The 56,654-nt window shown below is 66.0% G+C and carries 49 protein-coding genes, 3 tRNA genes and 1 pseudogene; 37 read left to right on the top strand and 16 right to left on the bottom strand.

What is annotated here, in order from left to right; genetic code table 11:
• Positions 1–403: 403 nt before the first annotated feature.
• A complete protein-coding gene (fdxA, locus tag GFD32_RS17235; RefSeq protein WP_163577817.1) occupies positions 404–727 on the bottom strand; it encodes a ferredoxin FdxA in 324 nt (107 codons plus the stop codon).
• Positions 728–898: 171 nt separating this feature from the next.
• On the bottom strand, positions 899–3,478 hold the full coding sequence (mutS, locus tag GFD32_RS17230) for a DNA mismatch repair protein MutS (RefSeq protein WP_163577816.1): 2,580 nt from the start codon (positions 3,476–3,478) through the stop codon (positions 899–901).
• 240 nt (positions 3,479–3,718) lie between these two features.
• On the opposite strand from mutS, the gene GFD32_RS17225 reads away from it, so the two are divergent.
• The 9 genes from GFD32_RS17225 (at position 3,719) to GFD32_RS17185 (ending at position 10,788) form a co-directional block, all read left to right on the top strand.
• Positions 3,719–4,237, top strand: coding sequence for a CinA family protein (locus GFD32_RS17225; protein WP_163577815.1), 519 nt, complete (start codon positions 3,719–3,721; stop codon positions 4,235–4,237).
• A gap of 100 nt (positions 4,238–4,337) precedes the next feature.
• Positions 4,338–5,408 carry a recombinase RecA gene (recA, locus tag GFD32_RS17220; protein ID WP_163577814.1) on the top strand — a complete coding sequence of 357 codons (1,071 nt, stop codon included), beginning with the start codon at positions 4,338–4,340 and terminating at the stop codon, positions 5,406–5,408.
• Positions 5,409–5,410: 2 nt separating this feature from the next.
• Positions 5,411–5,884, top strand: coding sequence for a regulatory protein RecX (locus tag GFD32_RS17215; RefSeq protein ID WP_163577813.1), 474 nt, complete (start codon positions 5,411–5,413; stop codon positions 5,882–5,884).
• A 119-nt stretch (positions 5,885–6,003) separates the two neighbouring features.
• On the top strand, positions 6,004–8,616 hold the full coding sequence (gene alaS, locus GFD32_RS17210) for an alanine--tRNA ligase (protein ID WP_163577812.1): 2,613 nt from the start codon (positions 6,004–6,006) through the stop codon (positions 8,614–8,616).
• A gap of 100 nt (positions 8,617–8,716) precedes the next feature.
• Complete coding sequence (locus tag GFD32_RS17205) at positions 8,717–9,967, top strand: aspartate kinase (RefSeq protein WP_163577811.1); 1,251 nt, start codon at positions 8,717–8,719, stop codon at positions 9,965–9,967.
• A gap of 198 nt (positions 9,968–10,165) precedes the next feature.
• A complete protein-coding gene (csrA, locus tag GFD32_RS17200; RefSeq protein WP_089683776.1) occupies positions 10,166–10,360 on the top strand; it encodes a carbon storage regulator CsrA in 195 nt (64 codons plus the stop codon).
• A gap of 97 nt (positions 10,361–10,457) precedes the next feature.
• Positions 10,458–10,550 (top strand) — tRNA-Ser (locus GFD32_RS17195).
• A 21-nt stretch (positions 10,551–10,571) separates the two neighbouring features.
• Positions 10,572–10,648: transfer RNA gene (locus GFD32_RS17190), tRNA-Arg, on the top strand.
• Positions 10,649–10,711: 63 nt separating this feature from the next.
• Positions 10,712–10,788: transfer RNA gene (locus GFD32_RS17185), tRNA-Arg, on the top strand.
• Positions 10,789–10,919: 131 nt separating this feature from the next.
• On the opposite strand, the gene GFD32_RS17180 is transcribed toward GFD32_RS17185, so the two are convergent.
• Entirely contained in the window at positions 10,920–11,915 is a 996-nt protein-coding gene (locus GFD32_RS17180) for a tRNA dihydrouridine synthase (protein ID WP_163577810.1), read from the bottom strand.
• A gap of 173 nt (positions 11,916–12,088) precedes the next feature.
• Here GFD32_RS17180 and GFD32_RS17175 point away from each other — a divergent pair, with 173 nt between their 5' ends.
• The 3 genes from GFD32_RS17175 to GFD32_RS17165 are packed head-to-tail and all read left to right on the top strand — an operon-like array spanning position 12,089 to position 15,554.
• Entirely contained in the window at positions 12,089–12,343 is a 255-nt protein-coding gene (locus GFD32_RS17175) for an OadG family protein (protein WP_163577809.1), read from the top strand.
• Between the two features lie 43 nt (positions 12,344–12,386).
• Positions 12,387–14,222, top strand: a complete 1,836-nt coding sequence (oadA, locus tag GFD32_RS17170; RefSeq protein WP_163577808.1) for a sodium-extruding oxaloacetate decarboxylase subunit alpha — start codon at positions 12,387–12,389, stop codon at positions 14,220–14,222.
• Between the two features lie 9 nt (positions 14,223–14,231).
• A complete protein-coding gene (locus GFD32_RS17165) occupies positions 14,232–15,554 on the top strand; it encodes a sodium ion-translocating decarboxylase subunit beta (protein WP_163577807.1) in 1,323 nt (440 codons plus the stop codon).
• On the opposite strand, the gene GFD32_RS17160 is transcribed toward GFD32_RS17165, so the two are convergent.
• Together GFD32_RS17160 and GFD32_RS17155 are read right to left on the bottom strand one after the other, a co-directional pair.
• A complete protein-coding gene (locus GFD32_RS17160) occupies positions 15,538–16,158 on the bottom strand; it encodes an IMPACT family protein (RefSeq protein ID WP_163577806.1) in 621 nt (206 codons plus the stop codon). The genes GFD32_RS17165 and GFD32_RS17160 overlap by 17 nt on opposite strands.
• Positions 16,158–16,634 carry a LexA family protein gene (locus GFD32_RS17155; protein WP_163577805.1) on the bottom strand — a complete coding sequence of 159 codons (477 nt, stop codon included), beginning with the start codon at positions 16,632–16,634 and terminating at the stop codon, positions 16,158–16,160. The genes GFD32_RS17160 and GFD32_RS17155 overlap by 1 nt, the downstream gene beginning before the upstream one ends.
• A gap of 200 nt (positions 16,635–16,834) precedes the next feature.
• Between GFD32_RS17155 and ccmA the strand changes: the two genes are divergently transcribed.
• From ccmA to GFD32_RS17085, 14 genes are all read left to right on the top strand, one after another.
• A complete protein-coding gene (gene ccmA / locus GFD32_RS17150; protein ID WP_163577804.1) occupies positions 16,835–17,479 on the top strand; it encodes a cytochrome c biogenesis heme-transporting ATPase CcmA in 645 nt (214 codons plus the stop codon).
• 4 nt (positions 17,480–17,483) lie between these two features.
• Positions 17,484–18,200, top strand: a complete 717-nt coding sequence (ccmB, locus tag GFD32_RS17145; protein ID WP_205599160.1) for a heme exporter protein CcmB — start codon at positions 17,484–17,486, stop codon at positions 18,198–18,200.
• 14 nt (positions 18,201–18,214) lie between these two features.
• A complete protein-coding gene (locus GFD32_RS17140) occupies positions 18,215–18,955 on the top strand; it encodes a heme ABC transporter permease (RefSeq protein ID WP_163577802.1) in 741 nt (246 codons plus the stop codon).
• The gene (ccmD, locus tag GFD32_RS17135) at positions 18,955–19,203 is read left to right on the top strand and encodes a heme exporter protein CcmD (RefSeq protein WP_163577801.1); all 249 of its coding nucleotides are present in this window, start codon (positions 18,955–18,957) and stop codon (positions 19,201–19,203) included. Before GFD32_RS17140 ends, ccmD begins: the two co-directional genes overlap by 1 nt.
• The gene (ccmE, locus tag GFD32_RS17130) at positions 19,181–19,669 is read left to right on the top strand and encodes a cytochrome c maturation protein CcmE (protein ID WP_163577800.1); all 489 of its coding nucleotides are present in this window, start codon (positions 19,181–19,183) and stop codon (positions 19,667–19,669) included. The genes ccmD and ccmE overlap by 23 nt, the downstream gene beginning before the upstream one ends.
• Before the next feature lie 15 nt (positions 19,670–19,684).
• A complete protein-coding gene (locus GFD32_RS17125; protein WP_276208817.1) occupies positions 19,685–21,691 on the top strand; it encodes a heme lyase CcmF/NrfE family subunit in 2,007 nt (668 codons plus the stop codon).
• On the top strand, positions 21,688–22,221 hold the full coding sequence (locus GFD32_RS17120; protein ID WP_163577799.1) for a DsbE family thiol:disulfide interchange protein: 534 nt from the start codon (positions 21,688–21,690) through the stop codon (positions 22,219–22,221). Before GFD32_RS17125 ends, GFD32_RS17120 begins: the two co-directional genes overlap by 4 nt.
• Positions 22,212–22,685, top strand: coding sequence for a cytochrome c-type biogenesis protein (locus GFD32_RS17115; RefSeq protein WP_163577798.1), 474 nt, complete (start codon positions 22,212–22,214; stop codon positions 22,683–22,685). The genes GFD32_RS17120 and GFD32_RS17115 overlap by 10 nt, the downstream gene beginning before the upstream one ends.
• The gene (gene ccmI, locus GFD32_RS17110) at positions 22,682–23,908 is read left to right on the top strand and encodes a c-type cytochrome biogenesis protein CcmI (protein WP_163577797.1); all 1,227 of its coding nucleotides are present in this window, start codon (positions 22,682–22,684) and stop codon (positions 23,906–23,908) included. Before GFD32_RS17115 ends, ccmI begins: the two co-directional genes overlap by 4 nt.
• Before the next feature lie 5 nt (positions 23,909–23,913).
• Entirely contained in the window at positions 23,914–27,408 is a 3,495-nt protein-coding gene (gene smc, locus GFD32_RS17105; protein ID WP_163577796.1) for a chromosome segregation protein SMC, read from the top strand.
• A gap of 226 nt (positions 27,409–27,634) precedes the next feature.
• Positions 27,635–29,296: a cell division protein ZipA gene (zipA, locus tag GFD32_RS17100; protein WP_163577795.1), complete on the top strand. Its 1,662-nt coding sequence runs from the start codon at positions 27,635–27,637 to the stop codon at positions 29,294–29,296.
• A gap of 181 nt (positions 29,297–29,477) precedes the next feature.
• The gene (gene ligA, locus GFD32_RS17095) at positions 29,478–31,532 is read left to right on the top strand and encodes an NAD-dependent DNA ligase LigA (protein WP_163577794.1); all 2,055 of its coding nucleotides are present in this window, start codon (positions 29,478–29,480) and stop codon (positions 31,530–31,532) included.
• A complete protein-coding gene (locus tag GFD32_RS17090) occupies positions 31,529–31,798 on the top strand; it encodes a YheU family protein (protein WP_163577793.1) in 270 nt (89 codons plus the stop codon). Before ligA ends, GFD32_RS17090 begins: the two co-directional genes overlap by 4 nt.
• A 154-nt stretch (positions 31,799–31,952) precedes the next feature.
• Positions 31,953–34,577: a putative bifunctional diguanylate cyclase/phosphodiesterase gene (locus GFD32_RS17085; protein ID WP_163577792.1), complete on the top strand. Its 2,625-nt coding sequence runs from the start codon at positions 31,953–31,955 to the stop codon at positions 34,575–34,577.
• 27 nt (positions 34,578–34,604) lie between these two features.
• Here GFD32_RS17085 and mnmC read toward each other — a convergent pair whose 3' ends face one another.
• Together mnmC and GFD32_RS17075 are read right to left on the bottom strand one after the other, a co-directional pair.
• On the bottom strand, positions 34,605–36,632 hold the full coding sequence (gene mnmC, locus GFD32_RS17080) for a bifunctional tRNA (5-methylaminomethyl-2-thiouridine)(34)-methyltransferase MnmD/FAD-dependent 5-carboxymethylaminomethyl-2-thiouridine(34) oxidoreductase MnmC (RefSeq protein WP_163577791.1): 2,028 nt from the start codon (positions 36,630–36,632) through the stop codon (positions 34,605–34,607).
• A gap of 191 nt (positions 36,633–36,823) precedes the next feature.
• Positions 36,824–37,123, bottom strand: coding sequence for a YciI family protein (locus tag GFD32_RS17075; RefSeq protein ID WP_163577790.1), 300 nt, complete (start codon positions 37,121–37,123; stop codon positions 36,824–36,826).
• 195 nt (positions 37,124–37,318) lie between these two features.
• Here GFD32_RS17075 and GFD32_RS17070 point away from each other — a divergent pair, with 195 nt between their 5' ends.
• Complete coding sequence (locus GFD32_RS17070) at positions 37,319–38,239, top strand: PHP domain-containing protein (RefSeq protein WP_163577789.1); 921 nt, start codon at positions 37,319–37,321, stop codon at positions 38,237–38,239.
• 49 nt (positions 38,240–38,288) lie between these two features.
• Positions 38,289–38,912 carry an L-threonylcarbamoyladenylate synthase gene (locus tag GFD32_RS17065; protein WP_163577788.1) on the top strand — a complete coding sequence of 208 codons (624 nt, stop codon included), beginning with the start codon at positions 38,289–38,291 and terminating at the stop codon, positions 38,910–38,912.
• Between the two features lie 9 nt (positions 38,913–38,921).
• On the opposite strand, the gene GFD32_RS17060 is transcribed toward GFD32_RS17065, so the two are convergent.
• Positions 38,922–39,797: an ion transporter gene (locus tag GFD32_RS17060; protein ID WP_163577787.1), complete on the bottom strand. Its 876-nt coding sequence runs from the start codon at positions 39,795–39,797 to the stop codon at positions 38,922–38,924.
• Positions 39,794–40,657 carry a CYTH domain-containing protein gene (locus GFD32_RS17055; RefSeq protein WP_163577786.1) on the bottom strand — a complete coding sequence of 288 codons (864 nt, stop codon included), beginning with the start codon at positions 40,655–40,657 and terminating at the stop codon, positions 39,794–39,796. Before GFD32_RS17055 ends, GFD32_RS17060 begins: the two co-directional genes overlap by 4 nt.
• A 138-nt stretch (positions 40,658–40,795) precedes the next feature.
• Here GFD32_RS17055 and GFD32_RS17050 point away from each other — a divergent pair, with 138 nt between their 5' ends.
• From GFD32_RS17050 to glrR, 6 genes are all read left to right on the top strand, one after another.
• Positions 40,796–41,476: a TIGR00153 family protein gene (locus GFD32_RS17050; protein WP_163577785.1), complete on the top strand. Its 681-nt coding sequence runs from the start codon at positions 40,796–40,798 to the stop codon at positions 41,474–41,476.
• 68 nt (positions 41,477–41,544) lie between these two features.
• Positions 41,545–42,810, top strand: a complete 1,266-nt coding sequence (locus GFD32_RS17045) for an inorganic phosphate transporter (protein WP_163577784.1) — start codon at positions 41,545–41,547, stop codon at positions 42,808–42,810.
• A gap of 291 nt (positions 42,811–43,101) precedes the next feature.
• Entirely contained in the window at positions 43,102–44,415 is a 1,314-nt protein-coding gene (gene argA / locus GFD32_RS17040) for an amino-acid N-acetyltransferase (protein ID WP_163577783.1), read from the top strand.
• Between the two features lie 774 nt (positions 44,416–45,189).
• Positions 45,190–46,725, top strand: a complete 1,536-nt coding sequence (locus tag GFD32_RS17035; RefSeq protein WP_240455697.1) for a sensor histidine kinase — start codon at positions 45,190–45,192, stop codon at positions 46,723–46,725.
• Positions 46,722–47,264, top strand: coding sequence for a hypothetical protein (locus tag GFD32_RS17030; protein WP_163577782.1), 543 nt, complete (start codon positions 46,722–46,724; stop codon positions 47,262–47,264). The genes GFD32_RS17035 and GFD32_RS17030 overlap by 4 nt, the downstream gene beginning before the upstream one ends.
• 88 nt (positions 47,265–47,352) lie before the next feature.
• Positions 47,353–48,705, top strand: a complete 1,353-nt coding sequence (gene glrR / locus GFD32_RS17025) for a two-component system response regulator GlrR (protein WP_163577943.1) — start codon at positions 47,353–47,355, stop codon at positions 48,703–48,705.
• 64 nt (positions 48,706–48,769) lie between these two features.
• On the opposite strand, the gene GFD32_RS17020 is transcribed toward glrR, so the two are convergent.
• From GFD32_RS17020 to GFD32_RS17010, 3 genes are all read right to left on the bottom strand, one after another.
• Positions 48,770–49,423 carry a peroxiredoxin gene (locus tag GFD32_RS17020; RefSeq protein ID WP_163577781.1) on the bottom strand — a complete coding sequence of 218 codons (654 nt, stop codon included), beginning with the start codon at positions 49,421–49,423 and terminating at the stop codon, positions 48,770–48,772.
• Between the two features lie 126 nt (positions 49,424–49,549).
• Entirely contained in the window at positions 49,550–50,890 is a 1,341-nt protein-coding gene (xseA, locus tag GFD32_RS17015) for an exodeoxyribonuclease VII large subunit (RefSeq protein ID WP_163577780.1), read from the bottom strand.
• Positions 50,891–50,986: 96 nt separating this feature from the next.
• Positions 50,987–51,553 (bottom strand): PRC-barrel domain-containing protein, encoded by a 567-nt coding sequence (locus GFD32_RS17010; protein ID WP_163577779.1) that lies wholly within the window; start codon positions 51,551–51,553, stop codon positions 50,987–50,989.
• 197 nt (positions 51,554–51,750) lie between these two features.
• Between GFD32_RS17010 and guaB the strand changes: the two genes are divergently transcribed.
• Positions 51,751–53,220 (top strand): IMP dehydrogenase, encoded by a 1,470-nt coding sequence (gene guaB / locus GFD32_RS17005; protein WP_163577778.1) that lies wholly within the window; start codon positions 51,751–51,753, stop codon positions 53,218–53,220.
• Between the two features lie 158 nt (positions 53,221–53,378).
• A complete protein-coding gene (guaA, locus tag GFD32_RS17000; RefSeq protein ID WP_163577777.1) occupies positions 53,379–54,956 on the top strand; it encodes a glutamine-hydrolyzing GMP synthase in 1,578 nt (525 codons plus the stop codon).
• Between the two features lie 209 nt (positions 54,957–55,165).
• Here the strand turns inward: guaA and GFD32_RS16995 are convergent, their stop codons facing one another.
• The 3 genes and pseudogenes from GFD32_RS16995 to GFD32_RS16985 all read right to left on the bottom strand — a co-directional run.
• Positions 55,166–55,459 (bottom strand): helix-turn-helix domain-containing protein, encoded by a 294-nt coding sequence (locus tag GFD32_RS16995; RefSeq protein ID WP_163577776.1) that lies wholly within the window; start codon positions 55,457–55,459, stop codon positions 55,166–55,168.
• A gap of 26 nt (positions 55,460–55,485) precedes the next feature.
• Positions 55,486–55,809, bottom strand: a complete 324-nt coding sequence (locus GFD32_RS16990; protein WP_205599158.1) for a type II toxin-antitoxin system RelE/ParE family toxin — start codon at positions 55,807–55,809, stop codon at positions 55,486–55,488.
• A 66-nt stretch (positions 55,810–55,875) separates the two neighbouring features.
• A pseudogene (locus GFD32_RS16985) lies at positions 55,876–56,157 on the bottom strand (NAD(P)/FAD-dependent oxidoreductase); the annotation flags it as partial.
• A 14-nt stretch (positions 56,158–56,171) separates the two neighbouring features.
• Between GFD32_RS16985 and GFD32_RS16980 the strand changes: the two are divergent.
• The gene (locus GFD32_RS16980; protein WP_240455696.1) at positions 56,172–56,429 is read left to right on the top strand and encodes a hypothetical protein; all 258 of its coding nucleotides are present in this window, start codon (positions 56,172–56,174) and stop codon (positions 56,427–56,429) included.
• A 102-nt stretch (positions 56,430–56,531) separates the two neighbouring features.
• On the opposite strand, the gene GFD32_RS16975 is transcribed toward GFD32_RS16980, so the two are convergent.
• Positions 56,532–56,654, bottom strand: a 123-nt coding sequence (locus GFD32_RS16975; protein ID WP_163574721.1) for a transposase, incomplete at its 5' end; no start/stop codon positions are given.

The raw sequence follows: 56,654 nt of genomic DNA, 5'->3' as shown, positions 1-56,654 counted from the left end.
TCTTTTTTTTACCCAGTTTAATCAATGGTTTGATGAGTTATGTGCGCAATGGCGCAAGTGTTCCTGATGGCTGCCAGCCAGTTGAGCTGCAGTGCGAAACTGCCACAATGGATGCGGGACAAGAGGAGAGCGCTGGCGTTCTCCCGCAGGATGCAATGGGATGCTTGCGTGGTGTGTCCGGTGTGACAGGAGGTCGCCTCCGGACAAGGAAATCACCACTGGAGTCGGGACGGAGGGAGCCGTCCCTGGGATAGGCTAGGAGCGGGCGGCCTCAGGGCCGCCTTTTTTCGTTTACCGCTGCCGAATGTGGTGGCCGGTTCGGGATGGACACGACAGCGCCGAGCGTTCATGACGCTCGGCGCTGTCGTGTCCGGGCGGGCGGTAGTCAGGGCGTGGCTTGCGCTCAGCGCTCCAGATACTGCAGCTTGCCCGGCTTGCCGTCCCACTCTTCGGCGTCGTCCGGCGGGTCTTTCTTCTCGTTGATGTTGGGCCACACTTCGGAGAGCTCGGCGTTGATCTCGATGAACTGTTCCTGCCCATCCGGCAGTTCGTCTTCCGAAAAAATCGCTTCGGCGGGGCATTCGGGTTCGCAAAGGGCGCAGTCGATGCATTCGTCCGGATGAATCACCAGGAAGTTGGGGCCTTCGTAGAAGCAATCCACCGGGCAGACCTCGACACAGTCGGTGTACTTGCACTTGATGCAGTTTTCGGTGACGACGAATGTCATGCCAGTCTCCCTCCTCGGGCGGGGCCATTGGCGCCCGGTTACGATGATGAAAAGGTGGTTGATGCGATCCGGCAGTTATAAAAAACCCCGACCCTTATAATAATGTTCTTGTGAGCGCATCATTCTAGTCACGCGCCCAGAGCAGGGCAAGCCGCCCGCTCTGTGGCATCTTCACGATAGCCTCGTCCGCCATTCATAGAGCAGTTCGAGCGCCTGGCGCGGCGTCAGTCCATCGGGGTCGAGTTCGGCCAGGGCATCGACCAGTGGATGCGGCGCAGACGCGAAGAGGTCGTTCTGCACCGGTGTCGGCTCATCCTGATCGATGCCCTGGCCGCGCTGACCCTGATCGATCTCCTGTTGTTCGAGCTGCGACAATTTATCGCGTGCACGAGCGATCACCGTCTGCGGTACGCCGGCCAGCTGGGCGACCTGAAGCCCGTAGCTCTGGCTTGCCGGCCCCTCCTCGACGCGATGCATGAAGACGATGCCGTCGCGGTGCTCCGCTGCCGTGAGGTGTACGTTGGCCACGCTGGCGGCCTGTTCGGCCAGTGCCGTCATCTCGAAGTAATGGGTGGCGAACAGCGTGAAAGCACGTGCCCTGGTGAGGTGTTCCGCGCTGGCCCAGGCCAGCGACAGGCCGTCGAACGTGCTGGTGCCGCGGCCGATCTCGTCCATCAGCACCAGACTGTGCTCGGTGGCATTGTGCAGGATGCTGGCCGTCTCGGTCATCTCCACCATGAAGGTGGAGCGTCCTCCGGCCAGGTCGTCCGAGGAGCCGATGCGCGTGAAGATGCGATCCACCGGGCCGATTTCGGCGGCATCGGCCGGCACGAAGCTGCCGGTATGGGCGAGCAGTACGATCAGTGCCGCCTGACGCATGTAGGTGGATTTGCCGCCCATGTTGGGTCCGGTGATGACCAGCATGCGACGCGTGTCGTCCAGGTGCAGGTCGTTGGGGACGAAGGGCGTTTCGCTGACGTGCTCGACTACGGGGTGGCGCCCGCCGCAGATGACGATGCCCGGCGACTTCGCCAGCTGGGGGCGGGTGAAGCCGAGGGACTGGGCGCGTTCGGCAAAGGCGGCCAGCACGTCCAGTGCCGCGAGGGCTTGCCCGGTGGCCTGGAGCGCGCCGAGTTCGGCGTTGAGGGCGTCGAGCAGGCCGTCGTAGAGCAGCTTTTCGCGGGCCAGGGCGCGCGACTTGGCGGAAAGCGCCTTGTCCTCGAATGCCTTGAGCTCGGGAATGATGAAGCGTTCGGCGTTCTTCAGGGTCTGGCGACGGATGTAGTCGGCGGGGGCGTCCCGGGCCTGAGCACGAGGAATCTCGATGTAGTAGCCGTGTACGCGGTTGTAGCCCACCTTGAGGCCGGGCAGGCCGGTGCGCTCGCGCTCGCGGGTCTCCAGTTCGACCAGGTAGTCGCCGGCGTGCTCGGCCAGCCCGCGGTGCTCGTCGAGCTCGGCATCGAAGCCCTCGGCGATCACGCCGCCGTCGCGGATCACCACCGGGGGGTTGTCGACCAGGGCGCGGGACAGAGTATCGGCGAGTTCCGGATAGGGCCGGATGTGCGGCTTGAGCGTCTCCAGCGCGGTGTCTTCGCCATAGGGGGCGAGCTCGGCCTCGAGGGCGGGCAGGCTGGCCAGGGCATCGCGCAGCCGTGCCAGGTCGCGCGGCCGTGCGCTGTAGAGAGCCACCCGGGCGAGGATGCGTTCGACGTCGCCGATCGCCTTCAGGGTATCGCGCAGCGAAGCGTGGCGGGCCTCGTCGAGCAGCACCGCGACGGCGGCCTGCCGGCCAAGCACCAGCCTGCGGTCGCGCAGCGGGCGGTTGAGCCAGCGCTTGAGCAGGCGCGAGCCCATGGCGGTGGCAGTGGCGTCGAGCACGCTGGCCAGGGTGTTGTCGGTGCCGCCGCCCAGGTTGACGTCGATTTCCAGGTTGCGGCGGCTGGCGGCGTCGATCACCACGGCATCGTCACGGTTTTCCACGCCGATGGCGGTGACGTGGGGCAGGCGTGAACGCTGGGTGTCGCGGGCGTACTCCACCAGCACGCCCGCAGCGGTGATGGCCGCCTCGAGATGGGCGCAGCCGAAGCCGCGCAGGTCGGCAACGCCGAACTGATCGCACAGCAGCCGGGTGGCGCTCTCCACGTTGAACAGCCAGTCGCTCTGGCGGCTCAGTCCACGTCGGCCTTCGAGGGCTGGCGGCAAGGCGAGGCTCTCTGCGGCCAGCAGTTCGGCGGGATCGAGGCGCGCCAGTTCGGCAGTGAGCTCGGCGTCGTCCGCCACCTCCAGCACGCTGAAACGACCGCTGGAGAGCTCCAGCCAGGCGATGCCCCAGCGCTCGGGGGCGGCGTGAATGGCCACCAGCAGGTTGTCGCGACGCGCATCGAGCAGCGCCTCGTCGTAGAGCGTCCCGGGAGTGACGATGCGCACCACGCGGCGTTCCACCGGCCCCTTGGCGGCGGCCGGGTCGCCGATCTGTTCGCAGATCGCCACCGACTCGCCGGCGGCCACTAGCCGGGCCAGGTACCCTTCGGCGCTGTGGTAGGGCACCCCGGCCATGGGAATCGGCGCCCCGGCCGACTGGCCCCGCTGGGTCAGGGTGATGTCGAGCAGGGTGGCGGCGCGCTTGGCGTCGTCGTAGAAGAGTTCGTAAAAATCGCCCATGCGATAGAAGAGCAGCACGTCCGGGTGCTCGCGCTTGATCTTCAGGTACTGGGCCATCATTGGCGTATGCTGGGCGCTGGCCTGGGACATAGCGGTCTCTGGGCTCCTGGGGCTCGCTAAGCGGTCGAACGGGGCAAGTCATGGGGCAGTCGCCCCGGAAGTGTGGCCTGCATCCAGGCGACAAAGACAGTATTCTACGCAGATGCCTTCGTCACGTCAGGGCATCCAACATTCTGCAAGGGCGGTCCCGGTTGATGAAGGATGGCCGCCGGGGCCGGCCCAGAGCGTCCCGACCGGCTGCGATAGCCCGGGTATTCAGGAGTTTTCACCATGCCTCATTCCGCTGCCAGCCTCGCCAACCTCGACCTGACCACCCTGGCCGAACGACTGGGTCGGGCCTGTCGCGACCTCGGCGTGACGATCACCACCGCCGAGTCCTGCACCGGCGGTGGGGTGGCCAGCGCGATCACGTCGGTGGCCGGCAGCTCCGACTACTTCACGACCGGCTATGTGACCTATGCCAATGCCGCCAAGACACGCCTGCTCGGCGTGCCGGAGGGCTTGCTCGCCGAGCACGGCGCGGTCAGCCGCGAGGTGGTCGAGGCCATGGTGGCCGGCGCCTGCCGCGACAGCGGTGCCGCCATGGGGGTGGCGGTCAGTGGAGTGGCCGGCCCCGGTGGGGGCAGTGCCGACAAGCCCGTGGGCAGCGTGTGGCTGGCCTGGGGCGACGGCGAGCGGCAGCAGGCCGAGTGTCATCATTACCCCGGCGATCGCCGCGCCGTGCGCGAACGGGCGGTGCGCGATGCATTGATCGGCCTGCTGGTGCGCATCCGCACGCACGAGGAGTAGGCGGACGAGGAAATTTGCGCCATACTACTGGCCAACTATACAGTGCATGGGTGGCGTCCCCGCCGGACCCACCGACCCCAGCTTCTGCGAGGAGAGCCACATGGCACAGGACGACAATCGCTCCAAGGCACTCAATGCCGCCCTTTCCCAGATCGAGCGTCAATTCGGCAAAGGCACCGTGATGCGTCTGGGCGACACCCCGCGGGTGGCGATGCCGGCGGTTTCCACCGGTTCGCTGGGCCTGGACATCGCCCTGGGGATCGGCGGTCTGCCGCTGGGTCGCGTCGTCGAGATCTTCGGACCGGAGTCCTCGGGCAAGACCACGTTGACCTTGTCGGTGATCGCCCAGGCTCAAAAGCAGGGCAAGACCTGCGCTTTCATCGACGCCGAGCACGCCCTCGACCCGAGCTACGCCGAGAAGCTCGGCGTCAATCTCGACGACCTGCTGGTCTCGCAGCCGGATACCGGCGAGCAGGCGCTGGAGATTTGCGACATGCTGGTGCGTTCCGGCGGCGTCGACGTGATCATCATCGACTCGGTGGCGGCACTGACGCCGCGTGCCGAGATCGAGGGCGAAATGGGCGACTCCCACGTCGGTCTGCAGGCGCGCCTGATGTCCCAGGCGCTGCGCAAGATCACCGGCAACATCAAGAACGCCAACTGCATGGTGGTGTTCATCAACCAGATCCGCATGAAGATCGGCGTGATGTTCGGCAGCCCCGAAACCACCACCGGCGGCAATGCGCTGAAGTTCTACTCCAGCGTGCGCCTCGACATCCGCCGCACCGGCTCGGTCAAGCAGGGCGACGAGGTCACCGGCAACGAAACCCGCGTCAAAGTGGTCAAGAACAAGGTCTCGCCGCCATTTCGCCAGGCCGAGTTCCAGATCCTCTACGGCAAGGGCATCTACCATGCCGGCGAGGTGGTCGATCTGGGCGTGCAGTGCAAGCTGGTCGACAAGGCCGGCGCCTGGTACAGCTACCAGGGCAACAAGATCGGCCAGGGCAAGGCCAATGCGGCGCAGTTCCTCGAGGACAATCCGGCGGTGATGGAGGAGATCGAGAGCCAGATCCGCGCCCAGCTGCTCAACGTGCCAGGGTCGAAGCAAGAAGAAGCGGCCGAAGAAGAGGCCGTGGCCGATACCACCGACCGCGAGGATGACCTCCTGTAGGCATGTCACGCGATGAAACCGACACCTCGCCCCGCGAGGATGCCATCCGACTGCTGGCGCGGCGCGAGTATGCCCGGGCCGAGCTGGTGTCGCGACTGACGGCCAAGGGGCATGTCGCCCAGGCGGTGACAGCGTGCCTCGACGCCCTGGCCGAGGAGGGTCTGCAGTCCGATGCGCGCTTCGCCGAGAGTTTCGCGCGTTCGCGTGTGCTGCGTGGTCAGGGCCCGCTGAAGATTCGTGTTGAGCTGGAACGGCGCGGCATCGATCGGGACTGCCTGCGCGCGACGCTGGAGGCGCTCGAGGAGAGCGGCGAACTCGACGGCTTCGCCCTGGCCTGTACGGCGCTGGCCAAACGCTTTGCCGGGCCGGGCGACACTCCCCGCGAGCGCGCTCGGCGCGAGCGCTTCCTGGCCGGCCGCGGTTTCGACGCCGAGCAGGTGCGCCATGCTTTGGCGCACGCCTGGGACGACACCTGACGCCTGCGTTGGGCACGCACTCTTCAGTCACTTGACGGCTGCGCTATAATGGCTCCCTTTGCGAACGCCCCGGGTGGCGTTGTTGTAAGCCCCACCCCGCCCATCGCCACGGATACCCCATGAAAAGCGCAGAGATCAGACAGGCCTTTCTGAAATTCTACGAGGAGCGCGGCCACACCGTCGTGCCGTCGAGTTCGCTGGTGCCGGGCAACGACCCGACGCTGCTGTTCACCAACGCCGGCATGGTGCCGTTCAAGGACGTCTTCCTGGGGCGCGATCCGCGCCCCTACGTGCGGGCGGTGTCGTCGCAGCGCTGCGTGCGCGCCGGCGGCAAGCACAACGATCTGGACAACGTCGGCTACACCGCGCGCCACCATACCTTTTTCGAAATGCTCGGCAACTTCAGCTTCGGCGACTACTTCAAGCGCGACGCCATCCGCTTCGCCTGGGAGTTTCTCACCGAGACGCTGGGGCTGCCCAAGGACAAGCTGTGGGTCACGGTGCACGTCAGCGACGACGAGGCCGAGGCGATCTGGAAGAACGAGATCGGCGTCGACCCGGCACGCTTCTCCAAGCTCGACGAGGACAACTTCTGGCAGATGGGCGATACCGGCCCCTGCGGGCCGAGCTCGGAAATCTTCTTCGATCACGGCCCCGAGGTATGGGGCGGCCCGCCCGGCAGTCCAGAAGAGGACGGCGACCGCTACATCGAGATCTGGAATCTGGTGTTCATGCAGTTCGACCGTGACGCCGAGGGCACCTTGAACCCGCTGCCCAAACCCTCCATCGATACCGGCATGGGGCTGGAGCGCATCGCCGCGGTAATGCAGGGCGTGCATTCCAATTACGAGATCGATCTGTTCCAGAACCTGCTCGACTCGGCGGCGCGTCATACCGGGCATGCCGATACCACCTCTCCCTCGCTGCGAGTGATCGCCGACCACATCCGCTCCTGCGCCTTTTTGGTCGCCGATGGTGTACTGCCGTCGAACGAGGGGCGTGGCTACGTGCTGCGCCGAATCATTCGGCGTGCCATTCGCCATGGCCACAAGCTGGGCGCCAAGGGCAGCTTCTTCCACAAGCTGGTTGGCGCTCTGGACGTGGAGATGGGCGACGCCTTCCCTGAATTGCGCGAGGCGCGCCACCAGATCGAGCGCGTGCTGCTCAAGGAGGAAGAACAGTTCGCCCGTACCCTGGAGCATGGCATGGGGCTGCTCGAGGAGGCGCTGGCCGGCCTCGACGGCGATGTGCTGCCCGGCGAGACGGTGTTCAAGCTCTACGACACCTACGGCTTTCCCTATGACCTCACCGCCGACGTCTGCCGCGAGCGCGATGTGACCCTCGACGCGGCCGGCTTCGAGCGTGAGCTCGAGGCCCAGCGCGAACGCGCCCGGGCCGCCAGCCAGTTCGGTGCCGACTACAGCGCCACGCTCGATCTCGAGGGTGAAACCGCGTTCACCGGCTACGACAGGCTCGAGGACCGTGCCACCGTCACGGCCATCCTCGACCGCGAGGGCAATGCCCTGGCAGTGCTGGCGCCGGAGCGGAAGGCCGTGGTCGCGCTCGACCGCACCCCCTTCTATGCGGAGTCCGGGGGCCAGGTGGGCGACACCGGCTACCTGCATCTGAGCGATGGCAGCCGCTTTCTGGTGGAGGACACCCAGAAGCAGGGCGGCCACCACCTGCACCATGGCGTGCTGCTCGAGGGCGAGCTTGCGGTCGGCGGCGAAGTGCGCCCCGAGGTCGACGCCGGCCTGCGCACGGCGACGGTGCGCAACCACTCGGCCACCCACTTGATGCACAAGGCGCTGCGCCTGGTGCTGGGCGACCACGTCCAGCAGAAGGGCTCGCTGGTCACGCCCGAGCGTCTGCGCTTCGACTTCAGCCACTTCGAGGCGATGACGCCGGAGCAGCTCGCCGAGGTGGAGCGCCTGGTCAACGAGCAGGTCCTGGCCAACGCACCGACCCGCATCGAGCAGATGACCCTCGACGAGGCCAAGGCCAAGGGTGCCGCGGCACTCTTCGAGGCCAAGTACGCCGACAGCGTACGCGTGCTGACCATCGGAGCCGACGACTTCTCCATCGAGCTGTGCGGCGGTACCCACGTGGCGCGCAGCGGCGACATCGGCTGCTTCCACATCGTCAGCGAAACCGGCATCGCCGCCGGGGTGCGCCGTATCGAGGCGATCACCGGCGACGGGGCGCTGGCCTACTTCCGCGAGCAAGAGGCGCGCCTGATGCGTATCGGCGAGCGCCTCAAGGCCAAGCCCGAGCAGGTCGAGGAGCGCGTTGAATCGCTCGTCGAGCGCAACCGCAGCCTGGAGAAAGAGCTCGAGCGTCTCAAGGCCAAGTTGGCCAGCGCCGCCGGCAGTGACATGCTCGCCGAAGCGCGCGAGGTGAACGGCGTCAAGGTGCTGGCCACCCGTCTCGAGGGCGTTTCCGGCAAGGAGCTGCGCGGCGTCCTCGATCAGCTCAAGAACAAGCTCGGCTCGGGCATCGTGGTGCTCGGCGTGGGCGATGAGTCTGCCGGCAAGGTGAGCCTGATCGCCGGCGTCACCGGCGATCTCACCGACAAGGTCAAGGCGGGCGAGCTGGTCAACCACGTGGCGGCCCAGGTCGGCGGCAAGGGCGGGGGGCGCCCGGACATGGCCCAGGCCGGCGGCAGCGACGTCGCGGCCCTGCCGGCGGCGCTGGAGAGCGTTCCCGGCTGGGTCGAACAGCAGCTCCAGTAAAGGCGATACAGGGCCGGCGACCGTGATGTCCCGGCCCTTTGATATTAACGACTTTCACTCATACGAGCGTGCTTCGCTCGACAAGCGAGGGAAACCGTAGATGGCACTATACGTACAGAAATTCGGCGGCACGTCGGTGGGCTCGGTGGAGCGCATCAAGGCGGTAGCCGAGAAGGTCAAGGGCTTCCGCGATCAGGGCCACCAGGTGGTCGTCGTGGTGTCGGCCATGAGCGGCGAAACCAACCGCTTGATCGGCATGGCCAACGAGATCAACGACGAGCCGACCCCGCGCGAAATGGACATGCTGGTTTCCACCGGGGAGCAGGTCACCATTTCGTTGCTGGCCCTGGCGCTGCACAAGCTGGGCGTGGCGGCCACCTCGTACACGGGCTCCCAGGTGGGCATCCTCACCGACAGCGCGCACACCAAAGCACGCATCCAGCGCATCGAGACCGAGGACATGCGCGAGGATCTGAATGACGGCCAGGTCGTCGTCGTGGCCGGGTTTCAGGGCGTCGACGAAGAGGGCAACATCACCACCCTCGGCCGCGGTGGCTCCGACACCACCGGGGTAGCATTGGCCGCGGCGCTGGGCGCCGACGAGTGCCAGATCTACACCGATGTCGACGGCGTCTACACCACCGACCCGCGAGTCTGCTCCCGGGCCCAGCGTCTCGATACCATCACCGTCGAGGAGATGCTGGAACTGGCAAGCCTCGGCTCGAAGGTTTTGCAGATTCGCGCCGTCGAATTCGCCGGCAAATACAACGTGCCGCTGCGCGTGCTGTCCAGTTTCGAGGACGGCCCCGGCACCCTGATCGTTGCTGACTCCGACAAAGACGAGGATTCCATGGAAGAGCCGCTGATCTCCGGTATCGCCTTCACCGCCAACGAAGCCAAGTTCACCCTGCTCAACACCCCGGACGTACCGGGCGTGGCATCGCGCATCCTGGGCCCGATCGCCGATGCCAACATCGAAGTCGACATGATCGTGCAGAACGTGGCGCCGGCCGGCGATTACACCGACTTCACCTTCACCGTGGCCAAGGGCGACTACAAGAAGACCCTCAAGATTCTCGAGGACCAGGTGCTGCCCGATCTGGGCGAGGGTGTGGTCAAGGGCGACGACAACATCGCCAAGGTGTCGCTGGTTGGCGTTGGCATGCGTTCTCATGCCGGCGTGGCTTCCAAGATGTTCCGCGTGCTGTCCGAAGAGAACATCAACATTCGCATGGTTTCCACGTCCGAAATCAAGATCTCCGTGGTGATCGACGAGAAGCACATGGAGCTCGCGGTCAAGGCGCTGCACAAGGCGTTCGGCCTCGACAAGAGCGATATCGAACGCGAATGAGTGCATCCGGGAGCGCTGCAACCTTCTACGCTAGTGGGGAAGCCCTGATGGTAACGTCGGCTGGCTTCCCTTCAACGCCTCCATACGTTGTGATGGGGCGCGTCGTTGGAGCCCGACGGCGACCTGTCACATACTAGACACAGCGTCGTCCCATGCGGCGCGCATCCCGTTGCCAGTCGTCTGAGAAGGAGATCAGTCATGCTCATCTTGACCCGCCGCGTCGGTGAAACCCTGATGATCGGTGATGACATCACCGTGACCGTCCTGGGTGTGAAGGGCAATCAGGTTCGTATCGGCGTCAATGCCCCCAAGGACGTTGCCGTGCATCGCGAGGAGATCTATCAGCGCATTCAGCGGGAAAAGACCGACGAGGAGGGCGGTGCGGATTCCTGAAGGTTCAGGGTCGGGTTGCGCGACTGCGCCGATCAAATTCCTGAATGCCCTGGACAAAGTCGTGCAGACCCGATAGGATATGCGCCGTGTCGATGAGGGAGAGGTGGCCGAGTGGCTGAAGGCGCTCCCCTGCTAAGGGAGTATGGGGTTTGTAGCCCCATCGAGGGTTCGAATCCCTCCCTCTCCGCCACTTCGACGCCGTGTGACGTGTGCGCCCGTAGCTCAGCTGGATAGAGTACCTGACTACGAATCAGGTGGTCGGAGGTTCGAATCCTCCCGGGCGTGCCATCTTACCGCACGGTGCGAAAGGGCGCGTCGTCACGCCTGTAACAAGCGGCTTTGCCGCGCTATGCGCCCGTAGCTCAGCTGGATAGAGTACCTGACTACGAATCAGGTGGTCGGAGGTTCGAATCCTCCCGGGCGTGCCAGATTGCGACCCGCCCTCCAACGAGGGCGGGTCTTCTGTTTCGTGCTGGCCGAACCGGCGCACGCTCGCGTGCCGGTTCTGCGATCGTTTGAGGCGCCGTCGCCATGCGATGTGCGCCTCTTTTTTTGGCTGCTAGGTCAGAGCCTCATCGAGCGTCGAGTGAGTGTCGGCATGGTTGGCTGCCGGCAGTGCCTCGACGGTGGGTGCCTGCAACCCTCGCAGCAGGTCGTCGAGCGAGTTGCAGCGTTTGAGCGTGGCGAACCGGCGTGCGGCCTCGGTGTCGCGGTAGCGCATGTGGTTGAGCCACTGCTTGATCAGCGACGTCACGGCGCGCGGCGGAAGTGTGCTATGCTGCTCTGCAGCAAATGCGACGAGAATCTCGGCGCGCGCCGACCAGGGAGTCATGGGTAGCCGCTCGCCGGTGAGCTGCCAGTGACGAATGCGTCGAGCCAGCCAGGGGTCGGCCAGGGCGCCACGGCCGAGCATCACGTCGCGGCAGCCCGAGAGCGTGCGCGCCTTCCAGTAGTCCTCCAGCGTCCAGATGTCGCCGTTGGCCACCACGGGGATGCGCAGCCGCTGACGAATGCGTCCGATCCATTCCCAGTGGGCCGGCGGCCGGTAGCCCTCCTGACGGGTGCGGGCGTGCACGACGAGTTGGCTGGCACCGCCGCGTTCGACGGCCCGGGCGCAGGTCAGCGCCAGGCGGCGGTCGGCGAAGCCCAGGCGGATCTTGGCGGTGACGGGGATGTTGTCGCCAACGGCGCTGGCGACGGCTGCCACGACGCGTTCGACGCGGCGAGGGTCGCGCAGCAGCGATGCGCCACCGTCGTGTCGATTGACGGTTTTGGCTGGGCAGCCGAAATTGAGATCGAGACTGGTGGCCCCGAGATGCAGTGCCTGGCGGGCGTTGGCCGCTAGCGCTTCGGGCTCGGAGCCCAGCAGTTGGAGGTGTACCGGCACGCCGCTGGGCGTGGTGACGCCTTCGCCGATCAGTTCCGGGCAGTGGCGGTGAAAGACCCGCGGTGGCAGGCGGGCATCGACGACCCGGATGAATTCCGTGACGGTCCAGTCGAAGCCGGGAGAGCGGGTCAGCAGGTGGCGGGTCGCGGCATCAATGACGCCCTCCATGGGAGCCAGGCCGAGTCGCCCACGATTTTGTAGTAAACCAACAACGGTGTCTTCCACCATGGCGCGCTTGCAATCTCTCGTCAGTGTGGCAGTTTAGATGGCCGAATTTTTGGCACTGTCCGCCTGATGGCTACTGATGGCCTCCAAATCGGGCAGTTTAGTGGAGAAACCGCATGCAGGATATGCAGCTGTTGCAGGATGGGCTGGCCCTCATGGGAGTCGGGATGGGCTTCGTTTTTGTTTTTCTTACCGTCCTGGTGGTGCTCACGACGCTGATGTCGCTGATCCTGCGCCGCTTCGGTCCCAAGCCCGCTCCTGCCGAAGCCCCCCGCAACCCTGCAGGCACCCCCCCCACCCATGCCGACGATGCCGAGTTGATGGCCGTGATCGGCGCGGCCGTGCATCGCTATCGCCGTCATCGTCGCTGAGACATAACGACATCACAACACGTCACTTCAAGGGGTCATCATCATGAGTGAGACCAAACGCCCGCTCGGCATCACCGATGTGGTGCTGCGCGATGCCCACCAGTCGCTGTTCGCCACCCGCCTGCGTCTCGAGGACATGCTGCCCATCGCCGAAAAGCTCGACCGGGTGGGGTTCTGGTCGTTGGAGTCCTGGGGCGGCGCCACCTTCGATGCCTGCATCCGCTACCTCGGCGAGGACCCCTGGGAACGCATCCGCGCTCTCAAGGAGGCGATGCCCAATACCCCGCAGCAGATGCTGCTGCGCGGCCAGAACCTGCTGGGCTATCGTCACTATGCCGACGATGTGGTGGACCGCTTCGTCGAGCGGGCCAAGGTCAACGGCGTGGACATCTTCCGCGTCTTCGATGCCATGAACGACCCACGCAACCTCGAGCGCGCCATCCAGGCAGTGCGTAACGTCGATGGTCACGCCCAGGGCACGCTTTCCTACACCGTGAGCCCGGTGCACACCCTCGACGGCTGGGTCGACCTGGGCAAGAGCATTGCCGAGATGGGGGCCGACTCGCTGGCCATCAAGGACATGGCCGGCCTGCTCACCCCTTATGATGCCTTCGAGCTGATCGGTCGCCTCAAGAAGGCGCTGGATATTCCCATCCACATGCAGTGCCACGCCACCACCGGGCTCTCCACGGCGACCTACCTCAAGGCCGTGGAAGCCGGCATCGACAACGTCGATACCGCCATCTCGTCGATGTCAATGACCTATGGCCATAGCCCCACCGAATCGGTGGTGGCCATTCTCAAGGGCACCGAGCGCGATACCGGCCTCGACCTCGAGCTGCTCGAGGATATCGCCGCCTACTTCCGCGAGGTGCGCAAGAAGTACGCGGCCTTCGAGGGGTCGCTGAAGGGCATCGATTCGCGCATCCTCGTGGCCCAGGTGCCGGGCGGCATGCTCACCAACATGGAAGGCCAGCTCAAGGAGCAGGGTGCCGGTGACAAGCTCGATGACGTGCTGGCCGAGATCCCGCGGGTGCGCGAGGATCTGGGCTACATTCCGCTGGTCACGCCCACGTCACAGATCGTCGGTACCCAGGCGGTGATGAACGTGATGATGGGGGAGCGCTACAAGTCGATCTCCAAGGAGGTGCAGGCGCTGCTCAAGGGCGAGTACGGCGCGGCGCCGGCCCCCTTCAACAAGGAACTTCAGAACCGCGTGCTGGAGGGCGGCGAGCCGATCACCGGTCGTCCCGCCGATCGGCTCGAGCCCGAGATGGACACGCTCGCTGCCGAGCTCAAGCACAAGGCCCAGGCGGAAGGCATTCGCCTGGCCGAGGGGGAGCGCGAGATCGACGATGTGTTGACGTATGCACTCTTTCCGCAGATCGGTCTCAAGTTTCTCAGGAACCGCGACGATCCCGATGCCTTCGAACCGGCGCCCCAGGTTCCCGATGCCGGCGCCAACGTGCCGGTGTCTGCGCAGAAGGATGAGGCCGGCACTCAGTCGCCGGCTACCCAGGGCGAGTCGACGACCGGTGGCCGCGAGACCTACACCGTCACGGTCAACGGCAAGGCCTATGTGGTGGAGGTCGCCGAAGGCGGCGAGATTGGCCAGGTGCAGGCACAGCAGCCAGCCGAGGCGCCGAAGACAGGTGCTGCGGCCGCCACGGGCGAGACCATCACGGCGCCGTTGGCGGGCAATATCTTCAAGGTCAACGTGCGTGAGGGCGATGCGGTCAAGGAGGGTGACGTGGTGATCATCCTCGAAGCCATGAAGATGGAGACCGAAGTGCGCGCCGCCAGCGCCGGCACCGTCTCTGCCGTCAAGGTCAGCGAAGGCGACAGTGTCTCCGTCGGTGACGTGTTGATCGCACTCTAAGGGGCTGCCATGGACAAGCTACTCACCCTGTGGGAGGGCTCGGGCCTCTACAATCTGACCGCCGGCCAGGCGGTCATGATCGTGGTCGGCCTGGTGCTGCTCTACCTGGCCATCGCCAAGAAGTTCGAGCCGCTGCTGCTGGTGCCCATCGGCTTCGGTGGCATCCTGGCCAACATTCCCGAGGCAGGGCTCGCCATCTCGGCGCTGGATCAGGCCATCGAGGTGGCACGGCCAGCGGTGCTCAGCCAGATCGCCTCGGCGCTGGGCGTTACGCTCGACCCACTGGTCTCTGTCGAGGCGTGGCGCGAGACGCTCAAGGTCGTGGCCCATGACGGCGCCTCGCCGAATGAGCTGCGCGCCGCCCGCGACGTGGCAGTCAACGTCGGCTACGGCAACGGCCTGCTTTACAGCTTCTATTCCGTGGCCATCGCCTCGGGCATCGCCCCGTTGCTGATCTTCATGGGCGTGGGGGCGATGACCGACTTCGGCCCGCTGCTGGCCAACCCACGCACCCTGTTCCTGGGGGCCGCGGCGCAGTTCGGCATCTTCGCCACCCTGTTCGGTGCGGTGGGGATGACGACAATGGGCTGGATGGACTTCTCGCTCAATCAGGCGGCCGCCATCGGCATCATCGGCGGTGCCGACGGTCCCACCTCGATCTACGTGTCGAGCGTGCTGGCCCCGGAGCTGCTGGGGGCCATCGCCGTGGCGGCATACGCTTACATGGCCCTGGTGCCGCTGATTCAGCCGCCGATCATGCGCTTGCTGACCTCACGGCGCGAGCGCGAGATCGCCATGACCCAGCTGCGCCCGGTCTCCAAGCTGGAGAAGGTCGTCTTTCCGCTACTGGTGCTGATGCTGGTGGCGCTGTTCCTGCCCGATGCCGCACCGCTGCTGGGGATGTTCTGCTTCGGCAACCTGATGCGCGAATGCGGCGTGGTCGAACGGCTCTCCGACACTGCCCAGAACGCCCTGATCAATATCGTCACCATCGTGCTGGGGCTGGCGGTGGGCTCCAAGCTGATGGCCGAGAGCTTCCTGGCCATCGAGACGCTGGGCATCCTGGGGCTGGGCATCGTTGCCTTCGGCATCGGCACCGCCGCGGGCGTGCTGATGGCCAAGTTGATGAACGTGGTGAGCCGGATGCCCATCAATCCGCTGATCGGGGCTGCCGGGGTGTCGGCGGTGCCCATGGCAGCACGGGTGGCCAACAAGGTGGGGCTCGAGTCCAACCCTCACAACTTCCTGCTGATGCATGCCATGGGGCCCAACGTGGCCGGCGTGGTGGGCTCGGCGGTGGCCGCCGGGGTAATGATCAAGTATCTGGGCTGACGACGAGCCTGCCGCGTAGCCGGGAGGCCAGCGGGGTCAGGTCGACCTCGACATCGCTGGGCCAGCCGACGGTGAGTCGTACCCCCTCGGCGGTGTAGTCGGCAGCCTCGATCGGCACCGCCTGCCGGTCCAGCCAGGCGCGCGCCTCGGCCTCGCTGGCGAAGTCGACCTCCAGGTCGAGAGCGGTGCGCTCGACCCACTCGCGGCATGGCAGGGTCTCCAGCGCCCGGCCGACGGCCTGGGCGTAGGCGCGTGCCAGCCCTCCGGTGCCGAGCTTGGTACCCCCGAAATAGCGAATCACTACGCAGCCGACCTGGCCAAGCCCGGCACCTTCCAGAACCTGGAACATGGGGCGGCCCGCTGTGCCGCCGGGTTCGCCGTCGTCGGAGAAACCGATGGCCGTCTGCTCGCCGGGAGGACCGGCGATGTAGGCGCTACAATGGTGGCTGGCGTTGGGGTGTATGCGCCGCGCGTCGGCCAACAAGGCGTCGAAGGCCGCGGTTTGGGGAGCGTGGCAGATCCAGGCGAGGAAGCGGCTCTTCTCGACCTCCAGCTCGCTGGCGTGCCACTCCCCGGTCGGCAGGTCGGGAACCGGATAGCGCATCAGTGCGTCGTTGCCGTGCGTCGCACCACGCCCATCACCATGCCCAGCACCTGGATGTCGCTGTTCTTCAGGTAGATGGGAGGCATGGCGTCGTTGGCGGGCTGCAAGCGCACGCCCGAACGCTCGATGTAGAGCGTCTTGAGGGTGACTTCCTGCTGGTTGATGAGCACGACGGCGGTTTCTCCGTTCTCGGCGCTTTCCTGGCGTTCGATGATGATGACGTCGCCGTCGAAGATGTTGCAGTCGATCATCGAGTCGCCGCGCACACGCAGCGCATAGGTGTTGCGGCGCACCATGCTGGCCGGTGCCTGGACGCTGTCCTGGGTAGCGCAGGCCTCGATGGGCAGGCCGGCGGCGACGTCGCCCAGCAGCGGGACATCGACCAGCTCGTGCGGGGCGACGGCGAGTTCGGTCCAGGACTGGGCCAGCGGAAAGTTGGGTCGGCGGTGTAGGTAGCGGGCAGTGACCTCGGGCATGTGACGCTCCCCCTTGTGGGCCTGTTGAAATGTACAGGTAATGAGCACTATATCAGTCGCGCTCCAACTGGCAAGTTCCCTGCCATTCAACGCACCTTGACCTGCAGCAAGGGAGCGTCCGGGAAGCGGCCGGTCGACTAGTCGAGAAAGGCCTTTCCGTGTAGAGTTGCCAGCGAATTTTGCCATTCCTGGAGAGTGCCTTGAGCCTGCGTCTTCAAGCGCGCAACCTGGCCTGCGAACGGGACGACCGCTGGCTGTTTCGCGGCCTCGATCTCGATATCCAGGCCGGCGAGATCGTTCGCGTGGAGGGACCCAACGGTAGCGGCAAGACGACCCTGCTGAAGATTCTCTCCGGGCAGCTCGCCGACTACGAAGGCGACTTGTTCTGGGGCGAGCGGCCCATGCGCCAGGCACGCGAGGCTTTCCTCTCGAGCCTGCTCTACCTGGGGCATGCTCCCGGCGTCAAGGCAGCGCTCACTCCGCTCGAGAACCTCGCCTGGTACCAGGCCTTGGCCGGACAGACCCGCGACGAATCGTCACGCATGACAGCCCTGGAGTCGATCGGGCTCGTCGGGTTCGAGGACGTGCCGGCCGGGCAGCTCTCTGCGGGTCAGCAGCGCCGGGTGGCGTTGGCTCGCCTGTTGCTCACCCCGCGCCCGCTGTGGGTGCTCGACGAACCTTTCACGGCCATCGATCGGGATGGAGTGCATGCGCTGGAGCGACGCCTAGTGAATCATGCCCGTCAGGGAGGTTGCGTGCTGGTGACTACTCACCATGAACTGACGCCCTGCGCCGAACTGCGGCGTATACGTCTGGGGGCGGGAGGCGGCGATGGCGGTCACTGAACGCATGGCGACCGAGACGTACACCCTGGGTACGGAACCCCAGGGCAGCCTGAGTGTCGCATTCGGGGCCACGCTGAAGCGCGATCTCGTACTGTTGCTGCGGCGGCGCAGCGAGGTGATGAATCCGTTGGTCTTTTTCGCCATCGTCATCACCCTGTTTCCCATCGGTATCTCACCCGACCCCGAGCTACTGGCAACCATTGCGCCGGGGCTGCTGTGGGTGGCCGCGCTGCTGGCGGCGCTGTTGTCGCTGGATAGCCTGTTCCGGGCCGACTACGACGACGGCTCTCTGGAACAGCTGCTGCTCACGCCCCAGCCACTGGCGCTGCTGAGCCTGGCCAAGGTAACCGTGCACTGGCTGCTCACCGGCCTGCCGCTGGCACTCATGGCCCCCGTATTGGGCATCATGCTGGCGCTGCCGGCGGGCAGCTATGCGGTGCTGGCTGTGTCGCTGGCGCTGGGGTCGGCGAGTCTGAGTCTGATCGGCGCCATCGGTGCAGCGCTGACCGTGGGCCTGTCACGTGGCGGCGTGCTGCTCTCGCTGCTGGTGCTGCCACTCTACATTCCGGTGCTGATTTTCGGCGCCGGCGCCGTTCAGGCTGCCATCGTCGGCGATGGGGTCTCGGCGCATCTGGCGATCCTCGGTGCCTTGCTGGCAGTGGCACTGATTTTCGCGCCATGGGCGATAGCGGCATCGCTGCGCATCAGTATCAACGGTTGAGGGGTGAACGAGGCATGTGGGCCTTCATTCATAAGCTGGGGTCTCCCAAGTGGTTCTACGGCATCAGCCAGCGGCTGCAGCCCTGGTTCTGGACGGTAGCGCTGGCGCTGATCGCGGTGGGTTCCGTTTGGGGGCTGGCCTTCGCCCCGGCGGACTATCAGCAGGGCAACAGCTTCCGCATCATCTACGTGCACGTGCCGTCTGCGTTCCTGGCGCAGTCGATTTTCGTCACCATGGCCGTGGCGGGCGTGATCTTCATGGTGTGGAAGATCAAGATCGCCGACATGGCGGCTGCCATGATGGCGCCTCTGGGGGCCGCCATGACCTTCATCTCGCTGTTCTCCGGCGCGGTATGGGGCGTGCCGACCTGGGGAACCTGGTGGATGTGGGATGCCCGGCTGACCTCGATGCTGATTCTGCTGTTCCTCTATCTGGGCGTCATCGCCCTGCGTGGCGCCTTCGCCAGCCGCGACAGCGCCTCCCGGGCCGCCTCGGTGCTGGCCATGGTGGGGGTGATCAACATCCCGATCATCAAGTATTCGGTGGACTGGTGGTACACCCTGCACCAGCCCGCCTCCTTTACCCTCACCGAGCGTCCGGCCATGCCCACGGAGATGTGGCTGCCGCTGCTGATCATGGTGGTGGGCTTCTACTGCTTCTTCATCGCCGTGACCCTGCTGCGCACACGCAGCGAGATTCTGCGGCGCGAGGCCAACAAGCGCTGGGTGCGCGAACTGGCGGGAGAAACGAGCTGATGGCATTCGAGAGTTTCCAGGCGTTTCTCGCCATGGGGGGCCACGCGCCCTATGTCTGGGCTGCCTGGGCGGTGACGCTGGCTTTGCTGGCGGGCAGTGGGCTGCACGCCCGTGTCGAGCACCGTCGCACACTACGCAACCTGGCGCGCCAGGTGCGCCGCGAGCGTCGTCGGGACGGAGCCGGCGCTGCGGCAACGATTCAACATGACGGGGGTGGGCCTACCAATGACTCCGAAACGCAAGCGTAAACTGACCATCATCCTGGGGCTGGTGTCCCTGGCTGCCGTCGCCGTGGGGCTGACGCTGTATGCCCTGCGCGCTAACATCAACCTGTTCTTCAGCCCCATTCAAATCGCCGCGGGCGATGCGCCATTCGAACGCCAGATACGCGCCGGCGGCATGGTCAAGGAAGGCACCGTACACCGCAACCCCGACAGCTTGGACGTGGAGTTCGTGGTGACGGACTACGTCGAAGACCTGGAAGTCCGCTACAGTGGCATCCTGCCGGACCTGTTCCGCGAGGGGCAGGGCGTGGTGGTGGTCGGCCAGCTGCAGCCCAGCGGCGAATTCCGCGCCGACCAGGTGCTGGCGCGCCACGATGAGAATTACATGCCCCCGGAGGTGGCCGAGGCCCTGGAGGATGCCGGCTACTCGCCGGCCGACTTCAAGACCGAAGGTTCCGAGAGCAATTCCGCGAAGAGTGACGAGAGCTAACCCGCCGGAGCGACCATGCTGATCCAGATGATTCCCGAAATCGGTCACTTCGCCTTGGTCATCGCCATGCTGATGGCGGCCGTACAGGCGGTGATGCCTCTGGCCGGTGCTGCACTGCGCCGGCCGCTGTGGATGGCCTACGCCCGACCTATGGCGGCCGGCCAGCTCCTGTTCGTGGTGGTCGCTTACCTGTGCCTCACTGCCAGCTACCTGTTCGACGACTTCACCGTCGCCAACGTGGCCAACAACTCCAACTCCATGCTGCCCTGGTACTACAAGCTGAGTGCCGTGTGGGGCAACCATGAGGGCTCGGTGCTGCTGTGGAGCCTGATGCTGGCCGGTTGGAGCTACATGGCGGCACGCTTCTCCCGGGAGCTGCCCCGCGACATGGTGGCGCGAGTGCTCGGCGTGATGGGCTTGGTGGGTTTGGGCTTTCTGGCCTTCGTGCTGGTCACTTCCAACCCCTTCGATCGGCTGTTGCCCAATGCACCGAGCGACGGTGCGGATCTCAATCCGCTGCTCCAGGACATTGGCCTGATCCTGCATCCGCCGATGCTCTACATGGGCTACGTGGGCTTCTCGGTGGTCTTCGCCTTTGCCATTGCCGCCTTGCTGGGGGGGCGTCTGGATGCGGCCTGGACGCGCTGGGCACGCCCCTGGACCAACCTGGCATGGGCCTTCTTGACCGTCGGCATCGCGCTGGGCAGCTGGTGGGCGTATTACGAGCTCGGCTGGGGCGGCTGGTGGTTCTGGGATCCGGTGGAGAACGCCTCGCTGCTGCCATGGCTGACCGGTACGGCACTGATGCACTCCCTGGCAGTGACCGAAAAGCGCGGCTCCTTCAAGAGCTGGACCGTACTGCTGGCGATCTTCACCTTCTCGCTGTCGCTGCTGGGCACCTTCCTGGTGCGCTCCGGCGTGCTCACCTCGGTGCACGCCTTTGCCAACGACCCCTCGCGCGGTTTCTTCATCCTGGTGCTGCTGGGCATCACCGTGGGCCTGTCGCTGCTGATCTTCGCGCTCCGTGCACCGCGGGTCAGTCACCGGGTCGGCTTCAACTGGCTGTCGCGCGATGCCCTGTTGCTGATCAACAACATCCTGCTGGTGATCATGACGATCACCGTACTGATGGGCACCGTCTATCCGCTGCTACTGGATGCCCTGAACCTGGGCAAGATCAGCGTGGGCCCTCCCTACTTCAACGCCCTGTTCGTGCCGTTGACGGTGATCATGAGCATCTTCATGGGGCTCGGGCCGGTGTCGCGCTGGAAGCGCATGGACGGACGCGAACTGCTCAAGCGGCTGTGGCTGGCCGGCGTTGCGGCGGTGGCCATTGCGGCCGTGATGCCCTTCATCATCGGCGGCGAGTGGAACGTCTGGGTGGCCTTGGGCCTGGTCACGGCGCTGTGGATCGTGCTGCCGCTGGTGCGCGACCTGTTCGACAAGACGCGCCATGCACCCACTCGGCTGGCCGGTCTCAAGAAGCTATCGCTCGCCTACTGGGGCATGGTGCTGGGCCACCTGGGCCTGGCGGTGACCATCGTCGGCGTTGCCGTGGTCTCCAATTTCGCCATCGAGCGCAATGTGCGCATGGCGCCGGGCGATAGCGTCAGCGTGGCGGGCTACACCTTCACCATGAAGGGGTTGACCAGCCGACGCGGGCCGAACTACATCGGCGACGGGGCCGAGTTCGAGGTCCGCCGCGGCGACAGCCGCCGCAGCTTCACCATGAATCCCGAAAAGCGCACCTACATCGCTCGCGGCATGCCGATGAGCCAGGTGGCACTGCGTCCGGGGCTCTTCCGTGACCTTTACCTGGCCATGGGCGAGGACCTGGGCGACGGCAGCTGGGCCATGCGCGTGCAGTACAAGCCCTTCGTGCGCTGGCTGTGGTTGGGGGCTCTGCTGATGGCCGCAGGCGGCACCTTGGCCGTGGCCGACCGCCGCTATCGCCGCTTGGCGACGGCGAAAGACCCTGAGAAGGCCGTCGAGGTTCGTGCGGCAGGAGAGGCCCCAGCATGAAACGTCGCCTGCTGCTGATGCTGCCCTTGTTGGGTTTCCTGGTGCTGATGCTGTTCCTGTACCTGGGGCTCGGGCTCAACCCCTTCCACCGCGAATCGCAACTGGTGCAGGACGCGCGCGCCTTTCCCGCCTTCGAGCTGAGCACCCTCGAGGATCCGGGCCGCACGGTGGACGAGTCGCTGATAACCGGAGAGCTGACTCTGGTCAACGTTTGGGGGGAATGGTGCCCCGAGTGCAAGCGCGAGATGCCGCAATTGCTCGACCTGGCCGAACGCGGCGTGCGTCTGGTCGGCGTCAACTGGAAGGATACGCGCGAGAAAGGGCTCGGTTTTCTCGACGAGTTCGGCGATCCCTTCGTCGTCAATGTGTTCGACCCCGACGGCGAGCTGGCTTTCGAGCTGGGCGTCTACGGGGCACCGGAGTCCTTCCTGGTCGATGCCGAAGGGGTGATCCGCTATCACCATACGGGGTACATCTCACCGGGCGATCTGCGTGACACCATTCTGCCGGAGGTGGAAAAATGGCAGTGATCCGACTCTTGATCTTTGCCTTGGCCCTGCTTTTGACCGCCGGTGCCGGGCTCGCGGACAGCATCGAGGTGCGCGAATTCGACGACCCGGTGAAAGAGGAGCGCTACAAGAGCCTCACCGCTTCGCTGCGCTGTCCGACTTGCCAGAATCAGGCGATCGACGACTCCAACGCGCCAGTGTCGGGTGACATGCGCGATCGCGTCTACGAAATGCTTCAGGACGGTCGCTCCGACATGGAGATCCGCAGCCACCTGGTCGAGCGCTTCGGTGACTACGTGCTTTACAACCCGCGCTTGGAAGGGCGCACCTACCTGCTGTGGGGTCTGCCCGCCGGGCTGGTCGTCCTGGGTGGCGTTCTGGTGGCATGGGTCGTGCGCGCTCGGCGCAATGCCTCGGCGCGTGAACTCAGTGACGAAGAACGCGCCCGCCTCGATTCGTTGATCAACCGCGGGAGAGAGTCATGACCCCGATGTGGTTAGCCTTTGCCATTCTGCTGCTTCCCGCCCTGTGGCTGCTGGTGTCGCCATTGCGCCGCGCTTCCGCGCTGCACGCCGCTCAGCGTGACTTCGAGGCCGGCGACCGTGCTGCCGAGCAGAACGTGGCCATCTACCGTCGCCGCCTGGCCTCGCTGGAAGCGGCACTGGAGCGTGGCGAGATCGACCAGCCGCGCTTCGATGAAGACCGCCTGGAACTCGAGCGCAGCCTGCTGGAGGATACCGAGGGCCTGCAGCGGCGGCCGCTGCACGGGCCCCGTGCCGGCCGCCTGGCCGTACCGGTGATCGCTCTGGCCCTGGTGGTGGGCAGCGTCGCCTGGTACTACCACAACGGAGCCGAGGGCGATCTGGCGCTGTATGCCGCCTACCAGGAGAGCGACTCCCTGCCGGCCCTGGTCGAACGCCTGGAGGCGCAGGCCGAGCGCCAGCCCGACAACCCCAATGTGTGGTCCTCGCTGTTTCCGATCTACCGCGATTCCGGACAGGGCGAAGCGGCATTGGAGGCCATCGATCACTTGATTCGCCTCGAGGGTCGCCAGCCGTCGCTGCTGGCCCAGAAGGCGCAGCTGCAGTTTTTCATGGCCGATCGTACCCTGACCGACGAAGTGCAGGCGCTGGTCGACGAGATTCTCGAGCGCGATTCCAGCGAGCCGACGACGCTGGGCATGCTGGGCGTCGTCGCCTTCGATGAGGGGGATTACGAAAAGGCCATCGATCAATGGCGCCGCGCCATTGCCGGCATGAACGACCCCGACAGCGCCGATGCGCTGCGCGAGGGCATCCGGGCGGCCCAGCAGCGCCTTGGCGTGGCACCCGAGGAGCGGGAGCCGGTGGCCGCCGGCCCGGGCGTGAATCTGCGCGTGACCCTGGCCGAGGAACTGCAAGGGGAGCTCGACGACGATACCCAGGTCTTCGTCGTGGCGCGCGACATGGAAGGCGAAAAACCGCCCCTGGCGGTGGCTCGGCTGACGCTGGGCGATCTGCCCACCGAGGTGGTGCTCGACGACAGCCGCGCCATGTCCCAGCAGGCCAGCATCTCGGAGGTCGATGAGGTGCGCATCGTGGTTCGCGTGACCACCACCGGGGATGCCAGCCCCGTACCGGGCGACATGTTCGGCGGGCGTGATGGCGTCGCCGTCGGCGAGACGGATGGCGAACCCGTGGAGGTCGTGGTCGACCGCGTCGTCGAATAGACACCATGCGCCTGACCTCGATCCGCCTGGTTGGCTTCAAGTCCTTCGTCGATCCCGTCACGGTCCCGTTCGACGGCAACATGACGGCCGTCGTCGGGCCCAACGGCTGCGGCAAGTCCAACATCATCGATGCCGTGCGCTGGGTCATGGGCGAATCGTCGGCCAAGACCCTGCGCGGGGAATCGATGAGCGACGTCATCTTCAACGGCTCCACGGCGCGTAAGCCGGTGGGCCAGGCCGCCATCGAGCTGCGCTTCGACAACAGCGACGGCAGCATGGGGGGCGTCTACGCCCAGTACGCCGAGATCGCCGTCAAGCGTCAGGTCACCCGCGACGGCCAGTCCAGCTACTTCTTCAACGGGCAGAAGTGTCGGCGGCGCGACATCGCCGACCTCTTCCTGGGGACCGGCCTGGGCCCCCGCTCTTACTCGATCATCGGCCAGGGCATGATCTCGCGGCTCATCGAGGCGCGCCCCGAGGAGTTGCGCGCCACCCTCGAGGAGGCCGCCGGCATCTCCAAATACAAGGAGCGCCGTCGCGAGACCGAGAACCGCATGCGTCGCACTCGCGAGAATCTCGAACGCCTGGAGGACATTCGCGAGGAGCTCGACAAGCAGCTCGAGCGGCTGCGTCGGCAGGCCGAAGCGGCGCGGCGCTATCAGGACCTCAAGACCGAGGAGCACCGCCTCAAGGGCGAGTTGGCGCTGCTGCGCGGGCGTGCCCTGCGTGCCAGCCAGGCCGAGGAGGAGCGCCGCGTCGGCGAACGGGAAACGGCCGTGGAGCGTGAGGTGCTGGCCCTGCGCCAGTGCGAGACGCGTCTCGAGCAGGCCCGTGCTGAACACGACCGACTGGCCGAAACCCTGGACGCCCGCCAGGCGCGCTTTTTCGAGACCACTACGGCCATCGCCCGGCTCGAGCAGGGGCTCGAGCATGCCCGCTCGCGGGAGACGCAGCTCGCCCGCGATCTCGACGCCGCTCAGCGCGAGCTCGCCGATCTGGCGCGCCTGGGCGAAAGCGATGTCGAGCGAATGGGCGTCCTTGACGAGCGTCTCGAGACCCTCGTCCCCGAGCAGGAGGAGATCGCCGAGCAGCTCGCCGAGCTCGATGCCATGCTCGAAGAGGCCGAGCCGGCCGCCGAGGATGCGGATGCCGCCTGGGACGCCTTCAACGAACGGTGGCGCGAGGCCGGCCGCGAGGCGGAACGCAGCCAGGATAGGCTGCGCGGGCAGGAAGCCTCCCTGGAACGCGTCGAGGCCGACATTCGACGGCGTCATCAGCAGCAGCAAGAGCTACCCGATCTCGCCGAACTGACCGCCCGACGCGATGCGCTGGCCCAGCGGCTGGCCGCGGCGGCCCAGGAACAGGAGCGGCTCGCCCAACGCCGCGATGCGTTGCAGGGCCAGCGCGACAGCGCCCGCCAAGCGGCCGAATCTCTCGAGGAGCAACGCGAAACGCTGCGTGAGCGCCGCAGCGCGCTCACGGGGGAACTGGCGTCCCTGGATGCGCTCATCCAGGCAGCGCTCAGCGATGCCGACGAAGCGCTCGATGAGCACCTGGCCGCCCATGGGCTGGACGCAGCGCCGCGGCTCGGCGAATGCCTCGAGGTGACGCCAGGCTGGGAAGTGGCGGCATCCTGGGTGCTGGCGCCCTGGCTCAAGGCGCGGCTGGTCGAGCCGCCGAGCTTCCGTGAAGCCAGTGTCGCGCCGCCAGCTCCGTTTGGCGTAGTGGCCCCGCAGGCGCCCGATGCAGTGCCACCCGACTCGCTGGCGGCCCAGGTGCGTGGCGCCGGGGCCGCCAGTGCCTGGCTTGCCGCCATCCGCTGCGTGGCGGACGACGAGGCCGCCTGGAAGACCGTAGCGTCGCTCGCCCCCGGCGAAAGCCTGATCACCCCCGATGGGCTGTGGCTCGGTCGCGACTGGGCGTGCCATCGCGGCAATGGCCAGGGCCCCGATGCCGTGCTGGTCAGCCGTCGGCGACGTGATGCGGTGGTGAGCGAGCTCGAGGCCGTGGAGAGCGAGTACGCCGACCTGGCGTCGCGTCTGGAAACCGCCCGCGGACGCGCCAGCGAAGCCGAGCGCGAACGCGAGAGCGTCAGCGAGGCGGAACGTCGCCAGGCCGCCGAGCAGCAGCAACTGGCCGTCGAGGACAGCGGCCTCGCCAGTCGCCTCGAGCACCTGGAAGGACGTGCGGCGGAGCTCGACGAGGAACTGGCTGGGCTCAGGGAGAGTGGCGAGGAGACTCGGCTGGCCATCGAAGAGGCCCGTGAGCGCTGGCAGCAAGCCATGACGCATCTGGAAGCGCAGGCAGAGGAGCGCGAATCACTGGAACGGGCGCGCGACCGTGCCCGCGAACGAGTGGCGGCATTGCACGCCCGGCAGCGCCCGCTGCGCGAGCGCGCCCAGCAGCTGGCACTGGAACATGAACGCTTGACCACCGAACGAGCGGGGTTGGCGCAGCAGCAGGCGCGGGCAGGGGAGACGCGTGAGCGGCTGGAGCTGCGCTGCGACGAGCTGCGCGAAAGCCTGGAAGCGCTGCGCGAGCCGGACGAAGAGCAGCGCGAGCGTCTCGAAGAACTGCTGGTACGCCGCGAAGACGACGAGCGACGCCTCAACGAGACGCGCGCCCGTGCTGCCGAACTGGCCGACCGGTTGCGTGAGGATGAGCAGGCCCGGCAGGGTCACGAGCGTCGGCTCCAGGAGATTCGGGAGGGGCTGCAGGAATCCCGCATGCAGGTTCAGGCGCTCTCGCTCAAGGCCGAGAGCCAGGACGAGCAGCTTGCCGAGTTGGGCCTCGATGCCGCTTCACTCACCGCAACGCTGGATCCCGACGCCACCGAGTCCGCCTGGCAGAGCCGCCTCGAGGAGGTCGGTGAGCGCATCCGCCGGCTGGGGGCCATCAACCTGGCGGCCATCGAAGAGTACGAGCAGCAGGCCGAAAGGCGCGACTATCTGGAGGCACAACAGGCCGAGCTCGGCGAAGCGCTGGAAACCCTCGAGAAGGCCATCCGGCGCATCGACCAGGAAACCCGCACGCGGTTTCGTGACACCTTCGAGCGGGTCAATGCCGGTCTGCAGTCGCTTTTTCCGCGAGTCTTCGGCGGGGGAACCGCATGGTTGACGCTGACCGGGGAGGATTTGCTAGATACCGGTGTCGCCATCATGGCACGCCCCCCCGGCAAGAAGAACAGCACCATTCATCTGCTCTCTGGGGGAGAAAAGGCGCTGACTGCCCTGTCGCTCGTGTTCGCCATTTTCCAGCTCAATCCCGCGCCGTTCTGCATGCTCGATGAAGTCGATGCGCCGCTGGATGATGCCAATGTCTCGCGCTATGCCAAGCTGGTTAAGGAGATGTCCGAAAACGTGCAGTTCATCTACATTACCCACAACAAGATCGCCATGGAGGCGGCCGAAAGATTGATGGGTGTGACCATGCAGGAACCGGGAGTGTCCCGGCTGGTCTCAGTTGGCGTCGAAGAAGCGGCGGCACTTGCCGAAGTGTGAGCGGGCTTGCAACGACGGGCCATTCGCGATATCAGAAGAGATGACTTAGGGTGCATCGGACGTCAGCCGTCCGATGAAACAGGGAAAGGCGCAGGGTCGATTGGACTCTCAGGCGAGAATGCCGGGGCTTGACAAACAAAAAAAGTGGCCTTTTTTTTGGCAATCGCGCTATGCTAGTGACGAACATCCATCCGGCATGGCGCCCTAGCGATAGGCAAGACGACCCATGGAACTAAGAGAATGGCTGATCATTCTGGGGCTGGCGCTGGTGACACTCATCGTGGTCGATGGGGTGCGTCGCTTGAAACGCCAGCGCCGTGTGCCCCGCCTGGATCAGGCGGGCGAGGCAACGAGCCCCGGTAACGGCACGGCGCCGGATACCGAGGAGGACAGCAACTGGGAGCTTCCCAACGGCGGGGCACGTGTGGTCACTCCGGCCAGCAATTCCACGGTCAAGCCCAAGCCGAAACTGCAGCGCCAGGAGCATCCCGGGCCTTCGCGCGTGCTCGCGGGGTGGCGGTCGGCGGCTGCCGAACAATTCCCGAACCGGGCGAAGCAGGTCGATCAGTCTGCCGATTCAGGCGTTTCGGCTTCTCCGGAGACACCGCCCACTACTGCTGAGGCGTCGTCCTCGCCAGTCCATCGTGGCGCAGATCGCGGCGTGGCGAAGCCCGGCTCCGCTACGCCGGATGCCCCCGTGGACGATGGCGGTGAAGCCGCCGCGCGGCCCGAAACGGCGGAGTCCGCAGAGGCCGCGCCTGAGCTCCAGGGCGATGACGCGACGTCGAGCGCCGCCCGAGGCGGGCACGACGTTTCTGCGACCGCCGAGTCTCGAGCGAAAGAGGATGGCGCAGCGGACTCGGTGCCAGGTCGCCGCGAGCCGACGCTTTCCGCGCTGGACGGTGCGGGATTGGAGGATGGCGAGCCGTCGCGCTCCGCGCCTTTGAATGCCGACGTTGCGGACCATGACGATGCCGGCCGCGACGAGGACGAGCGCTATCGCCTCGTCGATCTGGAAGGCGTCGGCGATTCGCTCAAGAGCGGTTCGCGGCGCATGGGAGCTTCCATGCAGCGTTTCGGTGCTTCCGTGCAGAGTCGCCTGGTCAAGCGGCGCGAACGCAAGCGTGAAGCGCGCGAAGAGAAAGCTCGCCTCGCCGAGGAGCGGGAGGCCGCAGCCCGGGCCGATCGCAAAGCCCAGGCCGAGCGGGAAGCCGTCGCCGCCTGTCGCCGCCAGGCTGAAGAGGCACGGCCGTCCGCTGGCCGCACTGACGATGCCTACGATCCGCTGTTCACCCCGTCGCGTCGGGAAACGGCGGATGAGCTGACACCCGCTGCCAGTCGCGACGCGGTAACCGAGGATGACGTGGTACGCACGCATCCTACCCTGGAGAAGGCCTTGCGCCACGACGTCAGCGCCGAGCGCGCGCGCAATGCCCTCAGTCATGCCGATGAAGTGATCGTCATCAGCGTCATGTCGCGCGACGCGGAAGGCTTCGCGGGAGCGGCGTTACTCGACCTGATGCTCGCCTGCGGACTGCGTTACAGCAGCGAGATGGGCATCTTCCATCGCTTCGAGACCGAGGATGACGACAGCCAGCTGCAGTTCTCCATGGTCAATGTGCTCAAGCCGGGTACCTTCCCCATCGAGAGCATGGACGACTTCACCACGCCGGGCATTACGCTGCTGATGCCGCTGCCGGGTGCCGTGGATACCGCTGCCGCCTTCGAGGCTATGGTCGAGACGGCGATGGTGATCGTGCGCCACCTGGGCGGCGAGCTGAAGGACGAAAACCACAGCGTGATGACCGCCCAGACGGTCGGCTTTGCTCGCCAGCGCGTGCAGGAGTTCGAGCGGCGCCATCGCCTCAATCGCCGCCAGGTGAATTAGCCGTAAGCGGCAAACTCGACGCGTTGAGCTGGAAGACGACCCCCGTGGTAGCCCCACGGGGGTCGTTGCTTTGGTAAGCTAGGCGATCATGCTGGCTTCGAGCTTCGAGCTTCGAGCTTCGAGCTTCGAGCTTCGAGCTTCGAGCTTCGAGGCCCTTGTCGTAGACGAGACACGGAATTCCATGACCCAGGCCGATCCGACGATTCACGACGAGGCGGTGCAACTGCGCGCCGAACTCGACGATGCCAACTACCGCTATTACGTGCTCGATGAGCCGCGCCTCACCGACGCCGACTACGATCGCAAGCTGCGCCGGCTTCAAGAGATCGAAGCCGAGCATCCCGACCTGGCGACGCCCGACTCCCCTACCCAACGGGTGGGTGCCGCGCCTGCCGAGGGTTTTCCCGAGGTCCGGCATGCCGTGCCCATGCTGTCGCTGGACAACGCCTTCGACGAGACGGAGATCGAGGCCTTCGTCAAGCGCATCGGCGACCGTCTCGAGACCGACGGTGAGCGACTCGACTTCTGCTGCGAGCCCAAGCTCGACGGCGCCGCGGTATCGCTGGTCTACGAGCACGGCAGGCTGGTCAGCGGCGCCACCCGGGGTGACGGCCACACCGGCGAGGGCATCACCTCCAACCTCAAGACCCTGAAGTCGATCCCATTGAAGCTGCGTGGCAAGGAGTGGCCCGATCGGCTGGAAGTCCGTGGCGAGGTCACCATGCGCCACGCCGATTTCGAGGCCATGAACGACAAGGCCCGGGAAGAGGGCGGCAAGGTGTTCGCCAATCCGCGCAATGCCGCCGCCGGCAGCCTGCGCCAGCTCGACCCGCGCATCACCGACAAGCGCCCCCTGATGTTCACCGCCTATCAGTTGGTGCAAGAGACGATGAGTCTCGCCAATATCGAGACTCCCACTCACAGCGGACGGATGGCCTTGCTGCGGGAGTGGGGCTTTCGCACCAGCAGTGAACTCGCGGTGGTGACGGGCACGGCCGGTGTGATCGACTACTGTCGTCGCCTGGGCGAGACGCGTGACGACCTCGGCTACGACATCGACGGCGTGGTGATCAAGGTCGACGACCTGCGCCTGCAGCGCGAGCTGGGTTTCGTCGCCCGGGCGCCGCGCTGGGCCATCGCCTACAAGTTTCCCGCTCAGGAGGAAACGACGCGGCTCAACGACGTGGAGTTCCAGGTCGGGCGCACCGGCGCCATCACTCCGGTGGCACGCCTCGAGCCGGTTTCCGTGGCCGGCGTCACGGTTTCCAACGCCACCCTGCACAACGCCGACGAGATCGCTCGGCTCGGCGTGATGATCGGCGATACCGTGGCCATTCGGCGTGCCGGCGACGTCATTCCCCAGGTGGTACGCGTGCTGGAAGAGTATCGCCCGGATGACGCCAGAGAGATCGTCTTTCCCGAACGCTGTCCGGTGTGCGAATCGCAGATCGAACGGCTGGAAGGCGAGGCCGTGGCGCGCTGTTCGGGGGGGCTCTACTGCCCGGCCCAGCGCAAGGAGGCGCTCAAGCATTTCGCCTCGCGACGCGCCATGGACATCGACGGCCTGGGCGAAAAGCTGCTCGATGTCCTCGTCGAGCGCGACTGGGTGCGTACGCCCGCCGATTTGTTCCGCCTCGAGGCCGAGCGCCTCGCCGAACTGCCGCGCATGGCGAAGAAGTCCTCCGACAACCTGGTGGCGGCGCTGGAGAAGGCCAAAGGCACCACCTTGCCGCGCTTCATCTTCGCCTTGGGCATCCGCGAGGTCGGCGAGGCCACCGCCGCCAACCTGGCGCGCCACTTCGGCACTCTGGAGGCGCTGATGAATGCCGATGTCGAGTCGCTGGAGGCCGTGGAAGACGTAGGGCCGGTGGTGGCCGCTCACGTGCATACTTTCTTCCGTCAGCCCCACAACCGCGAGACCGTCGATGACCTGGTCGCCCAAGGCGTGACCTGGGAGGAGACGGTCGTCGCCGAACGCCCCCAACCGCTGGCCGGCCAGACCTGGGTGCTCACCGGCACGCTGGAGAGCATGACCCGCGACGCGGGCAAGGCGCGCCTACAGGCGCTGGGCGCCAAGGTGTCCGGCAGCGTCTCGAAGAAGACCGCCTGCTTGGTGGCGGGCGAGGCCGCCGGCAGCAAGCTGACCAAGGCCGAGCAGTTGGGAGTCGAAGTGATCGATGAGGCGACCTTTCTGGCGCGCCTGGAAGCCTGGGAAAACGCCGAGGAGGTGCAATGAGCGATGGCCGTTTCGTGGAGGTGCCCTACCGAATGCTGCCGGGCGACACCCTGGATGCGCTGCTCGAGGGGTTCGTCACCCGCCAAGGCTACGATACGACCGATACCGGCGCGGGCATGCCCGGTTGGGTGAGGGAGCTCAAGCGTCAGTTGGAGCGCGGCGAGCTGATCATCGCCCATGATCTGCAGACCGAGACCACCGAGGTCATGACGCTCGCCCAGTGGCGCGCTTTCGGTCGCGAGCTTGCCGACGACGAAGAGGGATGACCGGGGGCCGGTCTTGGCCTTGACTTGATCCAGATCAGTTTCTTGGCGGTTTCGCTTGCCGAGTTACCTTTGGTCAATTCAGCCGATGAGGGAGCTCCAGTAGGGTAGCGGTTCAGCGGTTAGTGATAGCCCCGTTCCCTGCTGCGGATGCCCCATGTCGACCTTCGTGCGCAATCTACTGGCGAGCCTGCGGACCCTTAGAGGGTTCGTGCTGGCCGCCATTCTGTCGGTGGCCGTGACGGTCTTTCTCGGCGTGACTCTGGCGGCCACGCTGCTCTATGAAGACATCATCGCCCGCCAGGCTGAGCAGACCTCCGAAACCCTGGCTCGTCAGAGCTTCAATGCCATGCTGCAGGTGATGCGCCAGGGCTGGAGCCGCGAGCAGATGGAGGATTTCGTCTCGTCCACCCGCGAGCTGCATGCCGGCTCCTCCTTCCAGTTCGACATTCATCGTGGCGAGCGCGTCTCCGAGCGCTACGGCGAGATCGATCAGTCGGATCCGGACATCGCCATTCGCGCCGCCCTGCAATCCGGGCAGGAGCGCGTCTACCGCGAGAACGGCGAGGTGCGCCGCGTCATGCCGCTGGTGACGACGCCCGAGTGCTTGAGCTGCCACGACAATGCCGCCACCGGCGACGTGCTCGGCGTCATCGACATCCGCCACGACATGTCGCCGATCAGCGGCGAGATGCGCCAGAACTACATCGCCATGTTCGTGGTGGCGTCGCTGCTGGTGCTGCTTGCCGCGCTGGCCTTCACGGGCTGGTTCGCCGGGCGTATCCGCGCCTCGATGGAGGGATTTCGCCAGCGGCTGGCCACGGTGAATTCCGTTGCCGATTTCCGCCAGCTCGAGCTGATGCCGGCCGATACGCACTTCCGAGAGCTGAGCGATGCCTACGAGCAGGTCAACGCGCTGGCCGGGCGGCTCAAGAACGTGGCGGTGGACAAGGACGTGCTGGAGTTCGAGATTCGCCTGCTCAGCAAGTTCATCATCACTTCCGACGTGGTGCGCGACTGGCGCGAGTTCATCAAGGAACTGCTCAGCGACATCAACACCATCATCACCGCCCACACCCTGGTGACGATCTTCCAGGTGGAGGAGGAAGGCTACGAGCTGGAGGTGTTCTGGCACCACGAAGTGTCGGCGGAGATGCGTCACGCCTTCGAGGGCATGCTGATCGAGTTGCTCGAAGGCAAGGCGGAAGGGCATACCGACGTACAGGTGCTCAAGGTGTTGCACCATGCCGTCTACCCGGCCGACGCCGACATCGAGGCGGCGATGGAGATCACCCCCGAGGACATTCGCCTGCAGACCAAGTCGCTGCTGCTCGAGGCGCCCAAGATCGGCGGCATCGTGGGCATCGGCGTGCAGTCCGACCTCTCGCAGGACCCGCTGCGCCATATCGTCATCGACGGCATTCTCTCCACGCTGCTCAACCTCGTCGGCTCGGTGAAGGCGATCTACAAGTACACCAAGGATCTGGAGTTCTACGCCACCCGAGATCCGCTCACCGCGCTGCACAACCAGCGCGTGTTCAAGGACCTGCTCGGCTACGAAGTGGGTCGAGCCCATCGCCACGGTTATTCGTTCAGTCTACTGATGATGGACATGGACAACTTCAAGACCGTCAACGACCGTTACGGGCACGCCTTCGGCGACCAGTTTCTGCAGGCTTTTGCCCATACGCTGACCGAGTCGGTACGTCCTGGCGACTTCCTGGCCCGCTATGGCGGCGACGAATTCGCCATCATTCTGCCCGAAACCGGCGAGGGGCAGGCCTACTCGGTGGCGCTGCGCATCGCACAGAATTTTGCCGAGCAGGTATTGGTGGCCCCGGATGGCTCCTCCGTGCGTGCCACCACCTCCATCGGCATCGCCGCCTACCCGCGCCATGCCAGCGACGCCCACGATCTGTTCCTGATGGCCGACAACATGATGTACAAGGCCAAGCGCAAGGGAAAGAACTGCATCGCCCTGCCCGACGACGACGAAGTGGCGGCGATCTTTCGCGAGGTGGGCGAGAAGAACCAGATGGTGCTCAGCGCGCTGGAGGAGGAGCGCATCGTGCCCTTCTTCCAGCCCATCGCCGATGCGCGCACCGGCGAGGTGGCCATCCACGAGCTGCTCATGCGCATCCAGGTGGGTGATCGCGTCGTGCCGGCCGGGGAGTTCATCGACATCGCCGAGAGCATCGGCGTCATCCACAAGATGGACTATCAGCTCATCGAGAAGGCCTTCGCCCAGGTGCAGGAACAGGGCTACGAAGGGATGTTGTTCATCAACCTGTCACCCAAGTCGTTGATCGTCGGCGAGTTCATCGGTCGCATCCATCAGTTGGCGATCGACTACGGCATTCGCCCCGAGCGCATCGTCTTCGAGCTCACCGAACGCGAAACCGTCAGCAACCTCAAGCTGCTCGAGAAGTTCGTGCTCGATCTCAAGCTGGAGGGTTTCAGCTTCGCCATCGACGACTTCGGCTCGGGGTTTTCCTCTTTCCGCTATCTCAAGCAGTTCCCCATCGACGTGATCAAGATCGAGGGCGAGTTCATCCGCAACATGATCACGGATGACAAGTACATGGCCTTCGTCAAGAGCATCGTCACCCTGGCCCGCAGCCTGGGGGTGAGCACCATTGCCGAATTCATCGAAGACGAAGCGGTGTTCGAGGCGGTGCGCGAGCTGGGTATCGACTACGGCCAGGGTTACTATCTGGGCCGCCCCGCCCCGAACTTCGTCATGGCGAGCCAGTCGACCACTCAGGGGCTGCCTTCGCTGTGAGCGCGGCGCCTCCCGAGGGGTAACGCCTCAGCCGGGTTGCTTGCCGCGGATCAGGTCGCGAATCAGCCGCCGTCCGGGATGCAAGTGATCCACCAGCGGCTGTTCCAGCGGTAGCGGTTCGTCGCAGATCAACGAGGCCAACAGCTCGGCGCACAGCGGGGCGCTGGCCAGGCCGCGGGAGCCGTGGGCGGCGCTGATCCACAGCCCGGCGTGGTGGCGGCCGGGCGTGTCGGACACCCGGGTGGCGTCCTTGGCCAGGGCGGCGTAGTCGTCGCGCCACGCCTGGGCGTCGGGCACCGGCCCGCAGTAGGGCGACTTGTCGGGGCTCGCCGCGCGCACCCCGACCCGGGCGGTGAGCCTCTCCGGCGAGAGGTCGGCACCGGTGGCGCGCAGGGCGGCGACGAAGTGGGGCAGGCCGCGTTCCAGCTCCGCCAGGTTGGCGACGTGGTCGCTTTCGCGTTCCGTCATGTCGGTATCGCCCGGCGCGAAGGTGGCGCCGACATTGAGCACGCCATCCGCTGCTGGCGGCACGTAGCCGCCGGCACAGACCACTCGGCCCAGCTGCGGAGCTGCCTCTGGCACTTCGAGCTGGCTGAGCTGGCCGCGTACCGGCTGCAGCGGCAGGGCTTCACTTTGGGGGAAGCCGGCGGCCTCCCCGGCGGCGGCGATCACCACCTGGTCGGCCGCGAGACGCTCGCCGTCGGCCAGCTCCAGGCTCCAGCCGTCCTCCTGGCGGTCGTGCAGCGCCACTACCTCGCCGCGCCGAAAACGCACGCCTGCCGTCTCGGCCAGGCGCACGCACAGCTCCATCGGCCGGACCCAGCCGGCATGCGGGTAGTCCAGCGCCGGGCCGTCGACCTTGACGCCGGCCGCGGCGCTGGCCGCTTCGGCATCCAGGCCGCGGACCACGCTTTCCGGCAGCGGATGGTTGGCGAGGAAGCGTGCCTGGCGTGCCCGCTCCTTGTCGCTCAGCGCCAGCTGCAGGACGCCGCTGGGTTGCCACAGGCGCTGCTCGGGGTCGAGCTGAGCCAGCCAGCGTTGGCTGTACAGCAGCCCGGCCAGATAGGTGCGGCTCTGCCGATTGGTGTCGGCAGCGAGCTTGACGTAGAGCGCTCCCTGGAGATGGGTGGTGCCCAGTTCGGCGCGGTGGAAGCGGTCGATGAGCGTGACCGCGATGCCGCGTCGTGCCAGGGCGGCGGCGGCACTGGCACCGGCGATACCGGCACCGATCACCGCCACATGACGGGCCGGACGCGGCGTGGGCGGCGTGAACCAGGGCGTGCCTTCCCGGCGGGTGTCGACGGGGGGCGTGACGATCTCACCGATGAGCATCTCGCGCTTGCGGCCGAAACCCGGCGCCTTGCGCCAGGCGAAGCCGGCAGCGGCCAGACCGCGCTTGACGATGCCCGCACAGGTGAAGGTGGCGAAGGTGGCGCCGGCCCGCGAATGCTGGGCCAGGGCGGCGAACAGCTCGGGTCGCCACATGTCGGGGTTCTTGGCCGGGGCGAAGCCGTCGAGGAACCAGGCGTCGACCTGGCCGTCGAGCAGGGCGAGCCGCTCGGCGGCCTCGCCGAAGTGCAGGTCGAGGGTCACCCGCTCGTCGAGCCACAGGCGGTGCACGCCGCTCACCGGCTCCGGCCATTGGGCGAGCAGCCGCTCGGCGCGTGGGGCGAGATCGGGCCAGGCGGCAAGCGCACGGGCGAGATCCTGTCGGGTGAGCGGATGGCACTCTACCGAAATCAGATGCAGTCGGGCCTGGGGCGGCGCATGGGTGTCGAAGCAGGCCCAGGCGCAGAGCATGTTGAGTCCGGTGCCGAAGCCCGTCTCGCCGACCACGAAGGGGCGAGAGGCTTTCCAGTCCGCGAAGCGCGCGCTCAGACGGTTGCCGTCCAGGAAGACGTGTTCGGTCTCGGCACGGCCGTCGTGGGCCGAGAAGTAGACGTCGTCGAACTGGGTCGACAGGGGCGCCTGCGCCCCGGTGGCATCGGTCGCCCAGTCGAGCCGGGCGGGGCTGAGGCCAGTCAGAGGGGGGAGTGGGTCGCAAGGGGCGGACACGGCGTTCTCCGGAGCGGCAGTTGCTCAAAAAATCATCGATGACGGCATCGCGGCGACCCATGGGGCATGGCGACGTCCGTCCGCGGCGTTTCAACAACGTTATCCACAGTCTCTGTGGGCAAGGTGCTGTGGACAACGGGACTGTCCACGCCCGCCGTGGCATACGGGGGCGCGAGTCGGGCGCGACTGCCTCAAGGCAGGGCTTTCTTGAACGGCTTGACCGTCACCTTGGCGTACACGCCGGCGATCACGTAGGGATCGGCATCGGCCCAGGCGCGGGCGGTGTCGAGACTGTCGAACTCCGCCACCACCAGGCTGCCGCTGAAGCCGGCATCGCCGGGGTCGTTGGCGTCGATGGCGGGATGAGGGCCGGCGAGCACCAGGCGCCCCTCGTCGCGCAGCGCCTCGAGGCGGGCCAGGTGGTCGGGGCGCGCCGCCAGGCGACGCTCCAGGCTGTCGTTGACGTCTTCGCTGATGATCGCGTATAGCATCGCGGGTTTCCTCGGCAGGCGCGGCTGAGCCGCGGAACTCGATACGGTGCGGGCTATCGCAGTTAGTCGTTCCTCTCGGAACTCCTTGCCATGCCCAACTGCGATGGCCCTGCTCGATGCGGTGCGGGCGTTGACCGGCTAGTGCCGGGCGCGCACCATGAGCTCATTATTCTGACAAAGTCGCTCCCCGGCGTCATGCCAATGCTCGAACTACCGGCCCGTTTCACGGGTGATCCCGCCCCTCTGGGGATCGACCTTCACATGCATTCCACCGCCTCGGACGGCGCGCTGTCACCCGCGGCCGTGGTGGCGCTGTGCGCCTCGCGCGGCCTGTCCGTGATGGCGCTCACTGATCACGATACCGTGGCCGGCATCGATGAGGCGCAACGGACCGCCGACGAACATGGCATCATGCTGCTGCCGGGCACCGAGCTGTCGACGCGCTGGTCAGGCATCAACATCCACGTGGTGGGACTGCTGCCGCATGGCGCCCAGGGGGCGCTGGTGCCGGGGCTGGAGGCCCAGGCCGAGGCGCGTGAGCGGCGCGCCGAGGTGATCGCGGCGCGCCTGGAAAAGCTGGGGCTTGCCGATGCCCTGGCCCGCGCTCGCGAGCAGGCGGGCTCGCCGCGCCCGCTGGGTCGCCCTGACTTCGCCCGGGCGCTGGTCGCCGCCGGCCTGGTGGCGGACACGAGCGAGGCGTTTCGCAAGCACCTGGGCAACGGCAAGAAGGGCGACGTCAAGGCGCACTGGCCGGCCCTGGAGGAAGCGGTGGGGTGGATTCTCGATGCCGGCGGCGTGGCGGTACTGGCGCATCCATTGCGCCATGGCCTGACGCGGCGCAAGCGCGGGCTGCTGCTCGACGCCTTCGCCGCGGCGGGCGGCCAAGCCGCCGAGCTGGTGAGCGGCTTCCAGAACCCCGACGTGACCCGCGACCTGGCTCGCCAGCTCGACGAGCGCGGGCTACTTGCCTCGCTGGGCAGCGATTTCCACTTCCCGGGCGGTCATCTGGCGCCGGGCAGCATGAGTGCGGTGCCGCGCACCGCCGTGCCTCCGGTTTGGAGCCACCCTCGGCTGACGTCGCGACTGCTCTCGCGGCCGCACTGCTCTACGCTATAGTCGACGCCATGGCGGCGACTGCGTCATCCATGAACGACAGGAAGCGATCATGAGCCAATACTTTCAGATTCATCCCGACAATCCCCAGAAGCGCCTGATCGATCAGGCGATCCAGATCATCCGTGACGGCGGCGTCATCGCCTACCCCACGGATTCCGGCTATGCGCTGGGCTGTCACCTGGGCGAGAAGAAGGCCATCGAGAAGATCAAGTGGCTGCGCTCCCTCGATGACCGTCACAACTTCACCCTGGTGTGCTCGGACCTTTCCGAGATCGGCACCTACGCCAAGGTGGACAACGCCGTGTTCCGCCTGCTCAAGGCACACACTCCGGGCGCCTATACTTTCATTCTCACGGCGACCAACGAAGTGCCGCGGTTGCTGCTGCATCCCAAGCGTCGCTCCATCGGCGTGCGCGTGCCCGATCACCGCATCACCCATGACCTGTTGGCCGCGCTCGGTTCACCGCTGATGAGCGTGACGTTGATTCCCGAAGGCGATGAGCTGCCGATGACCGATCCGGAGGCGATTCGCGAGCGTTTCGGCGCTCACCTGGACCTGATCATCGACGGCGGTGCCTGCCACCTCGAGGCGACCAGCGTCGTCGATCTGCGCGAGCTGCCGCCCAAGGTGCTGCGCGAGGGGCGCGGCGACGTCACGCCCTTCACCGAATAGCGGGTCGCGTCATGCGTCGTGGGTGCCTTGCGCTTCGCGCGGGTCCGGGGTGGTCTCGTCGAGCCAGGTGCCGCATAGCAGGCAGTAGCGCGCGCGCTTTTCGTGACGGTCGTGGCCGCAGCCGGGGCAGGCTTCCTCCGAGTAGCGGTCGGCACGGATGGAACGGATCACCTCTGCAGAGAAGACCCCGGTGGGTACGGCGATGATCGAGTAGCCGATCAACATCACGATGGTGGAGATCGCCTGCCCGAGCGGCGTGACCGGTACGATGTCGCCGTAGCCCACCGTGGTCAGCGTGACGATGGCCCAGTAGACGGCGATGGGAATGCTGGTGAAGCCGGCCTCGGCCGGCTCGATCATGTACACCAGTGCGGCGAAGATGGTCACCAGCATGAAGACGGTGAACAGGAACAGAAAGATCTGGTGGGTGCTGCGCTTGAGCGCGCCGATCAACAGCCGCCCCTCGCCGACGAACTGCATCAGTCGCAGCACGCGGAAGATGCGCAGCACCCGCAACACCCGCACGATCACCAGCGACTGGGCGCCGGGAATCAGCAGCATCAGCCAGGTCGGCAGGATGGCGATCACGTCGATGATGCCGTAGAAGCTCTTCAGGTACTGCAGCGGCCGCTCCAGGGTGTAGAGCCGCACCGCCAGCTCCACGGTGAAGGCCAGCGTGAAGGCCCACTCCACCCGGTAGAACAGCCAGCCGTACTTGTCGTGGTAGCTGGGCACGCTATCCAGCATGACCACCCCGACGCTGGCCAGGATGGCGACGATCAGGGCGATGTCGAAGCCCTTGGCCAGCGGCGTGTCCGACTCGAAGACGATCTGGAAGACGCGCGTTCGCAGGCCTTCTCCAGCCGGTTTCAGCGGGTGGCTCATGGCATGGGCTCCGGGTCGTCCGAGACGCTGTCATTCAGTTGCTGGGCCAGGCGAAGTGCCACCTGGCCGAAGGCGGGCGTCAGCCAGCCAGTGGCCGACAGGCGTTCGGCCAGGTCATCGGCGTCGCCGTCATCGAGTGCCGTCAAGGCGTCGATGGCGGCCTGGCGCCAGCGGTCGTCGCCGGTGTCGGCCAGGGCATCCAGTGAGCTCATGGCGCGTTTGAGCCAGGCCCGCGGCGTACCGCCGGGCGGCAGCGTCCACTCGGCGGCGAGCAGTGCCGCGCCGCGGGCCGCCTTGCTGGTTTCCGACGGGCGCAGCGCCACGCGTTCGGCCAGCTCGGTAGCGAGTCGCCAGAGAGTCTCGACCCCTCCCGTCTCGAGTTCCAACTCCAGTTCGCGAATGGGCGCACGGCGGTCGCCGCTGCGAATTTCGCCTTCGTCCAATGCGATTTCGAGCCTGGCGGCATCGAGCGTCAGTGTCCAGGCATGCCGGGTGAAGTCGGTCGTGAAACGTGGAGTGAGTCGCTCGAGCGTGTTTTGGCCAAGGGCGGCCATGGGCGGCAGCTCGGCCAGGCCGGGCAGGTCGAGGCCGGGCCCGGGGACGGCCCATTCCCACTCGCCGCGGCGACTCAACCCTCCGGCCCCGTCGCCTTCGGTCTTGAGCGTCTGGTACAGGGTGTCGCCGCGTCGCCGCAGGCGCAGGGCCATGCGCGCTGCCTGGAGCGCGCCGTCCGGCGTGTCGTAATAGGTGTTGGCAAGGGACAGGGTCGTGGACGACAGGCCGGACAGGCGTGGATGGACGGTCAGCGTTTGGGGCCCCTGGGGGCCCAGTGCCAGTTTCAGTTCGATCTCTTGGCCCATGGCCGACTCCTGTCTGTGGGTGTCCGCAATGCAGAAGTGTGACGGTTGCGTGACGAATTGATGTCGGAAATTTTTCAATGACGTGACAAAGGTGAGTCACTATACTGACGCCGCCATTTCTCAAGCGCATGATACGCCATGGTGACACCCAATCCGTTCTCGGCGATGTTCGGTCGCTCGCCGTTTCAGCCGCTGCTGGCACACATCGTCAAGGCTCACGAGTGCGCCGACAAGCTGTTGCCCTTCTTCGAGGCGTCGCTCCAGGGCGACTGGGACGAGGCCGCCGCAATTCGTGAGAGCATCACGCGCCTGGAGCACGAGGCCGACAGCCTCAAGACCGAGCTGCGCCTCAACTTGCCCAACACGCTCTTTCTCCCCGTTTCGCGCAGCGATCTGCTCGATCTGATCAGCGTGCAGGACAAGATCGCCAACAAGGTGCGCGACATCACCGGCATCATGCTGGGTCGCAAGATGCGGGTACCCGAGGAGCTCGCCGGGCCCATGCGCGACTACATGCATACCGCCGTTGCCTGCGTGGCTCAGGCGCGTCAGGCCCTGGAGGAGCTCGAGGATCTGCTGGAGTCCGGCTTCGGCCGCCATGTCTCCGACGTGATGCAGAACCTCATCCGCGAGCTTCACGTTCTCGAGCAGCAGGCCGACAACCAGCAGGTGGCCATCCGACGTCAGCTGTTCGAGTTGGAGGACCGTCTCAAGCCGGTCGATGTCATCTTCCTCTACAAGATCATCGACTGGGTCGGCGAACTTTCCGACCGTGCCGAGCGCGTCGGCAGCCGCTTGCAGATCCTCACTGCCCGTTGAGTCGCCGGCCCGCCATCGCGGGCCGTCTTCGTTTTCGTCAACCCGACAGCTACATAGGAAGCCACCCTATGTCGATCATCGCGCAACACGGCGACACCTTCATCATTCTGGCCTGCCTTTTCGGCTTCTTCATGGCCTGGGGCGTCGGGGCCAACGACGTGGCCAACGCCATGGGCACGTCGGTGGGGTCCAGGGCCATCACCATCAAGCAGGCGATCGTCATCGCCGTGATCTTCGAGTTCCTCGGTGCCTGGCTCGCTGGCGGCGAAGTCACTCAGACGATCCGCAAGGGCATCATCGACCCGGCCATGCTGGAGAACGATCCGCAGCTACTGGTCTACGGCATGCTCGCTTCACTGCTTGCTGCGGCGACCTGGCTGTTGATCGCTTCCATGAAGGGGTGGCCGGTTTCCACCACGCACTCCATCGTCGGTGCCATCGTCGGCTTTGCTCTGGCGGGGCTGGGCATGGAGGCGATCGGCTGGGCCAAGGTGGGGCAGATCGCTGCCAGTTGGGTGGTCTCGCCGCTGCTCGCCGGCACCATCGCCTTCACCCTGTTCAAGTCGGTGCAGCATCTCATCTTCGAAGCGCGCGATCCCTTCGCGGCGGCCAAGCGCTACGTGCCGTTCTACATTCTGCTGGTCGGCTTTGCCGTGGCCATGGTCACGCTGACCAAGGGGCTCAAGCACGTGGGGCTCGATCTGGGCTTCGGCGCCAGCCTGCTGGTGTCGATCCTGTTCGGCGTGGGTGTGATGCTGCTCGGCGTGCAGATGGAGAAGCGCGTCAAGGCGGGCAGCCGCCAGGCCGATCATTTCGGTTTCACCGGCGTCGAGCGAGTATTCGGCGTGCTGATGCTGTTCACCGCCTGCGCCATGGCCTTCGCTCACGGCTCCAACGACGTGGCCAATGCGGTGGGGCCGCTCGCTGCGGTGATCAGCGTGGTCTATAGCGATGGCGTCATCGATGCCACGGCGCTGGTGCCCTGGTGGGTGCTGGTACTGGGCGGTGGCGGCATCGTCGTCGGCCTGGTCACCTACGGCCACAAGGTCATCGCCACCGTGGGCACCGGCATCACCGAGTTGACGCCCAGCCGCGGCTTTGCCGCGACGCTGGCCGCCGCGGTGACCGTGGTGCTCGCCTCGGGCACCGGCCTGCCGATCTCCACCACCCATACCCTGGTGGGCGCGGTGCTCGGCGTCGGCCTGGCCCGCGGCATGGCGGCACTCAACCTGCGGGTGATCGGTACCATCGCCATGTCCTGGCTGATCACGCTACCGGCCGGCGCCGCGCTGTCGATATCGTTTTTCTTCATGTTCAAGGGCATGTTCGGCTAAGCGCGAGCCACGAGCTGCGGGACACGAGCCTCGAGCTACGAGCCACGAGCTGCGGGACACGAGCCGCGAGTTACGAGCCACGAGCCACGAGCTACGAGCCGCGAGCTGCGGGACACGAGCCGCGAGTTACGAGGCACGGGCTACGCACAGGGCGTTGCAAGATGGCAGCGTCGGTGCATTATGCTACCGAAGCCCGAAGCGGCGGCATCACGACAGTGGTGCCGCCGTTTTCGTCGCTCTGCTATAGTCAGGCTCTCCTGTTTCCCGTTCACCTGCTGCCGGAGTGCGGCCTTGGATACTCGCTTCCCCTTCGTCGACTGGTTTCGCAATTCCTCGCCCTACATCAACGCCCACCGCGGGCGAACCTTCGTGATCCTGATCGAGGGCGAGGCGATGGCCAACGGGCGCGGCGAGCAACTGATCCAGGACCTGGCCCTGTTGCACACCCTGGGCGTGCGTCTGGTGGTGGCTTTCGGCATCCGGCCTCAGGTGAGCCAGGCGCTGGATGCCGCCGGCATCGAGCCGCAGCGCCATGACGGGCGCTGGGTGGCCGATACGGCGATCATGAGCCACGTCGAGCGCATCGCCGCCGAGCAGCGGCTATGGCTCGAAGCACGCCTCTCGCTAGGCCTGCCCAACACGCCGCTGCACGGGGTGGAGCTCACCGCCGTGTCCGGCAACCTGGTGATGGCCAAGCCACTCGGCGTGCGCGAGGGAGTCGACTTCCACCACAGCGGGGAAGTGCGTCGGGTGCGGGCGCCGGCCATTCAGGGGCTGCTCGAAAAGGGCTCGCTGGTGTTGCTGCCGCCGCTGGGGTTCTCCAGCACCGGCGAGGTGTTCGATTTGGACGCCGCCGAGGTGGCTCAGCAGGCCGCGGTGGCGCTCTCCGCCGACAAGCTGATTCTATTGGGCGATGCACCTGGGCTGTATGACGAGAGCGGCGCGCTGCAGCGCCAGCTCTCCCCGGGCGAGGCCCAGCCGCTGCTCGCCAGCGCCATTCCCGGCAGCGAGTCGGCCCGCCATCTCACCGCGGCCTGTGCGGCGGCCCGCCATGGGGTGGCGCGCACCCACCTGCTGTCGTGGCACGATCACAATGCCTTGCTGGGAGAGCTGTTCACCCGTGACGGCGTGGGCACCATGATCACCCAGCATCGCTACGAGCAGCTGCGCCCTGCGGAACTGGGCGATGTCGGGGGGCTGCTCGAGCTGCTCGAACCGCTGGAGCGGCGCGGCATGCTGGTACCACGCTCGCGGGAACGCCTCGAGCATGAGATCGACGACTACCTGGTGATCGAGCGCGACGGCATGGTGGTGGGCTGTGCCGCCCTGCATGCGTTTGGCGATGCTGACATGGGCGAGCTGGCCTGCGTGGCAATCCATACCGACTACCGTGGCGGCGCTCGTGGCTCGGTACTGCTCAGCGAAGTGGAGCGCCGCGCCCGGCGCATGGGGCTCACCGCGCTGTTCGTGCTCACCACGCATACCGCGCACTGGTTCGTCGAGCACGGCTTCGGGCCGGCGGACATCGCGGCTCTGCCGCCGCTCAAGCGCGATACCTACAACCACGCCCGCCAGTCGAAGATCCTCGTCAAGCAGCTCGGCTGAGCTGCCCTGTCGCCGACCGACAACGCCCGCGCGGTCGGCGTCTCCATATGGCAACATCTCAATTGATTGATTTCGCTGACAAAAATTGGAGAGTCGAAATTGACGTTGCCATTCGGCGACATAATGGGCTCGTCCAGCGGCCCGATATGTCGTTCGAGCCAGTCGCTGGCATGGTTTTTTGTTAATAAGTCTTTGATTTTTTTGTTTTTTGATGTTTCTTGGCACGTCTGTCGCTATACACAGAGTGAGCAGAGACAGTGGTTCAACGGCTCGAACCACTGGGTCGACGAAACGCTCGGGTACCACCCCCATGCCCTGTGCCCCGAGCCTTCGACGACCGGCATCTGTTCCGCGATGTGTAACTCGATTGCTAAACCGGGTTGCGATGAGACGGGTACCGCCGAATGGCAAGGAGAGGTACCAGCGGGCACGGAAGCCCTGGCATGGAAGCCTCATCCCCTACGGGGGATCGAACATGGCGACGGCGCCGAGGCGGCGTTGCCGCGAGACGAAGCAGGGCGGTTCGCCGCCCGACCGTGACGGACCAGCCCCTGGTGGCCACGATCCCGGCACGGCGCTTCGCGGGCCCTCGGGCCCAGAGAAAGTGCGGGACATGGCTCGGCCAGGCGAACGATGCCCCTGCTTTTTCGACCCTTCAGTTCCCTGCGTACTTGGGCCGGCTCTGCCGGCCCTCTTTTTTTTGACTGGCGAGCGGCCAGCCTGTGCCGGGACCATCGACAGCCGACGAACTCTGTTATTCTGCAGGCATGCCCCATGGCGGTTCCCTATCGACTGTTGAATAGAACGCTGGTCATGACCACCCAGGTCTCGCGTCGCTGGCGCCCTCGCTCATTGCTGCAACTGGTGTTGCTGGCCTTTCTCATCGTGATGCTGCCGCTCGGCGTGCTGATGTTCCAGGCCGGCCAAGCGCTCTCCGAACTCTCTCGCCTGGCCGACGTCAGCGCTCGCCAGGCGGTGGAAGAAACGCGTCGTGCTCGCACCCTGAGCGCCCTGGCGCTGGAGATGGAGCGCAGCGCCCGCCAATACGCCGTGCTCGAGCAGGAAAGCCTGATGGATATCTTCGCTGAGCGGCATGCTGAGTTTTCCGAGCTGCTCGCCGAACAGCGCGAGCTGCTGCCCGATGCGCCCTCGGTGCAGGCCCTGGGCCGGCAGCTGGTTCTCCTGGGCCAATTGCCGGCGCTGGAAGGCGACGCGCTGGAAATCTGGCTGGCGCTGTTCGGCCCCTTCGCTCAGCAGACCGAGGCCATGCGTCAGGCCACCAACCGTCGGATCGACGCGCGTATCGAGCGCATTCGCGAGCGGGCCGAGGCCGTACAAACCCGGCTGTGGGTGCAGACGGGGGCGCTGGTGTCGGCGAGTTTGGTGCTGATGCTGCTATTCAGTTGGTTGATCATCCGTCCGGTGCGCCAGCTCGAACGGCGTATCCTGGGCATCGGCAGCGGCGTGGAGGGGCCCGAGGCGCATGACATCCAGGGTCCGGCGGAACTGGTGCGCCTCGGCGAGCGTCTCGACTGGCTGTCGTCGCGTCTCGGTGAGCTGGAGGCCCAGAAACAGCAGTTCCTGCGCCATATGTCCCATGAGCTCAAGACGCCGCTGGCCAGTGTGCGCGAAGGCTCCGCGCTGCTCGCCGACGGCGTGGCCGGGGAGCTGACGCCCCGCCAACGCGAGATACTCACGCTGATCGACACCAGCAGCGGCGAGTTGCAGCGCCTGATCGAGCAGCTTCTCGACTACAATCTGCTGCAGCACCACCGGCCGGCGAATCCGGAACGTCTCGATCTGGCTACGCTGGTCAAGACCACGCTGGCCAAGCACCGCTTGGCACTGGAGAAGAAGGGCATGCGCGTGACGGCCTTCGATGGCCCGCTGGAGTGGGTGGTCGACCGTACCGCCACCGGACGCATTCTCGACAACCTGGTGTCCAATGCCATCGGCTACGGCGATGACGGTGGCGAGCTGGAGATCCGGGCCTGGGAGACGCCGGATCGCCTGGTGATGGAGGTGGCCAACAGCGGCCCGCCGATTGCCGATGAGGATCGCCAGAACCTCTTCGACCCCTTCTACCAGGGACGCGCGCGCCGCAAGGGGCCGCTCAAGGGCTCCGGCATTGGCCTGTCGGTAGCTGCCGACTGCGCGCGGCTACAGGAAGGCGTGCTGCAACTGGCCGAGGATCCCCGGTTGGCCGTGTGCTTCCGTCTGATGTTGCCGCGCCGCACGGAGTGGCAGCATGCCACCCTCGACCATTCGCCGTCCGTCTCTACGGATCACGACGCAAGGAACGATCGATGAACTGTCTTCGCCCCCTGGGCTTGTGTTTGGCCGCATTGTGGCTCAGCGGCTGCCAGTGGATACCCGAGCAGCCCTTTGGCGCTGCCGAGCCGGAGACGGTGGAGGAGACCGTCGCCTGCTATGCCGAGGTGCCGGACTTCGCCGAAACCGCCTGCCTGCTGCCCGACTGGATCGCCTTCGGCCTGGCCTCCCAGCGCGGTGACGGCGAATGGCGCAACGACATGCTCGAGCGCCTCGCGGGCGAAACCGCTCGGCGGCGTCTGGCGCGCGCCGTGGTGCTCGGCTGGGGCAGCGAGCGCCAGTGGGACCGAGCCGCCGAGCTCTACGAGGCCGACCTGCATGCCGCCCCTGCCGATCTGCAGCCGCTGCTGCGCTATTGGCTCAACGAGCTGGAGGGACGCCGCGCCATGGCCGGCCGGCTCGAGCGCTCCCGTGAGGAGCTGGCGGCACTGGAGGCCGAGAATGCCGAGCTGGCGGAGAAGCTCGATGCGCTCACCGCCATCGAGCGCAATATCAACCTGAGACAGCAGTCGCCTTGAAAGGAGATTGCCATTGGGAGATGACAAGATGGAAGCGGCTCGACTGCATGATACCCGCCACTCGCGTGCCCGTGGTACCGAGACGACGATGGCCGGCAATCGCCAGGGGGCCCACATCCTGCTGGTGGACGACGACGTCAGCCTGCTGCGCTTGCTGGGCATGCGCCTGGAAAGCCGCGGCTTCCGGGTGACCACCGCCGAGAGCGGGGCGGAGGCGCTGCGCTGCCTGGAGGCCGAGCGCCCCGACCTGGTGCTCTCCGACCTACGCATGGACGAGATGGACGGCCTGGCGCTGTTCCAGGCCATTCAGCGCGAAGTGCCGGGGCTACCGGTGATCATCCTGACCGCCCACGGCTCGATCCCCGAGGCGGTGAGCGCCACCCAGCAGGGCGTGTTCGGCTTTTTGACCAAGCCGGTTGACCGCGACGAGTTGTTCGCCGCCATCGACGATGCCCTGGCGCACGCGCCGGGCGGCAGCGAGGGCGATACCGACTGGCGCGCCGACATCATCACCCGCAGCCCCGAGATGGAGCGCGTGCTGGAGCAGGCACGCATGGTGGCGGCTTCCGACGTCAGCGTACTGGTCACCGGCGCCTCCGGCTCGGGCAAGGAGCTGCTGGCGCGGGCCATCCACCGTGCCAGCCCGCGTGCCGACAAGCCGTTCGTGGCCATCAACTGCGGGGCGTTGCCCGAACAACTGCTGGAGAGCGAGCTGTTCGGTCATGCCAAGGGCGCCTTCACCGGAGCGGTGAGCGAGCACCGCGGGCTCTTCCAGGCCGCTGACGGCGGCACTCTGTTCCTCGACGAGATCGGCGACATGCCGCTGCCGCTGCAGGTCAAGCTGCTGCGCGCCCTGCAGGAGCGCCAGATCCGTCCGCTCGGCTCCACTGCCACGGTGCCGGTCAACGTGCGCATTCTCTCGGCGACCCACCGCGACCTCGCTCAGGCGATGCAGCAGGGCGAGTTCCGCGAGGATCTCTTCTACCGCCTCAACGTGGTCAATCTCAAGCTGCCGCCGCTCAAGGAGCGTGCCGAGGACGTGCCATTGCTGGCGCGCCACCTGGTGGCCCAGGCGGCGAGTCGCCACAAACCGTTCGTCAAGGGCTTCTCCTCGGAGGCGCTCAACCTGCTGGCCACCTGCGCTTGGCCGGGTAACGTGCGCCAGCTGGTCAACGTGGTGGAACAGTGCGTGGCGCTGACCACCTCGCCGATGATTCCCGAGGCGCTGGTCGCCCAGGCGCTGGCCTCCGAAGACAGCGCCTTGCCCACCTTCAACGATGCCCGGGCCGGCTTCGAGCGCAGCTACCTGGTCAAGGTGCTCAAGATCACCGAGGGCAACGTCACTCAGGCGGCACGCATCGCCGGGCGCAACCGCACCGACTTCTACAAGCTGCTGGCGCGCCACGAACTCGAACCAAGTGCCTTCAAGCCCCAGCGCTGAATGCCGGGCGCCATGCAAAACCCCCGCCGGAGCGGGGGTCAAGGAGAGCGGTGTCAGGGGGCGCTCATTCGGGCAGGCGAGTCTTGCGCAGGTAGGGAAAGATCGTCTCGAACTCGCCGAACTTGGCCTTGGCATCTGCGTCGGACACCGCCGGCGGAATGATCACGTCCTCGCCCACCGTCCAGTCGACCGGCGTGGCGACGCCCTTGCTGGTGGTGGTCTGCAGGGCATCCACCGCGCGCAGGATCTCGCCGAAGTTGCGGCCCACGGTCATCGGGTAGGTCATCGAGAGCTTGAGCTGCTTGTCGGGGCCGATGATGAACACCGAGCGCACCGTGGCGCTGTCGGCTGGGGTCCGACCGTCCGGCAAGTAGGCGTCGGCAGGCAGCATGTCGAACAGCTTGGCGACCTTCAGATCACCGTCGGCGATGATCGGAAAGTCGACCTGGCTGCTGGAATAGCTCTCGATGTCGCCGATCCAGCCCTGGTGGTCGTCCACGCCATCCACCGAGATGCCGATCACCTTGACGCCGCGCTTCTTCCATTCGTCGCTGAGCTTGGCCACGGCACCGAACTCGGTGGTGCACACCGGGGTGAAGTCCTTGGGGTGGGAGAACAGGATGGCCCAGCTGTCGTCGAGCCACTCGTGGAAGCGGATCGTGCCCTGATTGGTTTGTGCTTCGAAGTCGGGTACGACGTCGTTGATACGCAGTGACATCTTGCTCCTCCTGGATCGACCTGGATGAAACTATCCGTAGGCGTTCGCACGGTGATGTGGCGACGCGGTAGATCTACCAGGAAAAGGCATAAACAGTGTCTCGTCAAATTCTCGTTCGCTATATGATTAAGAGTCCTTTCGCTGCGTGACCTCGACGGTCAAGCGGCCCTCGCCCAGCCGGGCGTTCAACTGCTCACCCGGCCGGGTATCGCGAGCGCGCTTGATCACCTGCCCCTCGCGGTTCTCGAGAATCGCATAGCCGCGCCCCAGCACGGCCAGGGGGCTGACCGCCTGGAGTTCGCGGGCCAGGGCGCCGAGGCGTTCGCGGCGACGCGTCAGGTTCTGATCGATCGCCAGATCGAGACGCTGGCGAGCGCCGGCCAAGCGTGCTCGCGCCTCGGTCAGGCCGCGCTCGGGCGGATGGGCGGCGAGCCGCCGCTGCAACTGGTCGAGGTGGCGACGCTGGGCGACCAGCCGCCGCTCCATCACGCCATCCAGGCGTGCGCTCAGACTCTCCAGGGTCTGGCGCTGGCGCGCCAGCGCCTCGCCGGGGTGGCGCAGTCGCGCGCGCAGGTGGTCGAGCCGCTGGCTTTCGCGCTCCAGCCTGGCCTGGGCGGCGCGCGAGAGTCGCCCCTCCAGCACCTGCAGGCGATGCGTCAGGTCGCGGCGGTCGGGCACCAGTTGCTCGGCGGCGGCCGAGGGGGTGGGAGCGCGTGCGTCGGCGGCGAAGTCGGCCAGGGTGACGTCCACCTCGTGGCCCACCGCCGACATCACCGGCAGCCGCGAATGCTGAATCGCCCGGGCCAGGTGTTCGTCGTTGAATGCCCACAGGTCCTCCAGGCTACCGCCGCCGCGAGTCACCAGGATGGCGTCGCGCGCTGGGTCGAGGGCCGACTGGCGGTTGAGCAGGCCGAGGGCGGCGATGATCGCCGGCGCTGCTTCGCGCCCTTGCACCGGAACCGGGATCAGCGTCACCTCGACGAGCGGCCAGCGCGCGGCGAGCACGGCCAGTACGTCGCGGATCGCCGCCCCGGTGGGCGAGCTGAGCACCAGCAGGCGGCGCGGTGGGTAGGGCAGGGGGCGCGCATTGGCGAACGCGCCCTCGGCGGCGAGCTTGGCCTTGAGCCGCTCGTAGGCGAGCAGCAGCTCGCCTTCTCCTGCGGCCTGCACCGCGTCGACGATCAACTGGTAGTCGCCGCGCGGTTCGAAGATCGACAGTCGCCCGCGTACCCGCACGAGGTCGCCGTCGCGCAGCGGTGCGGCCACGAAGCGCGCACGGTTGCGGAACAGCGCGCAGCGCAGTTGGGCGCGGTCGTCCTTGAGGGTGAAATAGACGTGGCCCGAACTCGGTCGCGACACGCCGGAAAGCTCCCCCTCCACCCACAGCTCGTCGAAATCGCGCTCCAGCGTCTGGCGGGCGCGGCGGTTCACTTCGCTGACGGAGAGGGCTTCGGGAGAAGCGGGCATGGGCTGGCTCCTGGCTAGATGCGCCACAGCCTATCATGCCCGCAGGCCGAGGCGCTGCCGCCGCGCGGGGCGACGGCAGCGTCATCGGCGGCAGGGTCAGTCGTTGCCGGAGACGGCGTCGCGGGCCGACTCCCAGGCGCGCTGGGCGTTCTCCTGGGTGGTCTCCCAGGCTCGTTCGGCGCCTTCCTGCGTCGTCTGCCAGGCACTTTGGGCGCCTTCCTGCGTTTGCTGCCAGGTTTCCTGGGCGCGCAGCCTGGCATCCGCCCACCAGTCGTCGCTGTAGACCGGGTAGCCTTCGAGCTCTTCGGCGGTGGCGTCGAGCATCACGCGGTGCTCGATGTCGTCGTTCTCCGTCTCGGTCAGCAGGCTGAACTGTCCGGCCTCGACGATGATCTCGCGACCGCCGAGGCCCAGCACACTGCCGCTCTCGACCACCAGGGCCGTGACCTGCATGGCCTCGTTGAACACGATGTCTTCTACCTCGCCGATCTGCTCGTCGGGAGACTCGCTCAGGTAGACCTCGGCGTCGAGAATGTCGTCGGCCGAGTAGATGCCCTGGGGCTGGTCGGTGGTCTGGGCGTTGGCGCTCAGCGCGAAGCCGCCGGCCAATGCGGCGCCGGCGAGCGTGAAGAGGGCCTTGTTTCGTACAGGGGTTAGATTCATTGGATCTCTCCTTCGGTACGTGATGGGGCTGAGAGCGAGACTTGCGCTCTTCTCCATGCCCCGCCTCGAGTGCGACAGCCCGAACGCGGCGAGGTTTCCTCGATCTCGGCTCGGCCCGTGACGCGACCGCCGGCTGGGCGTTATAATGGTCGATTAACTTCACCTCCCCTCCACCAGCTCACTGGGTGTTGCCGACTATGCTACGTATGGCCCAAGAAGCTCTTACGTTCGATGACGTATTACTCGTCCCCGGCTACTCCGAGGTTCTGCCCAAGGACGTCAGCCTGCGGACCCGCCTCACTCGCGATCTCGCCCTCAACATCCCCCTCGTCTCCGCCGCCATGGATACCGTGACCGAAGCCCGCCTGGCCATCGCCATGGCCCAGGAAGGCGGCATCGGCATCATCCACAAGAACATGACCATCGCCCACCAGGCGGCCGAGGTGCGCAAGGTCAAGAAGCATGAGAGCGTGATCGTCAAGGACCCCGTCACCGTGGGCCCCAACGCCAAGCTCGAGGACCTGCTGGCGATGGCCAAGGAGTACGGCTTTTCCGGCTTTCCGGTGGTGGAGGGCGAGACGCTTGTCGGCATCGTTACCGAGCGCGATATGCGCTTCCAGCCCAACCACGGCGACAGCGTGGCCGACATCATGACCCCGCGCGAGCGTCTGGTGACGGTGCCCGAGGGCACCGGCCTCGAGGTGATCAAGGGCAAGATGCAGGAGCATCGCGTCGAGAAGATGCTGGTGGTGGACGACGCCTTCCACCTGCGCGGCCTGGTCACTTTCCAAGACATCGAGAAGGCGCGCACCTTCCCCTATGCCGCCAAGGATGCCGATGGCCGCCTGCTGGTCGGCGCCGCCGTGGGCACCGGCCCCGAGACGCCGGACCGCATCGCCGCTCTGGCCGAGGCCGGTGTGGATGTCGTGGTCGTCGACACCGCTCACGGCCACTCCAAGGGCGTGATCGAACGCGTGCGCTGGGTGAAGGAGCACTTCCCGCAGATCCAGGTAGTGGGCGGCAACATCGCCACCGCCGAGGCCGCCAGGGACCTCGCCGAGGCCGGCGCCGACGGCGTCAAGGTGGGCATCGGCCCCGGCTCCATCTGCACCACCCGCGTGGTGGCCGGTGTTGGCTTGCCGCAGATCACCGCCGTTTCCAACGTGGCCGCCGCCCTCGAGCCCTACGACATCCCGTTGATCGCCGATGGTGGCATCCGCTTCTCCGGCGACCTGGCCAAGGCCATTGCCGCCGGCGCCAGCGCGGTGATGGTGGGCGGCCTGCTGGCCGGCACCGAGGAAGCCCCGGGCGAGGTGGAGCTCTACCAGGGCCGCACCTACAAGGCCTACCGCGGCATGGGTTCCATGGGTGCCATGTCCCAGAATCAGGGCAGCGCCGACCGTTATTTCCAGGACAAGAGCGAAGGCGCCGAGAAGCTGGTACCGGAAGGCATCGAAGGCCGCGTGCCCTACAAGGGCGTGATGGGGGCCATCGTCCATCAGCTGATGGGCGGCTTGCGCGCCTCCATGGGCTATACCGGCTGCACCAGCGTTCAGGAGATGCGCACCAAGCCGCAGTTCGTGCAGATCACCGGTGCCGGCTTCGCCGAATCTCACGTGCACGACGTGCAGATCACGAAGGAGGCGCCCAACTACCGGGCGGGTTAACGCCCGCTCAAGAGGGAAGAAAGAAGAGATAAGAGGGAAGAGGGGAGGCGAAGAGGCGGGATAGGGCCGCTTCTTCCTTCTTTGTTCTTCCCTCTTCATTCTGAGAGACAGTGACCCAAGCCGCGGCGCTTGAGTCCACCAACGGCGGTGGCCATTTCATGCAAGACATTCACGCCCACAAGATCCTGATCCTCGACTTCGGCTCCCAGTACACCCAGTTGATCGCGCGCCGCGTGCGCGAGATCGGCGTCTACTCCGAGGTCCGCGCCTTCGACATCACCGAAGCCGAGATTCGCGAGTACGCCCCCAACGGCATCATTCTCGCCGGCGGGCCGGAATCCGTCACCGAGCTCGACTCGCCGCGTGCACCGCAGTGCGTGTTCGAGATGGGTCTGCCGGTACTGGGCATCTGCTACGGCATGCAGACCATGGCCGAGCAGCTCGGCGGCGCCGTGGCGGGCTCGCATCAGCGCGAGTTCGGCTACGCCCAGGTGCGCGTGGACGCCGAGACGGCGCTGTTCCGCGACATCAAGGATCACGTCGACCATGAGACCGACAAGGCGCTGCTCGACGTGTGGATGAGCCACGGCGACAAGGTCGCCCAGGTGCCGGCGGAATTCACCGTGACCGCCTCCACGCCGAGCTGCCCCATCGCCGCCATGGCCTGGGAGGAGAAGCGCTTCTACGGGGTACAGTTCCACCCCGAGGTGACCCATACCTTGCAGGGCCAGCGCATTCTCGAGCACTTCGTGCTCGGCATCTGCCAGGCCGAGCGCTGGTGGACCCCGGCGCAGATCATCGAGGACCAGATCGCCAGAGTGCGCGAGCAGGTGGGCGACCGCCACGTACTGCTGGGGCTTTCCGGCGGCGTGGACTCCTCGGTGGTCGCCGCGCTGCTGCACAAGGCCATCGGCGATCAGCTCACCTGCGTGTTCGTCGACAACGGCCTGCTGCGCAAGAACGAAGGCGAGCAGGTGATGGAGACCTTCGCCCGCCACATGGGCGTGCGGGTGATTCGTGTCGACGCCGAAGATCAGTTCCTGTCGCGGCTCGAAGGCATCGCCGACCCTGAGGAGAAGCGCAAGATCATCGGTAACACCTTCATCGATGTCTTCGACGACGAGGCCACGAAGATCGAAGGCGTCGACTTCCTCGCCCAGGGCACCATCTATCCCGACGTGATCGAATCCGCCGCCAGCAAGACGGGCAAGGCCCACGTCATCAAATCGCACCACAACGTCGGCGGCCTGCCCGAGACCATGAAGCTCAAGCTCGTCGAGCCGCTGCGCGAGCTGTTCAAGGACGAGGTACGCAAGCTCGGCCTCGAGCTCGGCCTGCCCTACGACATGGTCTACCGCCATCCCTTCCCGGGGCCGGGCCTCGGCGTGCGCATCCTCGGCGAGGTCAAGAAAGAGTACGCCGACATCCTGCGCGAGGCCGACGCCATCTTCATCGAGGAGCTGCACAAGGCCGACTGGTACCACAAGACCAGCCAAGCCTTCGCCGTCTTCCTGCCGGTCAAGTCCGTCGGTGTGGTTGGCGACGGCCGCCGCTACGAATGGGTCATCGCCCTGCGCGCCGTGGAGACCATCGACTTCATGACCGCCCGCTGGGCCCACCTGCCGTATGAGCTGCTGGAGACCGTCTCCAACCGCATCATCAACGAGCTGGAAGGCGTCTCGCGCGTGACCTACGACGTCAGCAGCAAGCCGCCCGCGACGATTGAGTGGGAGTGATTTTTGCAGAAATGATAACCTGCTTAAAGGCGGGTTTTTCTTCACATGAGTGGCATGTAGGGTTTAGGTGGTACATCTGGATGAATATATTTTTAATATATTCTTGTAAAGTCTACTCCGCTCATTGACGGTGTTGCACTCAGAACCTGCATCCGCCGTCCACGATTGCTGGGTAAGATCAGTTCCAACTAGCTTGACAGTGGGGGCAATCAGGCAGCCACTTCTTTCTCGTCCTTGATCGCCAGCTCGAGGTGGAAGTGAGCCGGCCCCGTCAGGTTGACCAGAGCGTCCAGACTGAACTTGTTGATGCGGCCGTTCAGCAGGTCGTTGAGGCGCGGCTGGGTGATGCCCAGTCGGTGCGCGGCCTCGTTCTGAGTGATGCCCCACTCCCGGACACGGCCGGCGATCTTCGCCATGAGCTCGGAGCGCAGACGCATGTTCAGCGCCTCTTCGGGTGTGTCCTCAATAGCGTCCCATACGCTGTCATAATACTCGATGGCCATGGTGTCACCTCGCTTGGTGGCCGGGCTTAGGGCAGCTCCTTGTATCGCTGCTTGCCCAGGTCGATGTCTTTCTTGGCGGTCTTCTGGGTTTTCTTCTGGAAACAGTGGAGCACGAATACCGCATCGCCTCGATTAGCCACATAGAAGACTCGAAAGGCCCCATTGTCTTCCCGGATGCGGATCTCTATGACGCCAGGGCCAACGCTTGGCATGGGGCGAAAGTCGTCTGGTTGTCCTCCAGCTTGAACCTTGTCGATCTGAAACCCTGCTTCGCGCTTGGCGTCCAGAGGGAAGTCGCGCAGCCGGTCCTTCGAGTCTCCGACGAATGCGACGGGTTTCTTCCGCGCCACGCTGTCCTCCTTGGACTCTGTGATCCTATATCGATATTGATATAATAGACTCATCAACCGAGCGGTTCAAGCGCGGAGCCGATTCCTGCCACGCGGCCGCATACTCGAAGCGCAGTGGTTGAGCGTCGTCATCATCTGGGCGAGCAGTTCGCCGGTGGCCGGGCCCAGGGTAAAGCCCTGATGGCCGTGGCCGAAGGCGAGCTACATTCCCTCCTTGCCGGGGGCGGGGCCGATCACCGGCTTCATGTCGGGCAGGCAGGGGCGGGCGCCTTTCCAGGGCTGGCTATCACGACGCTTGCCCAGCGAGAACAGCTTGCGTGCCACTCTCTCGGCGGCGGCCAGCTGCCTGTACTGGGGCAGCGATGGCCAATCCGTTGTCGTTGCCGATGGCGGTGAGTGGCACCGCGACCTATGTGTTGCTGTCGGGCAGCGATAGCACTCTGGGCGCCTGGTATGCGGGGTATGTGGATCTGCGGGCCTTGCTGGCGCTGGCGGTGGGGTCTTGGTTCGGTATTCGCCTGGCCTCGCTATGGATCGGGCGCATTCCCGATCGCATTCATGCTGGGGTGTACCTGTTACTGCTGACGGTAGTGTTGGTGGTGATGGTCGTCATGCACTGATCATTGACTCAGTGCGCCTGGCCGTTGGCCTGGGCTAGCCCTCTTCAGAAAACTCTTCCGTCACGCCTGATGCGGAGAAGAGGTGGGCCCCAAACTTCTGGTTCATCGCACTTTGCCGGGAAACGCGGCACGGATCTTCAGAAAGAAGTACTCCATGTCGCGGTACCCATAGGCCATCCGCTTGATGACCTTGATCCGATTGTTCATGCCCTCCAGCACGCTGGT

It is taken from the genome of Halomonas faecis, from assembly GCF_010993975.1.
Taxonomy (GTDB): Bacteria; Pseudomonadota; Gammaproteobacteria; order Pseudomonadales; family Halomonadaceae; genus Halomonas; species Halomonas faecis.
Note: the sequence above shows the minus strand (reverse complement) of the source record. Positions and strands in the feature narration are given on the sequence as shown.

Excerpts from the sequence above, each read along its gene's own strand:
- alaS (WP_163577812.1), top strand. The coding sequence starts at position 6,004 with ATGAAAAGCGCAGAGATCAGACAGGCCTTTCTGAAATTCTACGAGGAG.
- recA (WP_163577814.1), top strand. The coding sequence starts at position 4,338 with ATGGCACAGGACGACAATCGCTCCAAGGCACTCAATGCCGCCCTTTCC.
- GFD32_RS17065 (WP_163577788.1), top strand. The coding sequence starts at position 38,289 with ATGAGCCAATACTTTCAGATTCATCCCGACAATCCCCAGAAGCGCCTG.
- ccmI (WP_163577797.1), top strand. The coding sequence starts at position 22,682 with ATGACCCCGATGTGGTTAGCCTTTGCCATTCTGCTGCTTCCCGCCCTG.
- GFD32_RS17215 (WP_163577813.1), top strand. The coding sequence starts at position 5,411 with ATGTCACGCGATGAAACCGACACCTCGCCCCGCGAGGATGCCATCCGA.
- GFD32_RS17070 (WP_163577789.1), top strand. The coding sequence starts at position 37,319 with ATGCCAATGCTCGAACTACCGGCCCGTTTCACGGGTGATCCCGCCCCT.
- csrA (WP_089683776.1), top strand. The coding sequence starts at position 10,166 with ATGCTCATCTTGACCCGCCGCGTCGGTGAAACCCTGATGATCGGTGAT.
- GFD32_RS17140 (WP_163577802.1), top strand. The coding sequence starts at position 18,215 with ATGTGGGCCTTCATTCATAAGCTGGGGTCTCCCAAGTGGTTCTACGGC.
- ccmB (WP_205599160.1), top strand. The coding sequence starts at position 17,484 with ATGGCGACCGAGACGTACACCCTGGGTACGGAACCCCAGGGCAGCCTG.
- GFD32_RS17020 (WP_163577781.1), bottom strand. The coding sequence starts at position 49,423 with ATGTCACTGCGTATCAACGACGTCGTACCCGACTTCGAAGCACAAACC.
- mutS (WP_163577816.1), bottom strand. The coding sequence starts at position 3,478 with ATGTCCCAGGCCAGCGCCCAGCATACGCCAATGATGGCCCAGTACCTG.
- GFD32_RS16995 (WP_163577776.1), bottom strand. The coding sequence starts at position 55,459 with ATGGCCATCGAGTATTATGACAGCGTATGGGACGCTATTGAGGACACA.
- GFD32_RS17115 (WP_163577798.1), top strand. The coding sequence starts at position 22,212 with ATGGCAGTGATCCGACTCTTGATCTTTGCCTTGGCCCTGCTTTTGACC.
- ccmD (WP_163577801.1), top strand. The coding sequence starts at position 18,955 with ATGGCATTCGAGAGTTTCCAGGCGTTTCTCGCCATGGGGGGCCACGCG.
- GFD32_RS17175 (WP_163577809.1), top strand. The coding sequence starts at position 12,089 with ATGCAGGATATGCAGCTGTTGCAGGATGGGCTGGCCCTCATGGGAGTC.
- GFD32_RS17205 (WP_163577811.1), top strand. The coding sequence starts at position 8,717 with ATGGCACTATACGTACAGAAATTCGGCGGCACGTCGGTGGGCTCGGTG.
- GFD32_RS17090 (WP_163577793.1), top strand. The coding sequence starts at position 31,529 with ATGAGCGATGGCCGTTTCGTGGAGGTGCCCTACCGAATGCTGCCGGGC.
- oadA (WP_163577808.1), top strand. The coding sequence starts at position 12,387 with ATGAGTGAGACCAAACGCCCGCTCGGCATCACCGATGTGGTGCTGCGC.
- GFD32_RS16980 (WP_240455696.1), top strand. The coding sequence starts at position 56,172 with ATGGCCAATCCGTTGTCGTTGCCGATGGCGGTGAGTGGCACCGCGACC.
- GFD32_RS17180 (WP_163577810.1), bottom strand. The coding sequence starts at position 11,915 with ATGGAGGGCGTCATTGATGCCGCGACCCGCCACCTGCTGACCCGCTCT.
- GFD32_RS17010 (WP_163577779.1), bottom strand. The coding sequence starts at position 51,553 with ATGAATCTAACCCCTGTACGAAACAAGGCCCTCTTCACGCTCGCCGGC.
- GFD32_RS17120 (WP_163577799.1), top strand. The coding sequence starts at position 21,688 with ATGAAACGTCGCCTGCTGCTGATGCTGCCCTTGTTGGGTTTCCTGGTG.
- ligA (WP_163577794.1), top strand. The coding sequence starts at position 29,478 with ATGACCCAGGCCGATCCGACGATTCACGACGAGGCGGTGCAACTGCGC.
- GFD32_RS17055 (WP_163577786.1), bottom strand. The coding sequence starts at position 40,657 with ATGGGCCAAGAGATCGAACTGAAACTGGCACTGGGCCCCCAGGGGCCC.
- GFD32_RS17155 (WP_163577805.1), bottom strand. The coding sequence starts at position 16,634 with ATGCCCGAGGTCACTGCCCGCTACCTACACCGCCGACCCAACTTTCCG.
- zipA (WP_163577795.1), top strand. The coding sequence starts at position 27,635 with ATGGAACTAAGAGAATGGCTGATCATTCTGGGGCTGGCGCTGGTGACA.
- GFD32_RS17160 (WP_163577806.1), bottom strand. The coding sequence starts at position 16,158 with ATGCGCTATCCGGTTCCCGACCTGCCGACCGGGGAGTGGCACGCCAGC.
- guaA (WP_163577777.1), top strand. The coding sequence starts at position 53,379 with ATGCAAGACATTCACGCCCACAAGATCCTGATCCTCGACTTCGGCTCC.
- GFD32_RS17125 (WP_276208817.1), top strand. The coding sequence starts at position 19,685 with ATGCTGATCCAGATGATTCCCGAAATCGGTCACTTCGCCTTGGTCATC.
- GFD32_RS17050 (WP_163577785.1), top strand. The coding sequence starts at position 40,796 with ATGGTGACACCCAATCCGTTCTCGGCGATGTTCGGTCGCTCGCCGTTT.
- GFD32_RS17165 (WP_163577807.1), top strand. The coding sequence starts at position 14,232 with ATGGACAAGCTACTCACCCTGTGGGAGGGCTCGGGCCTCTACAATCTG.
- fdxA (WP_163577817.1), bottom strand. The coding sequence starts at position 727 with ATGACATTCGTCGTCACCGAAAACTGCATCAAGTGCAAGTACACCGAC.
- GFD32_RS17030 (WP_163577782.1), top strand. The coding sequence starts at position 46,722 with ATGAACTGTCTTCGCCCCCTGGGCTTGTGTTTGGCCGCATTGTGGCTC.
- glrR (WP_163577943.1), top strand. The coding sequence starts at position 47,353 with ATGGCCGGCAATCGCCAGGGGGCCCACATCCTGCTGGTGGACGACGAC.
- guaB (WP_163577778.1), top strand. The coding sequence starts at position 51,751 with ATGCTACGTATGGCCCAAGAAGCTCTTACGTTCGATGACGTATTACTC.
- xseA (WP_163577780.1), bottom strand. The coding sequence starts at position 50,890 with ATGCCCGCTTCTCCCGAAGCCCTCTCCGTCAGCGAAGTGAACCGCCGC.
- GFD32_RS17045 (WP_163577784.1), top strand. The coding sequence starts at position 41,545 with ATGTCGATCATCGCGCAACACGGCGACACCTTCATCATTCTGGCCTGC.
- smc (WP_163577796.1), top strand. The coding sequence starts at position 23,914 with ATGCGCCTGACCTCGATCCGCCTGGTTGGCTTCAAGTCCTTCGTCGAT.
- GFD32_RS17075 (WP_163577790.1), bottom strand. The coding sequence starts at position 37,123 with ATGCTATACGCGATCATCAGCGAAGACGTCAACGACAGCCTGGAGCGT.
- GFD32_RS17225 (WP_163577815.1), top strand. The coding sequence starts at position 3,719 with ATGCCTCATTCCGCTGCCAGCCTCGCCAACCTCGACCTGACCACCCTG.
- GFD32_RS17085 (WP_163577792.1), top strand. The coding sequence starts at position 31,953 with ATGTCGACCTTCGTGCGCAATCTACTGGCGAGCCTGCGGACCCTTAGA.
- GFD32_RS17060 (WP_163577787.1), bottom strand. The coding sequence starts at position 39,797 with ATGAGCCACCCGCTGAAACCGGCTGGAGAAGGCCTGCGAACGCGCGTC.
- GFD32_RS17035 (WP_240455697.1), top strand. The coding sequence starts at position 45,190 with ATGGCGGTTCCCTATCGACTGTTGAATAGAACGCTGGTCATGACCACC.
- ccmE (WP_163577800.1), top strand. The coding sequence starts at position 19,181 with ATGACTCCGAAACGCAAGCGTAAACTGACCATCATCCTGGGGCTGGTG.